59 protein-coding genes and 1 pseudogene are annotated in these 53,543 nt (G+C 71.9%); 35 read left to right on the top strand and 25 right to left on the bottom strand.

All coding sequences use genetic code 11. The features are described from left to right. Positions 1-193: 193 nt before the first annotated feature. Positions 194-589 carry a VOC family protein gene (locus ACFYP3_RS31050; RefSeq protein ID WP_388839745.1) on the bottom strand — a complete coding sequence of 132 codons (396 nt, stop codon included), beginning with the start codon at positions 587-589 and terminating at the stop codon, positions 194-196. A 66-nt stretch (positions 590-655) separates the two neighbouring features. Then, a pseudogene (locus tag ACFYP3_RS31045) lies at positions 656-1,537 on the bottom strand (neutral zinc metallopeptidase); the annotation flags it as partial. A gap of 289 nt (positions 1,538-1,826) precedes the next feature. On the opposite strand from ACFYP3_RS31045, the gene ACFYP3_RS31040 reads away from it, so the two are divergent. The 8 genes from ACFYP3_RS31040 (at position 1,827) to amaP (ending at position 7,298) form a co-directional block, all read left to right on the top strand. Continuing rightward, the gene (locus ACFYP3_RS31040; RefSeq protein ID WP_361757235.1) at positions 1,827-3,425 is read left to right on the top strand and encodes an ABC-F family ATP-binding cassette domain-containing protein; all 1,599 of its coding nucleotides are present in this window, start codon (positions 1,827-1,829) and stop codon (positions 3,423-3,425) included. A gap of 383 nt (positions 3,426-3,808) precedes the next feature. Next, a complete protein-coding gene (locus tag ACFYP3_RS31035; protein WP_030010789.1) occupies positions 3,809-4,030 on the top strand; it encodes a helix-turn-helix domain-containing protein in 222 nt (73 codons plus the stop codon). A gap of 157 nt (positions 4,031-4,187) precedes the next feature. Then, complete coding sequence (locus ACFYP3_RS31030; protein WP_388839741.1) at positions 4,188-4,967, top strand: enoyl-CoA hydratase/isomerase family protein; 780 nt, start codon at positions 4,188-4,190, stop codon at positions 4,965-4,967. Positions 4,968-5,127: 160 nt separating this feature from the next. Continuing rightward, positions 5,128-5,565: an Asp23/Gls24 family envelope stress response protein gene (locus tag ACFYP3_RS31025; RefSeq protein WP_388839739.1), complete on the top strand. Its 438-nt coding sequence runs from the start codon at positions 5,128-5,130 to the stop codon at positions 5,563-5,565. A 15-nt stretch (positions 5,566-5,580) separates the two neighbouring features. Further along, a complete protein-coding gene (locus ACFYP3_RS31020; RefSeq protein ID WP_388839736.1) occupies positions 5,581-5,766 on the top strand; it encodes a hypothetical protein in 186 nt (61 codons plus the stop codon). 7 nt (positions 5,767-5,773) lie between these two features. Next, positions 5,774-6,172, top strand: coding sequence for a hypothetical protein (locus ACFYP3_RS31015; protein WP_388839733.1), 399 nt, complete (start codon positions 5,774-5,776; stop codon positions 6,170-6,172). Beyond that, a complete protein-coding gene (locus ACFYP3_RS31010; RefSeq protein WP_388839730.1) occupies positions 6,073-6,735 on the top strand; it encodes a DUF6286 domain-containing protein in 663 nt (220 codons plus the stop codon). The genes ACFYP3_RS31015 and ACFYP3_RS31010 overlap by 100 nt, the downstream gene beginning before the upstream one ends. Positions 6,736-6,740: 5 nt before the next feature. Next, positions 6,741-7,298: an alkaline shock response membrane anchor protein AmaP gene (amaP, locus tag ACFYP3_RS31005; RefSeq protein WP_388839727.1), complete on the top strand. Its 558-nt coding sequence runs from the start codon at positions 6,741-6,743 to the stop codon at positions 7,296-7,298. Between the two features lie 199 nt (positions 7,299-7,497). On the opposite strand, the gene ACFYP3_RS31000 is transcribed toward amaP, so the two are convergent. From ACFYP3_RS31000 to ACFYP3_RS30980, 5 genes are all read right to left on the bottom strand, one after another. Next, entirely contained in the window at positions 7,498-8,253 is a 756-nt protein-coding gene (locus ACFYP3_RS31000) for an SDR family oxidoreductase (RefSeq protein ID WP_388839724.1), read from the bottom strand. 9 nt (positions 8,254-8,262) lie between these two features. Continuing rightward, positions 8,263-9,051 (bottom strand): SURF1 family protein, encoded by a 789-nt coding sequence (locus tag ACFYP3_RS30995; protein ID WP_388839721.1) that lies wholly within the window; start codon positions 9,049-9,051, stop codon positions 8,263-8,265. 91 nt (positions 9,052-9,142) lie between these two features. Beyond that, a complete protein-coding gene (locus ACFYP3_RS30990; RefSeq protein ID WP_388839718.1) occupies positions 9,143-9,376 on the bottom strand; it encodes a hypothetical protein in 234 nt (77 codons plus the stop codon). Positions 9,377-9,484: 108 nt separating this feature from the next. Then, positions 9,485-10,462 (bottom strand): DEDDh family exonuclease, encoded by a 978-nt coding sequence (locus tag ACFYP3_RS30985; protein ID WP_388839715.1) that lies wholly within the window; start codon positions 10,460-10,462, stop codon positions 9,485-9,487. A 76-nt stretch (positions 10,463-10,538) separates the two neighbouring features. Beyond that, positions 10,539-11,162: a TetR/AcrR family transcriptional regulator gene (locus ACFYP3_RS30980; RefSeq protein ID WP_388839712.1), complete on the bottom strand. Its 624-nt coding sequence runs from the start codon at positions 11,160-11,162 to the stop codon at positions 10,539-10,541. A 127-nt stretch (positions 11,163-11,289) separates the two neighbouring features. On the opposite strand from ACFYP3_RS30980, the gene ACFYP3_RS30975 reads away from it, so the two are divergent. From ACFYP3_RS30975 to ACFYP3_RS30960, 4 genes are read left to right on the top strand one after another with little or no spacing between them, the layout of a single operon-like run. Further along, positions 11,290-12,087: an acetoacetate decarboxylase family protein gene (locus ACFYP3_RS30975; protein WP_388839709.1), complete on the top strand. Its 798-nt coding sequence runs from the start codon at positions 11,290-11,292 to the stop codon at positions 12,085-12,087. Between the two features lies 1 nt (position 12,088). Continuing rightward, a complete protein-coding gene (locus tag ACFYP3_RS30970) occupies positions 12,089-12,973 on the top strand; it encodes an SDR family NAD(P)-dependent oxidoreductase (protein WP_388839706.1) in 885 nt (294 codons plus the stop codon). Between the two features lie 12 nt (positions 12,974-12,985). Then, entirely contained in the window at positions 12,986-14,287 is a 1,302-nt protein-coding gene (locus ACFYP3_RS30965; protein ID WP_388839703.1) for an amidohydrolase family protein, read from the top strand. Next, positions 14,287-15,513, top strand: coding sequence for an amidohydrolase family protein (locus tag ACFYP3_RS30960; RefSeq protein WP_388839701.1), 1,227 nt, complete (start codon positions 14,287-14,289; stop codon positions 15,511-15,513). Before ACFYP3_RS30965 ends, ACFYP3_RS30960 begins: the two co-directional genes overlap by 1 nt. Positions 15,514-15,535: 22 nt before the next feature. Here the strand turns inward: ACFYP3_RS30960 and ACFYP3_RS30955 are convergent, their stop codons facing one another. After that, complete coding sequence (locus ACFYP3_RS30955) at positions 15,536-15,739, bottom strand: hypothetical protein (RefSeq protein ID WP_388839698.1); 204 nt, start codon at positions 15,737-15,739, stop codon at positions 15,536-15,538. A gap of 115 nt (positions 15,740-15,854) precedes the next feature. On the opposite strand from ACFYP3_RS30955, the gene ACFYP3_RS30950 reads away from it, so the two are divergent. The 3 genes from ACFYP3_RS30950 to ACFYP3_RS30940 are packed head-to-tail and all read left to right on the top strand — an operon-like array spanning position 15,855 to position 18,629. After that, positions 15,855-16,844, top strand: coding sequence for a sterol desaturase family protein (locus ACFYP3_RS30950; protein ID WP_388839695.1), 990 nt, complete (start codon positions 15,855-15,857; stop codon positions 16,842-16,844). Continuing rightward, positions 16,841-17,530: a lysoplasmalogenase gene (locus tag ACFYP3_RS30945; RefSeq protein ID WP_388839692.1), complete on the top strand. Its 690-nt coding sequence runs from the start codon at positions 16,841-16,843 to the stop codon at positions 17,528-17,530. Before ACFYP3_RS30950 ends, ACFYP3_RS30945 begins: the two co-directional genes overlap by 4 nt. A 55-nt stretch (positions 17,531-17,585) precedes the next feature. Then, positions 17,586-18,629 carry a zinc-dependent alcohol dehydrogenase family protein gene (locus tag ACFYP3_RS30940; protein ID WP_388839689.1) on the top strand — a complete coding sequence of 348 codons (1,044 nt, stop codon included), beginning with the start codon at positions 17,586-17,588 and terminating at the stop codon, positions 18,627-18,629. Positions 18,630-18,707: 78 nt separating this feature from the next. Here ACFYP3_RS30940 and ACFYP3_RS30935 read toward each other — a convergent pair whose 3' ends face one another. Next, positions 18,708-20,252 carry a S8 family serine peptidase gene (locus ACFYP3_RS30935; protein ID WP_388839686.1) on the bottom strand — a complete coding sequence of 515 codons (1,545 nt, stop codon included), beginning with the start codon at positions 20,250-20,252 and terminating at the stop codon, positions 18,708-18,710. A gap of 257 nt (positions 20,253-20,509) precedes the next feature. Between ACFYP3_RS30935 and ACFYP3_RS30930 the strand changes: the two genes are divergently transcribed. The 3 genes from ACFYP3_RS30930 to moaA all read left to right on the top strand — a co-directional run bounded on the left by ACFYP3_RS30930 (position 20,510) and on the right by moaA (position 23,665). Beyond that, positions 20,510-20,875, top strand: coding sequence for a DUF485 domain-containing protein (locus ACFYP3_RS30930; RefSeq protein ID WP_388839683.1), 366 nt, complete (start codon positions 20,510-20,512; stop codon positions 20,873-20,875). After that, on the top strand, positions 20,872-22,497 hold the full coding sequence (locus ACFYP3_RS30925; protein WP_388839680.1) for a cation acetate symporter: 1,626 nt from the start codon (positions 20,872-20,874) through the stop codon (positions 22,495-22,497). The genes ACFYP3_RS30930 and ACFYP3_RS30925 overlap by 4 nt, the downstream gene beginning before the upstream one ends. A gap of 178 nt (positions 22,498-22,675) precedes the next feature. Further along, positions 22,676-23,665: a GTP 3',8-cyclase MoaA gene (gene moaA / locus ACFYP3_RS30920; protein WP_388839677.1), complete on the top strand. Its 990-nt coding sequence runs from the start codon at positions 22,676-22,678 to the stop codon at positions 23,663-23,665. Positions 23,666-23,707: 42 nt separating this feature from the next. On the opposite strand, the gene ACFYP3_RS30915 is transcribed toward moaA, so the two are convergent. Next, the gene (locus ACFYP3_RS30915; RefSeq protein ID WP_388839674.1) at positions 23,708-23,971 is read right to left on the bottom strand and encodes a hypothetical protein; all 264 of its coding nucleotides are present in this window, start codon (positions 23,969-23,971) and stop codon (positions 23,708-23,710) included. Between the two features lie 136 nt (positions 23,972-24,107). Then, on the bottom strand, positions 24,108-24,386 hold the full coding sequence (locus tag ACFYP3_RS30910) for a DUF3099 domain-containing protein (protein WP_388839751.1): 279 nt from the start codon (positions 24,384-24,386) through the stop codon (positions 24,108-24,110). Positions 24,387-24,629: 243 nt separating this feature from the next. Here ACFYP3_RS30910 and ACFYP3_RS30905 point away from each other — a divergent pair, with 243 nt between their 5' ends. Next, entirely contained in the window at positions 24,630-24,908 is a 279-nt protein-coding gene (locus ACFYP3_RS30905; protein WP_388839671.1) for a GlsB/YeaQ/YmgE family stress response membrane protein, read from the top strand. Positions 24,909-25,017: 109 nt separating this feature from the next. On the opposite strand, the gene tyrS is transcribed toward ACFYP3_RS30905, so the two are convergent. From tyrS to ACFYP3_RS30890, 3 genes are all read right to left on the bottom strand, one after another. Next, a complete protein-coding gene (gene tyrS, locus ACFYP3_RS30900) occupies positions 25,018-26,286 on the bottom strand; it encodes a tyrosine--tRNA ligase (RefSeq protein ID WP_388839668.1) in 1,269 nt (422 codons plus the stop codon). Positions 26,287-26,351: 65 nt separating this feature from the next. Beyond that, positions 26,352-27,755, bottom strand: coding sequence for a metallopeptidase TldD-related protein (locus tag ACFYP3_RS30895; RefSeq protein ID WP_388839666.1), 1,404 nt, complete (start codon positions 27,753-27,755; stop codon positions 26,352-26,354). Next, on the bottom strand, positions 27,752-29,314 hold the full coding sequence (locus ACFYP3_RS30890) for a TldD/PmbA family protein (protein ID WP_388839663.1): 1,563 nt from the start codon (positions 29,312-29,314) through the stop codon (positions 27,752-27,754). Before ACFYP3_RS30890 ends, ACFYP3_RS30895 begins: the two co-directional genes overlap by 4 nt. 145 nt (positions 29,315-29,459) lie before the next feature. On the opposite strand from ACFYP3_RS30890, the gene fabG reads away from it, so the two are divergent. From fabG to ACFYP3_RS30875, 3 genes are all read left to right on the top strand, one after another. Next, positions 29,460-30,179: a 3-oxoacyl-[acyl-carrier-protein] reductase gene (gene fabG, locus ACFYP3_RS30885; protein WP_030717003.1), complete on the top strand. Its 720-nt coding sequence runs from the start codon at positions 29,460-29,462 to the stop codon at positions 30,177-30,179. Positions 30,180-30,184: 5 nt separating this feature from the next. Next, positions 30,185-30,955, top strand: a complete 771-nt coding sequence (gene fabI, locus ACFYP3_RS30880) for an enoyl-ACP reductase FabI (protein ID WP_365474593.1) — start codon at positions 30,185-30,187, stop codon at positions 30,953-30,955. Between the two features lie 230 nt (positions 30,956-31,185). Next, positions 31,186-31,617, top strand: coding sequence for a hypothetical protein (locus tag ACFYP3_RS30875; protein ID WP_388839660.1), 432 nt, complete (start codon positions 31,186-31,188; stop codon positions 31,615-31,617). On the opposite strand, the gene ACFYP3_RS30870 is transcribed toward ACFYP3_RS30875, so the two are convergent. Then, positions 31,598-32,302, bottom strand: a complete 705-nt coding sequence (locus ACFYP3_RS30870) for a FadR/GntR family transcriptional regulator (protein ID WP_388839657.1) — start codon at positions 32,300-32,302, stop codon at positions 31,598-31,600. The genes ACFYP3_RS30875 and ACFYP3_RS30870 overlap by 20 nt on opposite strands. A 57-nt stretch (positions 32,303-32,359) precedes the next feature. Here ACFYP3_RS30870 and ACFYP3_RS30865 point away from each other — a divergent pair, with 57 nt between their 5' ends. From ACFYP3_RS30865 to ACFYP3_RS30850, 4 genes are all read left to right on the top strand, one after another. After that, positions 32,360-33,685 (top strand): CynX/NimT family MFS transporter, encoded by a 1,326-nt coding sequence (locus ACFYP3_RS30865; protein WP_388839654.1) that lies wholly within the window; start codon positions 32,360-32,362, stop codon positions 33,683-33,685. A gap of 5 nt (positions 33,686-33,690) precedes the next feature. Further along, on the top strand, positions 33,691-33,810 hold the full coding sequence (locus ACFYP3_RS30860; RefSeq protein WP_388839651.1) for an SGM_5486 family transporter-associated protein: 120 nt from the start codon (positions 33,691-33,693) through the stop codon (positions 33,808-33,810). Positions 33,811-33,968: 158 nt separating this feature from the next. Continuing rightward, on the top strand, positions 33,969-34,196 hold the full coding sequence (locus tag ACFYP3_RS30855; RefSeq protein ID WP_388839648.1) for a hypothetical protein: 228 nt from the start codon (positions 33,969-33,971) through the stop codon (positions 34,194-34,196). Positions 34,197-34,279: 83 nt separating this feature from the next. Beyond that, positions 34,280-34,801 (top strand): SixA phosphatase family protein, encoded by a 522-nt coding sequence (locus tag ACFYP3_RS30850; protein WP_388839645.1) that lies wholly within the window; start codon positions 34,280-34,282, stop codon positions 34,799-34,801. An 85-nt stretch (positions 34,802-34,886) separates the two neighbouring features. Here ACFYP3_RS30850 and serB read toward each other — a convergent pair whose 3' ends face one another. After that, entirely contained in the window at positions 34,887-36,086 is a 1,200-nt protein-coding gene (gene serB / locus ACFYP3_RS30845; protein WP_388839642.1) for a phosphoserine phosphatase SerB, read from the bottom strand. 206 nt (positions 36,087-36,292) lie between these two features. Further along, a complete protein-coding gene (locus tag ACFYP3_RS30840) occupies positions 36,293-37,822 on the bottom strand; it encodes a streptophobe family protein (protein ID WP_388839639.1) in 1,530 nt (509 codons plus the stop codon). 232 nt (positions 37,823-38,054) lie between these two features. Between ACFYP3_RS30840 and ACFYP3_RS30835 the strand changes: the two genes are divergently transcribed. Further along, positions 38,055-40,589 (top strand): FHA domain-containing protein, encoded by a 2,535-nt coding sequence (locus ACFYP3_RS30835; RefSeq protein ID WP_388839636.1) that lies wholly within the window; start codon positions 38,055-38,057, stop codon positions 40,587-40,589. A gap of 140 nt (positions 40,590-40,729) precedes the next feature. Here ACFYP3_RS30835 and ACFYP3_RS30830 read toward each other — a convergent pair whose 3' ends face one another. The 3 genes from ACFYP3_RS30830 to ACFYP3_RS30820 all read right to left on the bottom strand — a co-directional run bounded on the left by ACFYP3_RS30830 (position 40,730) and on the right by ACFYP3_RS30820 (position 43,596). Continuing rightward, the gene (locus ACFYP3_RS30830) at positions 40,730-41,422 is read right to left on the bottom strand and encodes a transglycosylase SLT domain-containing protein (RefSeq protein ID WP_388839633.1); all 693 of its coding nucleotides are present in this window, start codon (positions 41,420-41,422) and stop codon (positions 40,730-40,732) included. Between the two features lie 285 nt (positions 41,423-41,707). Next, positions 41,708-42,874: an S-adenosylmethionine:tRNA ribosyltransferase-isomerase gene (locus ACFYP3_RS30825; protein WP_388839630.1), complete on the bottom strand. Its 1,167-nt coding sequence runs from the start codon at positions 42,872-42,874 to the stop codon at positions 41,708-41,710. Further along, the gene (locus ACFYP3_RS30820) at positions 42,871-43,596 is read right to left on the bottom strand and encodes an SDR family NAD(P)-dependent oxidoreductase (RefSeq protein ID WP_388839627.1); all 726 of its coding nucleotides are present in this window, start codon (positions 43,594-43,596) and stop codon (positions 42,871-42,873) included. The genes ACFYP3_RS30825 and ACFYP3_RS30820 overlap by 4 nt, the downstream gene beginning before the upstream one ends. 198 nt (positions 43,597-43,794) lie before the next feature. Here ACFYP3_RS30820 and ACFYP3_RS30815 point away from each other — a divergent pair, with 198 nt between their 5' ends. The 3 genes from ACFYP3_RS30815 to ACFYP3_RS30805 all read left to right on the top strand — a co-directional run bounded on the left by ACFYP3_RS30815 (position 43,795) and on the right by ACFYP3_RS30805 (position 45,992). Continuing rightward, positions 43,795-44,943, top strand: coding sequence for a GAF domain-containing sensor histidine kinase (locus tag ACFYP3_RS30815; RefSeq protein WP_388839748.1), 1,149 nt, complete (start codon positions 43,795-43,797; stop codon positions 44,941-44,943). Next, positions 44,936-45,598, top strand: a complete 663-nt coding sequence (locus tag ACFYP3_RS30810; protein WP_388839624.1) for a response regulator — start codon at positions 44,936-44,938, stop codon at positions 45,596-45,598. The genes ACFYP3_RS30815 and ACFYP3_RS30810 overlap by 8 nt, the downstream gene beginning before the upstream one ends. A gap of 148 nt (positions 45,599-45,746) precedes the next feature. Continuing rightward, complete coding sequence (locus tag ACFYP3_RS30805) at positions 45,747-45,992, top strand: chaplin (protein ID WP_319732101.1); 246 nt, start codon at positions 45,747-45,749, stop codon at positions 45,990-45,992. Between the two features lie 193 nt (positions 45,993-46,185). Here ACFYP3_RS30805 and ACFYP3_RS30800 read toward each other — a convergent pair whose 3' ends face one another. After that, on the bottom strand, positions 46,186-46,959 hold the full coding sequence (locus tag ACFYP3_RS30800) for a hypothetical protein (RefSeq protein WP_388839622.1): 774 nt from the start codon (positions 46,957-46,959) through the stop codon (positions 46,186-46,188). Positions 46,960-47,092: 133 nt separating this feature from the next. Here ACFYP3_RS30800 and ACFYP3_RS30795 point away from each other — a divergent pair, with 133 nt between their 5' ends. The 4 genes from ACFYP3_RS30795 (at position 47,093) to ACFYP3_RS30780 (ending at position 50,306) form a co-directional block, all read left to right on the top strand. Continuing rightward, a complete protein-coding gene (locus tag ACFYP3_RS30795; RefSeq protein ID WP_388839618.1) occupies positions 47,093-47,896 on the top strand; it encodes an ABC transporter ATP-binding protein in 804 nt (267 codons plus the stop codon). 50 nt (positions 47,897-47,946) lie between these two features. Then, on the top strand, positions 47,947-48,375 hold the full coding sequence (locus ACFYP3_RS30790; RefSeq protein WP_388839615.1) for an NfeD family protein: 429 nt from the start codon (positions 47,947-47,949) through the stop codon (positions 48,373-48,375). A gap of 84 nt (positions 48,376-48,459) precedes the next feature. Beyond that, entirely contained in the window at positions 48,460-49,446 is a 987-nt protein-coding gene (locus tag ACFYP3_RS30785) for an SPFH domain-containing protein (protein WP_030386458.1), read from the top strand. A gap of 89 nt (positions 49,447-49,535) precedes the next feature. After that, the gene (locus tag ACFYP3_RS30780) at positions 49,536-50,306 is read left to right on the top strand and encodes a sulfite exporter TauE/SafE family protein (RefSeq protein WP_388839612.1); all 771 of its coding nucleotides are present in this window, start codon (positions 49,536-49,538) and stop codon (positions 50,304-50,306) included. Positions 50,307-50,365: 59 nt separating this feature from the next. Here the strand turns inward: ACFYP3_RS30780 and ACFYP3_RS30775 are convergent, their stop codons facing one another. The 3 genes from ACFYP3_RS30775 to ACFYP3_RS30765 all read right to left on the bottom strand — a co-directional run bounded on the left by ACFYP3_RS30775 (position 50,366) and on the right by ACFYP3_RS30765 (position 52,397). After that, positions 50,366-50,869: an HNH endonuclease gene (locus ACFYP3_RS30775; protein WP_351299384.1), complete on the bottom strand. Its 504-nt coding sequence runs from the start codon at positions 50,867-50,869 to the stop codon at positions 50,366-50,368. Between the two features lie 149 nt (positions 50,870-51,018). Beyond that, entirely contained in the window at positions 51,019-51,552 is a 534-nt protein-coding gene (locus ACFYP3_RS30770) for a YbhB/YbcL family Raf kinase inhibitor-like protein (protein ID WP_030717065.1), read from the bottom strand. A 62-nt stretch (positions 51,553-51,614) separates the two neighbouring features. Beyond that, complete coding sequence (locus tag ACFYP3_RS30765; protein ID WP_388839609.1) at positions 51,615-52,397, bottom strand: sporulation protein; 783 nt, start codon at positions 52,395-52,397, stop codon at positions 51,615-51,617. Between the two features lie 115 nt (positions 52,398-52,512). Between ACFYP3_RS30765 and ACFYP3_RS30760 the strand changes: the two genes are divergently transcribed. Then, entirely contained in the window at positions 52,513-53,154 is a 642-nt protein-coding gene (locus ACFYP3_RS30760) for a DNA-3-methyladenine glycosylase (protein WP_388839607.1), read from the top strand. A gap of 140 nt (positions 53,155-53,294) precedes the next feature. Here the strand turns inward: ACFYP3_RS30760 and ACFYP3_RS30755 are convergent. After that, on the bottom strand, positions 53,295-53,543 hold a 249-nt coding region (locus ACFYP3_RS30755; protein ID WP_388839605.1), incomplete at its 5' end, for a hypothetical protein.

Below are 53,543 nucleotides of genomic sequence, written 5' to 3'. Positions count from 1 at the left end.
GGCATCGGTGACCGACAACGGCGGAATCTTCGGGCCTGGACGACTCATGCCCGACTAACAGTGAATCTCTGACTCAGGTCACTAGGTCGTCTCTTCCGGATCCTGCCGGAGGAGCCGGATCCGGAAGGGGCGGCCCGGTCCTGTCCGGGCACGACGCCTCGGCGCCGTGCCCGGGACCGCCCCGCCGCGGGTCTCAGACCTGCGGCGCGTACGTGCCGAAGCTCCAGATGTTGCCCTCGCCGTCCCGGGCCGTGTAGTCGCGCGAGCCGTAGTCCTGGTCCTTGGGTTCCATCACGATCTCCACCCCGTGCTCGGCGGCCCGCCGGTGGTGGGCGTCCACGTCGTCGACCACGACATAGACCCCCGCGGGGCCGGCGCCGTCCATGGCCTTGTCGAAGCCCCCGCCGGTGCCCTTGCTGCCCAGCATCACCATGCCGTTGCCGTAGGCCAGCTCCGCGTGCACCACCGAGCCGTCCTCACCCTCGTACACCGCGACCTGGCTGAACCCGAAGGCCTCGGTCAGCAGCCGGATGGCCGCCTTCGCGTCGCGGTAGACCAGCGTGGGACAGATGGACGGAACGCCTGCCATGACGATCACTCCCTCTCGTGACGGTGACCCGCGTCACACCAGCATGGCAGGCGGCGCCGACCGTCAGCGGAAGGTGTTGCACTGGGCCATGTCGCCCGTGCGGTAGCCCTGGTAGAACCACTGCTGCCGCTGCTCGGCCGAGCCGTGCGTCCAGGACTCCGGGGTCACCCGGCCCTGGAACCTCTCCTGGATCCGGTCGTCGCCGACCGCGGCCGCCGCGTCCAGCCCGTCCCTGATGTCCTGGTCGGTCAGGTTCGTGATCAGCGGACGCCCCGTGGACTCGTCCGGGGTGCGCGTCGCGTTGTGCGCCCACACCCCCGCGTAGCAGTCGGCCTGCAGCTCGACCTTGACCGCGTTGCTGTTCGCGCCCTGCCGCCCGTCCTGGGAACGCTGGAGCGTGCCCCTCGGCTTCTTCAACGAGCTGCGGACGAAGTTCGGCGCGAGCGGCGGCCCCTTCGCGCAGGCCTACGTCGTCGCGCACGAGTACGGGCACCACATCCAGAACCTGTCCAGATAGACCTGCCGGTCGGGGCAGTAGAAGGGGCCCACCGCGGAGGTGGCCGCCCCGCACGCGGTGTTCACCCGACCGGTGAAGAACACCGTCGACGCCGGGCTGTACTGGCCGCCGCGCCGGGCGAACTCCTGCCTCCAGAAGTCCTGCGTGCTGTTGACCACCGCGACCAGCCGGCAGTCCTCCCGCGCGTTCGCGTCCCGCCCCGTCCTGCACTCCTGCTGCACCTCGTTAACGGAGGACGCGGCCGGCCCCGGCTCCTGGTCCCCGGAGGACAGTCCCAGCTCGTCCGGGCCCACGCCGAAGAGCAGTCCCAGGACGAGCGCGATGATGCCGACGAGTCCGCCGCCGATCGTGGCCCTCCCGCCGGGGACGCGGCTGCCGCGCACATCCTTGACCTCGGAGGTGTCCAGGTTGGCGTCGTCGTCGAACTGCATCCCCGCACCGTCCTCTCGTCGTGGGACCGGGTGGGCCGCGCGGCCGCCCCTGCGGTGAGTATGCCCATTTCCCCCCGGTACGCGCCCCCGGCACTCCCGGGACGCCTGGGCCGAACGGGGGACGCGGCGGAGCGGCTCCCGGCCGTCCGGCGGACCGCCCCGGGCCCGGAAACCAGTTGCACACCCCCGGTAGAATGTCTCCCATGGCAAATCTCCTCGCGGATTAGCGGCGTCGAAGCATCGCGTCCTGCCCCCCTTCCGCCGTCCCGACCCGCCCTGGAGTATTTCCGTGATCACCGCCACCGGCATCGAGCTGCGCGCCGGCGCCCGCATCCTCATCGAGTCCGCTTCCTTCCGCGTCGCCAAGGGCGACCGCATCGGCCTGGTCGGCCGCAACGGAGCGGGCAAGACCACCCTCACCAAGTGCCTCGCGGGCGAGGGACAGCCCGCCGCCGGTTCCATCGCCCGCTCGGGCGAGGTCGGCTACCTCCCGCAGGACCCGCGCACCGGCGACCTCGACGTGTTGGCCCGTGACCGGATCCTGTCCGCGCGCGGTCTCGACGTACTGATCAAGAAGATGCGCGCCAACGAGGAGCGCATCGCCACCGGCGCCGGCGCCACCCGCGAGAAGGCCCTCAAGCAGTACGAGCGCCAGGAGACGGAGTTCCTCACCAAGGGCGGGTACGCCGCCGAGTCCGAGGCCGCCACCATCTCCGCGGCGCTCAGCCTGCCCGACCGGGTGCTCGGCCAGCCGCTGCACACCCTCTCCGGTGGTCAGCGCCGCCGCGTCGAGCTCGCCCGGATCCTCTTCTCGGACGCCGACACCCTGCTCCTCGACGAGCCCACCAACCACCTCGACGCCGACTCCATCGTCTGGCTGCGGGACTACCTGAAGAACTACCGCGGCGGCTTCATCGTGATCTCCCACGATGTCGACCTGGTCGAGACCGTCGTCAACAAGGTCTTCTACCTGGACGCCAACCGCGCCCAGATCGACGTCTACAACATGGGCTGGAAGCTCTACCAGCAGCAGCGCGAGGCCGACGAGAAGCGCCGCAAGCGCGAGCGCCAGAACGCCGAGAAGAAGGCCGCGGCCCTGAACTCGCAGGCCGACAAGATGCGCGCCAAGGCCACCAAGACCGTCGCCGCGCAGAACATGGCCAAGCGTGCCGACCGGCTGCTCGCCGGCCTGGACGCCGTCCGCGTCTCCGACAAGGTCGCCAAGCTGCGCTTCCCGGACCCGGCGCCCTGCGGCAAGACCCCGCTGACCGCCGAGGGCCTCTCCAAGTCCTACGGCTCGCTGGAGATCTTCACCGACGTCGACCTGGCCATCGACAAGGGCTCCCGCGTCGTCATCCTCGGCCTCAACGGCGCCGGCAAGACCACCCTGCTGCGCCTGCTGTCGGGCACCGAGAAGCCCGACACCGGCACCGTCGTCCCCGGTCACGGCCTCAAGCTCGGCTACTACGCCCAGGAGCACGAGACCCTGGACCCGGAGCGGACGGTCCTGGAGAACATGCGCTCCTCCGCGCCCGACCTGGACCTGGTCGCCGTACGCAAGACGCTCGGCTCCTTCCTCTTCTCCGGGGACGACGTGGACAAGCCCGCCGGGGTGCTCTCCGGCGGCGAGAAGACCCGGCTGGCCCTGGCCACGCTGGTCGTCTCTTCTGCGAACGTGCTGCTGCTCGACGAGCCCACGAACAACCTCGACCCGGCCAGCCGCGAGGAGATCCTGGGCGCCCTGCGCACGTACAAGGGCGCGGTCATCCTCGTCACGCACGACGAGGGCGCCGTCGAGGCGCTGGAGCCGGAGCGGATCATCCTGCTCCCGGACGGCGTCGAGGACCTGTGGGGCCCGGACTACCGGGACCTGGTGGCGCTCGCCTGACCCGGAGGGGTCCCGTCCGATCACGGTCCGGGCCTGCGGTGACCCTGATCCAGTTCCTTATGGATCATTCGGCTCAGGGGTGATCCATCATCTGAGTGAGACGGTCTCGTACCGTTGCGCGTCGTTCGACGGCCCCGGCCGCACCCGTGAAGGTGCGCGACCGGGGCCGTTCGCTTTCCGCTGCCCCGCCTCTGACCTGGCGATTCCCGGCGCGGGCGGGGAAGTGTGACGGAAGTCATGCGGCGGAAGAGGAGATTCCGTTCTGCTCGCGTGTCCACGGCTTGAGAAATGCCGCCGTACCGACCTTGCTGAATGGGTGGCCAGGAAGCGTGGGAGGGGTGATCATGAGAAGTCCAGAGCGCACTTCCCATGAGGAGGCACGGGTGGCCGAGACTCTGAAGAAGGGCAGCCGGGTAACCGGCGCCGCGCGCGACAAGCTCGCGGCAGACCTGAAGAAGAAGTACGACTCCGGTGCGAGTATCCGGGCGCTGGCCGAAGAGACCGGCCGGTCCTACGGATTCGTCCACCGGATGCTCAGTGAGTCCGGGGTCTCGCTGCGTGGTCGCGGAGGCGCGACGCGCGGTAAGAAGGCGGCTACGGCCTGATCCCGGTCCCATCGGTTCCAACGCTCCAAGGCTTCACAAGCTCACACGTTCCGACGTTTCCTTCGGTGACCCCCGGTCGGCCCCGTGGTCGACTGGGTGGTTACTGTGCAGTCACTTAGGCCGGGCTTGCGGCCGACTGCACACCGGAGGCATACAGATGGCTCTGCTCGACAAGGACGGCGTACGACTCACCGTCGACGACACGGTCGCCACGGTGACACTGACCAATCCGGCCAAGCGAAATGCCCAATCCCCCGCGCTCTGGCGGGCTTTGGCCGAGGCCGGGAGGTCGTTGCCGGGCACCGTCCGGGTCGTCGTGCTGCGCGGTGAGGGCAAGTCCTTCTCCGCAGGGCTCGACCGGCAGGCGTTCACCCCCGAAGGCTTCGAGGGCGAGCCGTCCTTCCTCGATCTGGCACGTGGCTCGGACGAACTGCTCGATTCCACGATCGCCGAGTACCAGGAGGCGTTCACCTGGTGGAGGCGTAACGACATCATCTCCGTCGCCGCCGTGCAAGGGCACGCGATCGGCGCCGGCTTCCAGCTCGCGCTCGCGTGCGATCTGCGCGTGGTCGCGGACGACGTGCAGTTCGCCATGCGCGAGACCAGCCTGGGTCTGGTCCCCGACCTGGCCGGCACCCAGCCCCTGACCTCCCTGGTCGGCTACGCCCGCGCGCTGGAGATCTGCGCGACGGGCCGCTTCGTGCACGCCGAGGAAGCCGAGCGGGTCGGCCTCGCCAACCTGGTCGTCCCAGCCGACGAGCTCGACGCCGCCGTCCAGGACCTCACCACCGCCCTGCTGGCCCCGCCGCGGGACGCCGTGATCGAGACCAAGGCCCTCCTGCGCACCGCGCACTCCCGCCCGTACGACGACCAGCGCGCCGCCGAGCGGGCCGCCCAGGCCCGCCGTCTGCGCGACCTCGCGGGGCTGTCCGACTGACGTTCCCCGGGCTGCGCCCGCGCGTGCGGGCGCGGCCCCGGCACGGCCGGAGCCGGTGAACCGGATCCCGCCGAGCGGAGTAGTCCCGAGGCGCGAGCGCGGACACGCGCCTAACGTGGTGCGGAGTGAGTCCGATTCCGCACGCGTGAAAGGGCACGCCATGAGCGAATCCGCAGCAGGCCGGGGTGGCTCCCTCAAGGAACCCGGTGACCGGGGGCGCACCAGCATCTCCGACGGCGTGGTCGAGAAGATCGCCGGGCTGGCCGCCCGCGAGGTGGTCGGCGTCCACGCCATGGGCAGCGGCACCGCCCTCTCCCGTACCTTCGGCGCCGTCCGCGAGCGCGTGCCCGGCGGCCAGAAGGCCTCCGTCAGCCGCGGGGTCAAGGCGGAGGTCGGCGAGGTCCAGACCGCCCTCGACCTGGAGATCATCGTCGACTACGGCGTGTCGATCCGCGACGTCGCACGGGCGGTCCGTGAGAACGTCATCTCGGCGGTCGAGCGGATGACCGGCCTGGAAGTCGTCGAGGTCAACATCGCCGTCAGCGACGTCAAGCTTCCGGACGAGCCCGACGAAGAGCCGGAGACCCGTCTCCACTAGCCGAGAGGAGCCGTAATGAACATGGCGATCGCCGGCCTGTTCGCCGGAATGGCCCTGGCGTTCGCCGGGTATTTCGGTGGTTTCGGCGCCTTCCTCCTGGTGGCGGCCCTCGGCGCCCTCGGGTTCGTCCTCGGTCGCTTCGTCGACGGGGACATGGACGCCGGGGACCTGTTCCGCCGCCGCGACGACCGGCGCGGGTGAGGGGCCGATGAGCACCATCCAGCCCCGGGCCACTCCACCCCCGGCCACCCCGCCCCCGGCCACCCCGTCGCGGGTGCCCCCCGCAGACCGCGGATCCACCCTCATCGCCGACCGGGTCGTCGCCAAGATCGCGGCCCAGGCCGCCAGGGAGGCCCTGGCCGCCCCCTCGGGCGCGCCCCCGCACGCCACCGTCACCGTGCACCACGACATCGCACGGGTACGGGTGAGCCTGGAGCTCGACTACCCCTCCGACGTCGCCGCCCAGTGCGCCGCCGTACGCGCCCGGGTGGCCCGGCGCGTCGAGGAGTGCGCGCAGATGACCGTGCCCGAGGTGGACATCGAGGTCGAACACCTGCACTCCGCCCACACCCGGACCGCCGCAGGGCGGGACCGGCGGCTGCGGTGACGGCCCCCGGCCCCGGTCCCGGCCCCGGCCGGGCGCACCGGTTCCGCTCCGCGCGCCGGGTGCCCGCCGCGCTCACCGCCCTGGTCGTGCTGGGGGTGGCGGCCCTGTTCCTGTACGACCTGGCCGCCGTACGGTCGGGCCGGCCCGCCATGGGCTGGCGCGGCGACCTCGCCCACTGGCTGGAGACCGCGACCCCCGCCGACCTGTCGGTCCAGCTGACCGGCGGGGCCCTGGCCGTGGTCGGGGCGGTCCTCCTGCTGCTCGCGCTCACCCCCGGGCTGCGCCGGATCCTGACCATGCGGCCCCCCGGCCAGGGCCCGGCGGTACACGCCGGGCTCGGCCGCAAGGACGCCGCGCAGGTCCTGCGGGACCGGGCCATGGAGGTGCCCGGGGTGCGCTCGGTCCGGGTCAGGATGGGCCGCTCCCACGTGGGGGTGCGGGCCACCTCGCACTTCCGTGAACTGGACGACGTACGGGCCGACCTGGACGCCGTGCTCGCCGTCGGCATCGAGGAACTGGGCCTCGCGCACCCGCCGCGGGCGCGCGTACGGGTCAGGAGGTGAGCGGGATGCTCGGGGTGGTGAACCGGATCCTGCTGGCGGTGGCCGGAGTGGTCCTGCTGGCGGCCGGCGTCGTACTGCTGACGGCTCGGTGGCCGCTGCACGGGCGGCACGCACCGCTGCTGACGGCCGCGACGAGGCACCGGTACTGGTACGCCGACGGCTGGCAGTGGTGGGCGGTGCTCGCCGGGCTCGCGGTGGTCGTGCTGCTGGCCCTGTGGTGGCTGCTGTCCCAGCTGAGGCGCCCACGGCTGCCCGCGATGCTCGTGGACACCGGCGACGGGGCCTTCGCCCTGCTGCGCGGGCGGGCGCTGGAGGAGGCGGTGGCCGCGGAGGCCGGCGCGCTGGACGGGGTCGCCGGCTGCCGGGTCGTGCTGCGCGGGCGGCGCGACTCGCCCGCGCTGCGGGTCGCCCTCGAACTGGAACCCCACGCGGTGCCCGCCGACACGCTGGCCGCCGTCGCGGGCCCGGTCCTGACCCACGCCCGTACCTCGGCGGGCCTCGCCGAACTCCCGACGGAGGCCCGCCTCAAAGTGGCGTCACACCGGGCGCAGCGCGTCACCTAGGCCGTCTCTTTCGGATCTTGCCGGGGCCCGCGGCACCTGGCACCGCACCTGGCCGCGTTGTCGGAGCGCCCAAGTACGTCCAGTACACGGGCGCCCCTCCGCCTTGCCCTGCACGGCACCAGGCACCGCGGGCAAGGCCGACAAGATCCGAAAGAGACGACCTAGCGGCGGCCCACGGCGGCCGGCGCCCCACGGCGGGTCAGAAGCCGTGGCGGGAGCCGCCGTCGACCGGGAGCATGACGCCCGTCAGGTACGAGGCGGCCGGGGACAGCAGGAAGGCCGCCGTGCGGCCGAACTCCTCCGGGGCGCCGTAGCGCCGCAGCGGGATGCGGGACTCGTTCCCGGCGCGGGCCGCGTCGGCGTCGCCGCCGAGCGCGTCGAGCTCCCGCACGCGGTCGGTGTCGATGCGCGCCGGGAGCAGGCCGACCACCCGGATCCCGCGCGGGCCGAGCTCCACCGAGAGCGACTTCGCGAAGCCCGCCAGGCCCGGGCGCAGGCCGTTGGAGATGGTCAGCCCGGGGATCGGCTCGTGGACCGAGCCCGACAGGACGAAGCCGATGACCCCGCCCTCGCCCAGCTCGGCGGCGGCCGCCCGCGCGAGGCGGACCGCGCCCAGGAAGACCGACTCGAAGGCCGCCGACCACTGTTCGTCGGTGTTGTCGGCGGCGGAACCGGGAGCCGGGCCGCCGACGCTGATGAGGATGCCGTCGAAACGGCCGAAGCGCTCGCGCGCGGTGGCGACGAGCCGCCCGGCCACCGCCGGGTCGGAGTTGTCCGCCGCGACACCCACGGCGTTCGGGCCGAGCTCGGCGGCGGCGTCGGCCGCCCGCTTCGCGTCCCGGCCCGTCACGAGGGCCTTCGCGCCGTCGGCGGTCAGTTCCCGGGCGGAGGCGAAGCCGAGGCCGCGCGTGGCCCCGGTGACGATGTAGACACGGTCTTTCAGTCCAAGATCCATGCCGACACGCTACGCCGTCGCGGGCTCCTGTTCGACGGCTTCGCCCTTGGCCGCCGCCTCCTCGCGGTCGCGCTTCTCCCGCCGTACGAGGACCACCCAGCCCACCGGCACCGCGGCCGCGAACAGCCACCACTGGACGGCGTACGCCATGTGGGGGCCGATCGAGTCGTGGTCGGGATCGGCGATGGTCTCGGGGCCCGCCTCGGGGGACGGGCCGGTGAGCTCCAGGTACCCGCCGAGGACCGGCCGGCCCAGGTAATCCGCCTGCTGCGCGCTGTTGATCAGCATGACCTGGCGGTCCGGCAGGCCCTTGCGGTCCTTGATGCCGCTGCCGCCGCTCGTCTCGTCGGCCTTCAGCCGGCCGGTGACGGTGACCTCGCCCGCGGGGGCGGCCGGCACCGGCGGGTAGGCGCGCGGGTCGTCGCCGCCCGGCACCCAGCCCCGGTTGACCAGGACCACCCGGCCGTCGGTAAGGACCAGCGGGGTCAGGACGTGGAAGCCGACCTTGTCGTCGTTGTCGGTGCGCATCCGTACGACGACCTCGTGCGCGGAGTCGTACGTGCCGGTCGCGGTGACCGCACGCCAGAAGTCCGCGCGGGGGACCTTGTGGCCGGGGGAGGTGACCTCGGCCACGGGGACCGGCTCCGCCCGCAGGTTCGCCTCGATCAGCTGGTTCTGCGCGACCCGGTGTTCATGGCGGTGGTACTGCCAGAACCCCAGCTTGATCATCACGGGGATGAGGGCGAGGGTGATGAGGGTGAGGCACACCCACTGCCGGGTCAGCACAAAGCGGTACACGCCCACGACGGTACCCCCAGCGCGGAGGACCCCGGCGGCCGGGTGGCCGTCCGGGGTCACGGGGGTACGGGATCGGGGGAGGGCGGGGGAGTCAGACGCGGTCGACGATGCCCACCTTCCCCTCCTCGCGGGCGCAGTGCGCCCCGCAGAACCACTGCCCCGAGACCTCGACACCCTGCCCGATGATCGAGACCCGGCAGTGCTCACAGACGGGCGCCATGCGGTGGATGGCGCAGGAGAAGCAGTCGAAGACGTGCACGGCGCCCTGCGCGTGCACCTCGAAGGACATGCCGTAATCGTTTCCGCAGACCTCACAACGTGCCATGCGCCGAATGCTGCGCACGGCGGGGGAGCGGAACAAGATCCAGCGGGGTGAGTCGCCGCGCCTGCACCCGCCCGGCGCAACGGCACCTCCCCTCGCGGTGGCCCGGGCTCAGGACTCCGCCGGGGCCACGTCCCGCAGCAACTGGGTGAAGGCGGCCTCGTCGACGACCGGCGTGCCGAAGGACTTCGCCTTGACCGTCTTCGACGTCGCCGAGTCCGGGTCGTTCGTCACGAGGAGGCTGGTGAGCCGCGACACGCTCGTCGCGATGTGCAGACCCGCCTCGACGGCGCGGTCCTCCAGCAGCTCCCGCTCCACCGAGGTGTCACCGGAGAAGGCGATCCGCATGCCCTGCTTCAGCGGCTCGCCGTCCTCGTACCGCCCCGGATTCGGGTGCGGGCACGGCGGCCGCTTGCGCGAGGGCCGCCAGCCGCCGCCCCGGTACGAGGACTGGTACCCCACGCGCGGCGCGGCGGCCGAGTCCGACCACTCCGTCAGCGGCCGGCACTCCAGGAGGGGCAGCCGTACCCCGCCCTGCGCGGCCGCGTGCAGCGACGGGCGGAAGGCCTCCGCCAGCACCCGCGCGTCGTCGAGCGCGTGGTGGGCGCGCTGCTGGACCACGCCGAAGTGCGCGGCGAGCGACTCCAGCTTGTGGTTGGGCAGCGGGAGGTCCAGTTCCTTCGACAGGGCGATGGTGCACAGCCGCTGACGGACCGGCGCGGTCTCGGCGGCCCGTGCGTACTCCCGGGCGATCATCTGCCAGTCGAAGATGGCGTTGTGCGCGACCAGCACCCGGTCCGCGAGGCGGCCGGCGAACTCCTCGGCGATGTCCTTGAAGAGCGGGGCGCCGGCGAGCACCTCGCTCGTCAGCCCGTGGATCCACACCGGTCCCGGGTCCCGCTCCGGGTTGACCAGGGTGTACCAGTGGTCCTCGACATTGCCCTGCGCGTCGAGCCGGTAGACGGCGGCGGAGACTATCCGGTCGTCGCGGGCGAGCCCGGTCGTCTCCACGTCGACGACCGCGTACCCCTGTGGGTAGGCGGTCGGCCACGTCGTCTCTGCGGTCGTACGGTCGTCGAGCATGGTCACAGAGGATATCGGCCCCGACCGACAGCCGTTGCCGCGATGCCTCATCGGCCCGGCTCAGCGCCCCGTTCGCCGGCGCTCACGGGCCGGGCTCGAGCAGGGCCGTCGTCAAAGCGCGTACGGACAGCAGGAACAGGCGTTCCGGGTCGGCCGGGCGGGCCAGGGCGCGGGCGAGGGCCGGGTCGTGGGGGGCCGCGGCCGGGTCCCAGAGCTCGCTCTCGGCCGGGGACTGGGCGGGGGAGCGCTCGCGGTTGCGCTCGACGAGCAGGAAGCCGACGATCTGGAACTGGATCGCGCGCACCGCGTCGGCCGCGCGTGCGCCGCGCAGTCCCGCGGCGTGCACCTCGTGGACGAGCGCCTGCTGCGCGGGCAGGAACATCCGCTCGGTGAGGCCGCGCTCGTGGACCATCGCGATCAGGTGCGGGCGCCCGCGCAGTTCGCGGCGCAGGATCCGGGCCACCGACAGGATGCGGTCGGCGGGGGTGCGGCCGGCGGGCCTGATCGCACCCATCTCCTCCACGGTCCGCCGTACGAGGGCGTCGAGCAGCGATTCGCGGTTGCCGACGTGCCAGTAGATGGACGTCACCGCGGTGCCCAGTTCGGCGGCGAGCCCCCGCATGGTGAGGGCGGCCGGACCGTGCTGCCTGACCAGGGACGCGGCGGCGTCCAGCACCTCGTCGCGGGTCAGCGTTGATCTGGCCATGGTCTGGGGCCACCGATCTGTCGGAGTGTCAGTTCTGGTGCGTGCACGGGTCTTTACCCTTCATCGGCGGCGGTGTAACTGTGTTACAGAACCTGACTCCGCTCAATGACGAGGGATGGGGCGACACATGGCACGCGTACGGTACGGAGCGCGGACCGAGGCCGAGATCGCGGCGTCGCGCGAGAAGAGTTCCAAGCTCCCCGACATCTGGTCCACCGGCGTGGTGGGCGTCTGGGAGAGCGACCCCGACGTCGTGGCGGCGGTCCTCCCGCCGCCCCTCAAGCCGGCCGACCGGCCCCTCGTACGGGCCAGCATCAGCAAGGTCGACCTGCCCGGCTACCCGCTCGGCGCCGGCTCGGTGGCGGTCGCCGCCCAGCACGGCGGGGTCGAGGGCTGGTACCCGCTGGTCATGCCGATGACCCACGAGCGCGCCCTGATCGGCGGCCGCGAGGTCTTCGGCGAGCCGAAGAAGCTGGGCGAGGTCACCGTCGAACGCGACGGCCTCGTCGTCCGGGCCGCCCTCGCCCGGCACGGCATCGCCTTCGTCGAGGTCCGCGGGGCGGTGGACCGCGCGCTGCCGCTGCCCGAGCCCGCCGCCAAGACCGACTTCTACTTCAAGTTCCTTCCGGCGGTGGATGGTTCGGGGTTCGACGCCGATCCGGTGCTCGTCCACGTCACCCGCAACGAGAAGGTCCGCAAGCTGGAGCACATCACCGGGGACATCGTCCTGCGCGAGTCGATGTTCGACCCCGTCGCCGACCTCCCCGTCCGCCGGATCGTGGAGATCACCATCGGCGAGAAGACCACCGACCAGAAGGGCCGGGTCGTCGAACGGGTCAGCGCCCAGGCCCTGCTCCCGTACATCCACCAGCGCTACGACGACCCGATGCAGATCCTCGACGGCCCTCCGGAAGGAAGTGTCTGACATGCGGATCGAACCGGGACAGGTGGCCGTCGTCACCGGAGCCGCCAGTGGCATCGGCCTCGCGATGGCCCGTCGCTTCGCCGCCGAGGGGCTCAAGGTGGTCCTCGCCGACGTGGAGGAGGGCGCCCTGCGCAAGGCCGCCGACGAGCTCACCGCCGACGGGGCGCAGGTGCTCGCACGGCTCGTCGACGTCAGCGACCGCGACTCCGTGCTCGCGCTGGCCGACGCGACGTACGAGACCTTCGGCGCCGTGCACGTGCTGTGCAACAACGCCGGTGTCGGCTCCGGCGCCGAGGGCCGGATGTGGGAGCACGAGCCCAACGACTGGAAATGGGCCTTCTCCGTCAACGTGTGGGGCGTCTTCCACGGCATCCAGGCCTTCGTCCCCCGCATGATCGCGGGCGGCGCGCCCGGCCACGTCGTCAACACCTCCTCCGGCGACGGCGGCATCGCCCCCCTGCCCACCGCCTCCGTCTACGCCGTCACCAAGGCGGCCGTGGTCACCATGACCGAGTCGCTCTACGCCCACCTCAAGGCGGAGGGCGCCGCCGTCGGGGCCTCCGTCCTCTTCCCCGGACCGCACATGCTGCGCACCGGCCTGTGGGAGTCGCACCGCAACCGGCCCGAGCGGTACGCGAAGGAGCGGCCGCGCAAGTCCCCGTACCGCAGCCTCGACCAGTACGAGGCCGCGATGAGGAAGGCCGGCCACGAGGTGGAGTTCACCCCCGTCGAGGAGGTCGCCGAGCACGTCCTCGAGGGCCTGCGCGCCGACCGCTTCTGGATGCTCCCGGCCGGCGGGCACAGCGACCGCCAGATCCGGGCCCGGTCGCAGTCGATGCTCGACCGTGCCAACCCCGCCTACCTGGAAAGCTTCATCCTCGACTGAGGGGCGTTCGTCGTGAGTGACATCGTGAGTGACACACCCTGTGAAGACCCGTACCTGATCATCTCCTCCGACTGCCACGCGGGCCTGCCCACGGAGCAGTACCGGCCCTACCTCGACTCCCGCTTCCACTCCCGGTTCGACGAGTTCCTCGGCGAGCGCGACGCCCGCCGCGCGGAGGCCACCCGACTCGGCGTCCGCAACGAGGCCTTCGCCGAGAAGTGGTTCCGTGACCACGAGGAGGGCCTGCGGGGCGGCTGGGACACCGGGCAGCGGCTGAAGGAACTCGACGGCGACGGCGTGGCCGCCGAGGTCGTCTTCCCCGACGCGGACGCCGTCGACAGCCAGACCGCGGCCCCCTTCGGCGTGGGCCTCGGCCTCTCCGGCGACCAGGACCCCGAGCTGGGCATGGCGGGCGCGCAGGCCCACAACCGCTGGCTTGCGGAGTTCGTCTCGGAAAACCCCGAGCGGCACTGCGGGGTCGCCCTGCTCCCCATCACGGGCGAACCGTCGAAGGTCGTCGCCGAGATCCACCGGGCCAAGGAGTCCGGGCTGGGCGCGCTGATGATCCCGGCCATGTGGGTGGACAAGGCGCCCTACCACGACCGCCGCTACGACCCCGTATGGGCGGCGGCGGCCGAGACGCGGATGCCGATCGTCACCCACTCCGGGTCCTCGCCGCGCCACGAGTACGGCGACCACCTGGGGATCTTCGTCTCCGAGGTCACCTGGTGGCCGGCCCGCCCGCTGTGGTTCCTGCTCTGGTCGGGGGTCTTCGAGCGCCACCCGGGCCTCAGGTTCGGCGTGGCGGAATCCGGCTGCTGGTGGCTGCCGAACCAGCTGTGGTTCATGGACCGCCTCTACCTCGGCGCGCACGGCGGCAAGAAGCTCTCCCCGTTCGAGGAGCTGAAGCGGCCGCCGAGCGAGTACCTGGACCGCCAGGTGTTCGTCTGCGCGACCAACACCAAACGGCGCGAGCTGGCCCAGCGCTACGAGATCGGCGTGGACAACATCCTGTGGGGCTCGGACTTCCCGCACCCCGAGGGCACGTGGCCGGACACCCGGAACTGGCTGAAGAAGACCTTCCACGACATCCCGGTGGACGAGACCCGCCGGATGCTCGGCCTCGCCGCGGCCGAGGTCTTCGGCTTCGACACGGAGAAGCTCGCGCCCGTCGCCCGCCGGATCGGCCCCACCCCGGCCGAGCTGGGCCAGTCCCCGGACCAGGCGGCGGTGGCGGCCTCCTGGGCCCGCTCCCGCGAGACCGGCCGCCACTGGCTGACCGGCGGCGACTTCCCGGTCCTGGGGGTCTCGTGATGACGGACGGCCAGGACCGCTACACGGTCATCTCGGCGGACTGCCACGCGGGCGCCGACCTGCTGGACTACAAGCCGTACCTGGAGGAGCGGTACCACGACGACTTCGACGCCTGGGCCGCCGGCTACGTGAACCCGTACGAGGACCTCCTCGCGGACACGGCGGACCGCAACTGGAACTCCGCGCGGCGCCTCGCGGAACTGGAGGCGGACGGCATCGTCGCCGAGGTCGTCTTCCCCAACACCATCCCGCCGTTCTTCCCCAAGGCCTCGCTGATGGCGCAGCCGCCGACGGCCGCCGAGTACGAGATGCGCTGGGCCGGGCTCCAGGCGCACAACCGCTGGCTGGCGGACTTCTGCGCGGACGCGCCGGGCCGGCGCGCGGGCGTGGCGCAGATCCTCCTCAACGACGTGGACGCGGCGGTGAAGGAGATCCGCCGCACGAAGGAGGCGGGCCTCACGGGCGGCATCCTGCTGCCCGGCGTCCCGCCCGGCTCCCCGGTCCCGGAGCTGTACTCGGCCGCGTACGACCCCATCTGGGCGGTCTGCGACGAGCTGGACGTCCCGGTCAACCACCACGGCGGCTCGGCGTCCCCGCCGCTGGGCGACGAACCGGCCGCCCGCGCGGTCTTCATGGTGGAGACCACGTGGTTCTCGCACCGCGCCCTGTGGCACCTCGTCTTCGGCGGCGCCTTCCGCCGCCACCCGGGCCTCAAACTGGTCCTGACGGAGCAGGGGTCCGGCTGGATCCCGGGCGTGCTGGAGATGCTGGACTACTACCACGGCCGCCTGGTCGCGGCCTCGGCCACGGCGGAGGCCAAGTTCGGGGCGGGGCTCGCCGAGTCGATGGGCAGCGGGCCGAGCGAGGTCTGGCGGGAGAACTGCTTCGTGGGGGCCAGTTTCATGCGCCCCCACGAGGTCCCGCTCCGGGACCGGATCGGCCTCGACAAGATCATGTGGGGCAGCGACTACCCGCACGACGAGGGCACCACCCCCTTCTCCCGCGAAGGCCTCCGCATCGCCTACGCGGGCCTCCCGCGGGAGGAGGTCGCGGCGATGGCCGGCGGCAACGCGGCCCGCGTCTACGGCTTCGACCTCGCCCTGCTGGACGCGCTGGCGGCCAAGCACGGACCGACGGTCGCAGAGATCGCCGAACCGTTGACGGCCGTGCCCCCGCAGGCCACGAGCCCGGCCTTCGCCCGCGGCGGCTCGGTCCGCGTCTGGTGACCCCGGCTCCCGCCGTGGCGGCTCAGCTCATCCAGCGGAGCCGCCCCGGCGGGAACAGCTCGGCGCCGAGGACGCCCAGTTCCGCCGGGGGCCGGCGCCAGTGCGGGGCCGGCCGCGCCGGATCGGCCGCCAGGCCCGCACCCGGGGCGCGTGCGAGGAGGGACTTCACCAGCGTCCCCGCCGCCGTCCCCGCCACCCGTAAGAGAACCGTCTCGACGCCCGTCATACCCCGCCCTCCCCTTGGCCCGGACATCATCTCGCTAACCGCTGGTAACCCCGATGGATACCGATCGGTAACAACCCCTAGCGGCGCCCCCGAGAGCGCCTCTATGGTGCGGGACATGCCGAACCTGCCCGATGTCGTGCTGTGGTCCATACCTGCCTTCGTGCTGCTCACCGTCATCGAGGTGGTGAGTTACCGGCTCCATCCGGACGAGGACGCCGCCGGCTACGACACCAAGGACGCGGCCACGAGCATCACCATGGGGCTCGGCAGCATCGGGTTCGACCTGCTGTGGAAGATCCCGGTCGTCGCCGTCTTCACCGCGGTCTACGAACTCACCCCGCTGCGGGTGCCGTTCCTGTGGTGGACCGCCCTGCTGATGCTGCTCGCGCAGGACTTCCTCTACTACTGGCAGCACCGGCTCCACCACGTCATCCGGATCCTGTGGGCCTGCCACGTGGTGCACCACAGCAGCCGGCGGTTCAACCTCACCACCGCCCTGCGCCAGCCCTGGACCAGTGCCACCACCTGGTGGTTCTACCTCCCGATGGTGGCCCTCGGCGTGCACCCCGCGGCGATCCCCTTCTGCTACGGACTGAACCTCCTCTACCAGTTCTGGGTCCACACCGAGCGCATCGGCAAGCTGCCCCGCCCCTACGAGTACGTCTTCAACACCCCCTCCCACCACCGCGTCCACCACGCCTCACAGGGCGGCTACCTGGACCGCAACTTCGGCGGGATCCTGATCGTCTGGGACCGGATGTTCGGCTCCTGGGTGGGGGAGACGGAGCGGCCCGTCTACGGGCTCACCAAGAACATCGACACCCACAACCCGCTGCGCGTGGCCACCCACGAGTACGCGGCCATCGCACGGGACGTGCGCGCCGCCGCGAACTGGCGCGAGCGCGCCGGACGGGTCTTCGGCGGACCCGGCTGGCAGCCCGCCGCCCCCGCCCCGGCCCCCGCCGCTGCCGCCGCCCCGGCCCCCGCCGCTGCCGCGATTCCCGCCGCCGCCGTGGAAGCACCCGCAGCCCACGCCCCCGCCGCAGCGCCCGGCGGGGACGCCGCCGCCGACGCCCGGCCCCCCGTACGGGAGACCACCGCGTGAGCACCGCACCGTCCCCGGAGCGCCCGGCCCCCTCCTGGGCCGCCGGCCGCGTCCCGGCCGGCCGGGACCGCCTCGGCCGCCTCGCCCTCGCGGCCTTCGCCGCGGCCACCGCCGTCGACCTCGTCTCGCTGCTGGCCGACTGGCACCCCGGGCACCTCGTCGCCAAGCCCCTGCTGATGCCGCTGCTCGTCGCCCACGTGATCACCCGCGGCGCGCCCCGGCTGCTGGTCGCCGCCCTGCTGTTCGGCTGGGGCGGGGACCTGGCCCTGCTCTTCGACGCCGAGCCCGCCTTCCTCGTCGGCATGGGCTCCTTCGCCGTCGGGCACGTCTGCTACCTCGTCCTCTTCGGCAAGCGGCCCGCGAACGCCCTGCTCGGGGGCGCGTACGCACTCGCCCTCCTCGGGACCGTCGTCCTCCTCTGGCCCGACCTGCCGGCCGACCTGCGGATCCCGGTCGCCGGCTACAGCCTGCTGCTCACCGCGATGGCGTTCCGCTCCAGCGCCCTCGGCCCGCGGGCCGGCGTCGGCGGCGCGCTGTTCCTGCTCTCCGACACCCTCATCGCCTCCGGGGTCGCCGAATGGCCCCAGCTCCCCCGCCCGGACTTCTGGATCATGGCCACCTACGTGGCGGCCCAGTACCTCCTGGCCACCGGTTCGACAGCCACCCGGGAAGCAGGCGTACCGTAGGACGGTCCTCAGTCGTACAAGACTGAACAACCCCGAGCCGGAGGACTGCACCACCATGCGCGCCACCGTCATCCACGCCCCGCACGACATCCGTGTGGAGGAGGTGCCCGACGCTGCGATCCAGCGCCCCGAGGACGCCGTCGTCCGTGTCCTGCGCGCTTGCATCTGCGGCAGCGACCTGTGGGCCTACCGCGGCGAGGCCGCCCGTCAGCCCGGCCAGCGCATCGGCCACGAGTTCCTGGGCATCGTCGAGGAGACCGGCTCCGCCGTGTCCGACCTGCGCGCCGGCGACCTCGTCGTCGCGCCCTTCATGTGGTCCGACGGCACCTGCGAGTACTGCAAGGAGGGCCTGTTCACCTCCTGCGACCACGGCGGTTTCTGGGGCTCGGTCGGCCACGACGGCGGCCAGGGCGAGGCCGTCCGGGTGCCGCACGCCGACGGCACCCTGGTCAAGCTGCCCGCCGACGCCGTCTCCGACGACCACCTGCTGACCGGTCTGCTCGCGCTGTCCGACGTCATGGGCACCGGCCACCACGCGGCCCTCGGCGCGGGCGTGCGCCCGGGCTCCACGGTCGCCGTCGTCGGTGACGGCGCGGTCGGCCTGTGCGGCGTCCTCGCCGCCAAGCGCCTGGGCGCCGAGCGGATCATCGCACTGGGCCGCCACTCCGTCCGTACGGACATCGCCAAGCTCTTCGGGGCCACCGATGTCGTCGCCGAGCGCGGCGAGGCGGCCGAGGCGGCCGTGCGCGAGCTCCTCGGCGGCCGGGGCGCGCACGCCGTCATCGAGGCGGTCGGCACCGAGCAGTCCATGCGCACCGCCGTGAACATCACCCGCGACGGCGGGGCCATCGGCTACGTCGGCGTCCCGCACGGCAGCGGCACCGGTCTCGACCTCGGCGTGATGTTCGACCGCAACATCACCCTGCGCGGTGGCGTGGCCCCGGTCCGCGCCTACATCCCGGAGCTGCTGGAGGACGTGCTCAGCGGCGCGATCGACCCGGCGCCCGTCTTCGACCGGGCCGTGTCCCTGGACGAGGTCCCGGACGGCTACCGGGCGATGGACGACCGCAGCGCGCTCAAGGTCATGATCAAGCCCTGAGCGCTCGAACGGACGGGCCGGGCGGGGTGATCCCCGCCCGGCCCGTCCGTTTCCCGTTCTCCGCTCCTGCCGCGGGGGCTACTTCACGGCCTTGAGCGCGTCGACCACGCCGTATCCGTAGTAGCCCGTCTGGCCCCACTTGGACGTGCAGGTGGTGGCGTCGACCAGCGCGCCGGTGGCGTCGTAGATCTGGGTCGGGCAGGCCGCCTTGGTGGCCTGCGCCTTGAGCATGGCCTGCAGCTGGGAGGGCGTGGCCCCCGGGTGGGCGCTCTTGAGCAGCGCCGCGACGCCCGCGACGTGCGGGGCGGCCATCGAGGTGCCCTGCTTGTAGCCGTAGCCGCCGCCCGGGACGGTCGACAGCACGCGTCCGTTGGCGTCCGGGGTCGCCGGGACCTGCCACTTGTCGCCGCCGGGGGCGGCGACGTCCACGACCCCCAGGCCGAAGCTGGAGTAGTACGAGCGCAGTCCCTTGTCGCCGGTGGCCGAGACGGTGACCACGCCCGGCAGCTGCGTGGGCAGGTCCAGGCAGACCCTCGGGTCGATGGTCCGCGGCACCGGGGTGGTGTCGTTCGGGCTGGTCTCGTCGACGAGGGAGTCGGCCGCCAGGTCCTGGGCGGAGTTGCCGGCCGAGGCCACGTGGAGCGTGCCCTTGCGCTCGGCGTACCGGGTGGCCCGGCCGATGGCCTCCACCAGCGCCTTCTGGTCGTCGTCGGTCTTGCAGTTGAAGAGGTACGGGTCGACGTAGTAGCTGTTGTTGGTCACCTCGATCCCCTTCTCGGCGGCGAACATGAAGCCGCAGACGACCGCCTCGGTGTAGAAGAGGCTGGTCCCGGGCTCGCTCACCTTGATCGCGGCGATCTTCACGCCCGGTGCGACCCCGCTGATGCCGAGGCCGTTGCGGGCCGCGCCGATGGTGCCGGCCACGTGCGTGCCGTGGTCGCTGCCGTCGGGGTACGGACGCCAGGCGCCCTCGGTGGTGTCCGCCACGCCGCCGACGCAGTTGGCCGACTGGCCCTTGGAGAAGTTCGGGGCGAGATCGGGGTGGGTGTCGTCCACACCCGTGTCGATGATGCCCACGGTGACGTCCGGGCTGCCATCGTTGATCTTGTGAGCCTCGTCGGCCTTGATCGTCCGCAGGTCCCACTGGTTGGGCTCCAGCGGCTCCTGACCCTCCTGGGCGAGCGCCGCGGCCTTGGCGGCGTCCGCCGCGCTCAACTGCTGCGTCGCGCCTTCCTCGGTGGTCTGCACCGCCTGCATCGGGGCCGTCCGGGTGGCGCCGACCGACACGAACAGACCGCGCTGGGCGCGCAGCTGCCTGGCGAAGTCGGGGTTCTGGGAATGTGCGACGACGACCCCGATCTGCTCATAGGCCGTCACCACCGTTCCGCCGGCCCGCTCGACGGCCTTCTTCGCCGCCTTCACGGTGGCGTACGCGTTCAGGTTCGCCACGTACGACAGCTTGGGCCCGGAGGCGGAGGGCTTCGAGGCCGTCGCCGGGTCCGCCGTGCCGCCGAGCGGCGCGGCGGAGGCCGAGACCGAGGGCAGGAAGGCGAGCGAGGCGGTGAGCGCCAGGCCGACCGGCACGGCGAGGGCGCGCCGGCGGACGGATCCCAGATGAGCCATGGGTTCTCCAGATCATCTTTCGAAAAGCCGCCCGTACGCGGTCGCGTCGGACGGGTTCATGACAAGTGAACCTAGCGCTGTCGTTCGTCCCCACGCCATCAGTTCGAGAAATCAGATTCCGAAGAATCCATGGGTGTTGAACCGTCCCGACACGCCGTACGTGCCGTTGACAGGGGGGCTCAGCACCACCGGCCCCCCACACGGAGGTTGTTTTGTCCGTCGTCCCCACCGCACCCGCGTCACAAGGAGATCCCCCCGTGACCACCGAAGCAGCGCCGCCGCCGGGCAGCGCGGGAACGCCCCTGGCCGGCCCCACGGCCGAAGATTTCGCGAGCGTCCAGCAGAGCGCCGAGTTCGCCGAACTGCGGAGCTCCTACCGCTCCTTCGCCTTCCCGCTCACCGTGGCCTTCATCGCCTGGTACCTGCTCTACGTCCTGCTGTCCAACTACGCGGGCGGCTTCATGGGGACCAAGGTCTTCGGCAACATCAACATCGCCCTGGTGCTCGGTCTCGCCCAGTTCGCGACGACCTTCCTCATCGCCTGGCTGTACGCGCGGCACGCCGCCACCCGGCTCGACCCGAAGGCACAGGCCATCAAGGCGCGGATGGAGGGCGGGGAATGAGCGGCGCGCTCCACCTGACGACGGCCGCGGGCGCCTCCGAGCACCGCCCGCTGATCATCACCCTGTTCGGGCTGTTCGTCGTCGCCACCCTGATCATCACCGTCTGGGCCGGCCGCCAGACCAAGGACGCCGCCGACTTCTACGCGGGCGGGCGCCAGTTCACCGGCTTCCAGAACGGCCTCGCCATCTCCGGCGACTACATGTCCGCCGCGTCCTTCCTCGGCATCGCCGGAGCCATCGCCCTCTTCGGCTACGACGGCTTCCTCTACTCCATCGGCTTCCTCGTGGCCTGGCTGGTCGCCCTGCTGCTCGTCGCCGAGCCGCTGCGCAACTCCGGCCGCTACACGATGGGCGACGTGCTCGCCTACCGGATGCGCCAGCGGCCCGTCCGGACCGCCGCCGGCACCTCCACCATCGTGGTCTCGATCTTCTACCTGCTCGCCCAGATGGCCGGCGCCGGTGTGCTCGTCTCGCTGCTCCTGGGCATCACCAGCGACGGCGGCAAGGTCGCCATCGTCGCGCTGGTCGGCGTCCTGATGATCGTCTACGTGACCATCGGCGGCATGAAGGGCACCACCTGGGTCCAGATGGTCAAGGCCGTCCTGCTCATCGCGGGCACCCTCCTGATCACCTTCCTGGTGCTGGTGAAGTTCCACTTCAACATCTCCGACCTGCTGGGCAAGGCCGCGGAGAACAGCGGGCAGGGGGCGAAGTTCCTCGAACCCGGGATGAAGTACGGCAAGGACTCGACCTCGAAGCTGGACTTCATCTCGCTCGGCATCGCCCTCGTCCTGGGCACCGCCGGCCTGCCGCACATCCTGATCCGCTTCTACACGGTGCCCACCGCCAAGGCCGCGCGGAAGTCCGTGAACTGGGCCATCGGCATCATCGGCGCCTTCTACCTGATGACGATCGCCCTCGGGTTCGGCGCAGCCGCCCTGCTCGACCGGGCCGAGATCATCAAGTCCAACAAGGCGGGCAACACGGCGGCCCCGCTGCTCGCCCAGGCGGTCGGCGGAGGCCCGGACTCCACCGGCGGCGCCGTCCTCCTCGCCGTGATCTCCGCGGTCGCCTTCGCCACCATCCTCGCCGTGGTCGCGGGCCTCACCCTCGCCTCCTCCTCGTCCTTCGCGCACGACCTGTACGTGAACGTGATCCGCAAGGGCAAGGCCACCGAGAAGGAGGAGGTGCGCGCCGCCCGCTGGTCCACGGTCGTCATCGGCGCCGTCGCCATCGGCCTGGGGGCCCTGGCCCGCGACCTCAACGTCGCCGGGCTGGTCGCGCTCGCCTTCGCGGTCGCCGCCTCCGCCAACCTGCCGACGATCCTCTACAGCCTCTTCTGGAAGCGCTTCACCACCCAGGGCGCGCTCTGGTCCATCTACGGCGGGCTGGTCTCGGCGGTCGGCCTGGTGCTCTTCTCCCCGGTCGTCTCCGGAAAGCCCACCTCGATGTTCAAGGACGCGGACTTCTTCTGGTTCCCGCTGGAGAACCCGGGCATCATCTCGATCCCGCTGGGCTTCTTCCTGGGCTGGCTCGGAACCGTCCTCTCCAAGGAGAAGGCCGACCCCCAGAAGTTCGCCGAGCTGGAGGTGCGCTCCCTCACGGGAACAGGGGCGCACTGACATCATCCGAACACCCAGCGTGGCCGCGTCGTAGGTCCCTACGACGCGGCCACTTTACGTCTCGTTCATTTGGGCACCCCTTCGCGACACGGGCGTCGCGTAGGCTCGAAATAGAACGCGTGAAGTAGATCCAAATGTCGCGCGTACCTCTACATCCGGACAGGGGAGGGGGCCCACAGTGCTTCTCGACACCTACGGCCGCGTGGCCACTGACCTGCGCGTCTCACTCACCGACAGGTGCAACCTGCGCTGTACGTACTGCATGCCCGAAGAGGGGCTGCAATGGCTCGGGAAGTCCGATCTGCTCAGTGACGACGAGATCGTCCGGCTGATCCGCATCGCCGTCACGCAGCTCGGCATCACCGAGGTCCGCTTCACCGGCGGCGAGCCGCTGCTCCGGCCCGGCCTGGTCGGGATCGTCGAGCAGTGCGCGGCCCTGGAGCCCCGCCCGAAGATGTCGCTGACCACGAACGGCATCGGTCTCAAGCGCACCGCGCAGGCCCTCAAGGCGGCCGGCCTGGACCGGGTCAACGTCTCCCTGGACACCCTGCGCCCCGAGGTCTTCAAGACCCTCACGCGCCGCGACCGGCACAAGGACGTCATCGAGGGCATGGCCGCGGCCCGCGCGGCCGGCCTCACCCCCGTCAAGGTCAACGCCGTCCTCATGCCCGGGCTCAACGACGACGAGGCCCCCGACCTGCTGGCCTGGGCCGTGGAGAACGAGTACGAGCTCCGCTTCATCGAGCAGATGCCGCTCGACGCCCAGCACGGCTGGAAGCGCGACGGCATGATCACCGCCGGGGACATCCTGCAGTCGCTGCGCACCCGCTTCACGCTCACCGAGGAAGGCGCCGCCGAGCGCGGCTCCGCCCCGGCCGAGCGCTGGGTGGTCGACGGCGGCCCGGCCACCGTCGGCGTCATCGCCTCCGTCACCCGCCCGTTCTGCGGCGCCTGCGACCGTACCCGGCTCACGGCCGACGGCCAGGTCCGTACGTGCCTGTTCGCCACCGAGGAGTCGGACCTGCGCGCCGCCCTGCGCTCGGGCGCCCCCGACGAGGAGATCGCCCGGCTGTGGAAGGTGGCGATGTGGGGCAAGAAGGCCGGGTCCGGCCTGGACGACCCGTCGTTCCTGCAGCCCGACCGCCCGATGTCCGCGATCGGCGGCTGACCGGCCCCGGCCGTCGGGGCCGGGCTCGGCGACCGCCCGCGGTCAGCGCTGGCGCTCCGAGCCCTCCGGCTGCACCCACTCGTCGAGCTTCACGACGTCCTTGAGGAAACCGCGGACCCCCAGGAACTGCGAGAGGTGTTCGCGGTGCTCCTCGCACGCCAGCCAGGTCTTGCGCCGCTCCGGCGCGTGCAGCGTCGGGTTGTTCCACGCCAGGACCCAGACGGCCGCGTCGCGGCAGCCCTTGGCGGAGCAGGTGGGGGTTTCGTCGGGGCCGGAGGGGACACCGGAAGCGTCTGAGGAAGTCACGGCCCAACCCTAGAACGGAAAGGCGACGCCGAGCAGCCACGGGGGGAGCTGCCCGGCGTCGGTCCGTCGCTCCGACGGGGGATGCGGAGCGCGTGAGCAGTATGTCACGCAGGACCCGGTGCAGTGCACCGGAACTTCATGATTGATCTGAGCTTTTCTTGAGGTTTCCCGCCTCCAGCGCCGGCCGCACCGGAGCGGGGATGAAGTGGGAGGGCAGGGAGGGCGTCGACTCGCGCCCCGCGTTGGCGATGACCACGGCGATGTACGGCAGCAGGGCTCCCGCGATGAGCGTCACGACGGCCACCGGGCGCTGCACGTTCCACAACAGCACGGTCGCGATGACCGACAGCGTCCTGATGCCCATCGAGATCACGTACCGGCGCTGGCGGCCCCGCACGTCCTCGTCGAGACCCATCCGCGCACCGGTGATCCGGAACACCTCGGACCCGTTCCGCTTCTGCCGCTTCGTCCGTTCCACGCTCCACCGCCCGATCGCCTGCCGGGCGCACCCCGGCCCGGACACTCCCCACGGTACGCCGCCCCCGCACCCGCGAGGAGAGGGGGCACCCCCATTGGAGGGTGCCCGAAATGCGCGGTACGTCGGACGGGCCGAGACTGGGCCCACATGCGCACAAGGCGCGCCAGGAGGAGGCTCGACATGTCTTGGTTGTGGGCGATCATCGTCGGTTTCGTGCTGGGGCTGATAGCCCGGGCCATCCTGCCGGGCAAACAGCACCAGCCGATCTGGCTGACCACCCTGTTCGGCATCGTCGGCGCGGTCCTCGGCAACGCCGTGGCCACCTGGATCGGCGTCGGGGAGACCAAGGGCATCGACTGGACCCGGCACCTGCTGCAGCTCGCCGGCGCGGTCCTCGTGGTCGGACTGGGCGAGATGCTCTACGGAGCGGTCCGGGGCCGCAAGCGCCAGATGACCTGAGGCGCTCCGGATCACGACGGAGGGGCCGGCCGGACCGTACGTCCGAACCGGCCCCTCCGCCGTGTTCCGTACGCCGCCCGCGCGGCGTTCCGTATACCGTCCCGCGGCCTCAGGCCCCGGTGACCTCCACGGCCGCCAGGTTCTTCTTGCCCCGGCGCAGCACCAGCCAGCGCCCGTGCAGCAGGTCCTCCTTGGCGGGGACCGCGTCCTCGGCGGTGACCTTCGCGTTGTTCACGTAGGCCCCGCCCTCCTTCACGGTCCGGCGGGCGGCCGACTTGCTGGCCACCAGGCCGGTCTCCGCGAGCAGGTCCACGACCAGGCCCAGCTCCGGGACCCGGGCGTGCGGCAGCTCGGACAGGGCCGCGGCCAGCGTGGCCTCGTCCAGCTCCGCCAGCTCGCCCTGACCGAACAGCGCCTTCGACGCGGCGATCACGGCGGCGCACTGGTCGGCGCCGTGCACGAGCGTGGTCAGCTCCTCCGCCAGCGCCCGCTGCGCGGCACGCGCCTGCGGCCGCTCGGCGGTCTGGGCCTCCAGCGCCTCCAGCTCCTCGCGGGACTTGAAGGACAGGATCCGCATGTAGGTGGAGATGTCCCGGTCGTCTACGTTCAGCCAGAACTGGTAGAACGCGTACGGCGTGGTCATCTCCGGGTCGAGCCAGACGGCCCCGCTCTCGGACTTGCCGAACTTGGTGCCGTCCGCCTTGACCATCAGCGGGGTCGCCAGCGCGTGCACGACCGCTCCCGGCTCGACGCGGTGGATCAGGTCGAGTCCGGCCGTCAGGTTGCCCCACTGGTCGGAGCCGCCCTGCTGGAGCACGCAGCCGTAGCGCCGGTACAGCTCCAGGAAGTCCATGCCCTGGAGCAGCTGGTAGCTGAACTCGGTGTAGCTGATGCCCTGGTCGGAGTCGAGCCGCTTGGCGACCGAGTCCTTCGTCAGCATCTTGTTGACCCGGAAGTGCTTGCCGATGTCCCGCAGGAACTCGATGGCGGACATGCCCGCCGTCCAGTCCAGGTTGTTCACCATGAGCGCCGCGTTCTCGCCCTCGAAGGACAGGAACGGCTCGATCTGGGTGCGCAGCCGGGTCACCCAGTTCGCGATGGTCTCCGGGTCGTTCAGGGTCCGCTCGGCCGTCGGCCGCGGGTCGCCGATCTGCCCGGTGGCCCCGCCGACCAGCGCCAGCGGCCGGTTACCGGCCAGCTGGAGCCGGCGCACGGTGAGCACCTGCACCAGGTGCCCCACGTGCAGCGAGGCGGCCGTCGGGTCGAAGCCGCAATAGAACGTGACCGGACCGTCCGCGAAGGCCTTGCGCAGCGCTTCTTCATCAGTGGACTGGGCGAAGAGCCCACGCCACTTCAGTTCGTCGACGATGTCCGTCACGGTCTCTCGACTCCTTCGGATGATGGAAATTGCAACACTTCGTTGCAACGGTCAGTCTAGGCCGGTCAGACGCCCTTGCTGACCGAACTCATGTTGAAATCCGGGATGCGCAGCGCGGGCATCGCGGCCCGGGTGAACCAGTCGCTCCACTCGCGCGGCAGGGTCTTCTCGGTCCGTCCGGCCTCCGAGGCCCGCGACAGCAGGTCCACGGGGGACTCGTTGAACCGGAAGTTGTTGACCTCGCCGACGACCTGCCCGTTCTCCACCAGGTAGACGCCGTCCCGGGTCAGCCCCGTGAGCAGCAGCGTGGCCGGGTCCACCTCGCGGATGTACCAGAGGCAGGTCAGCAGCAGACCCCGCTCGGTGGCCGCCACCATCTCCTCCAGGGACTTCTCGCCGCCCCCGTCGAGGATCAGGTTCCCGAAGCCGGGCGCGAGCGGCATGCCGGTCAGCGCGGCGGTGTGCCGGGTCGTGGTCAGCCGGGCCAGCTCCCCGTCTCGGATCCACTCGGTCGGCGGGACCGGCAGGCCGTTGTCGAAGACCGAGGCCTCGTCGCCCGAGCTGTGCGCGATCACGAACGGCGCGGACTCCAGGCCCGGTGCGTTGGGGTCGCTGCGCAGCGTCAGGGGCAGCTCCGACAGCTTCTCGCCGAGCCGGGTGCCGTCGCCGGGCTTGGAGAAGACCGTACGTCCCTCCACCGCGTCCCGGGCCGCCGCCGACCACATCTGGTAGATCAGCAGGTCCGCCACGGCCGTCGGCGGCAGCAGGGTCTCGTACCGGCCGGCGGGCAGGTCGATCTTCCGCTCCGCCCAGCCCAGGCGTACGGCGAGCTCCGCGTCCAGCGCGGTCGGGTCCACGTCCTTGAAGTCCCGGGTGGAGCGGCCGGCCCAGGCCGAGCGCTGCCGGTCCGGCGACTTCGCGTTGAGCTCCAGCGTCCCGTTGGGCTGGTCGTGGCGCAGCCGCAGGCCGGTGGAGGTGCCGACGTACGTCGAGACCAGCTCGTGGTAGGCGAAGCCGTAGAGCTCCCGGCCGCCCGCCCGGGCCCGGGCGAAGGCCTCGCCGAGGGCCGGGGCGAAGTCCGCGAACACCGCCGAGGTGGTCTCGGCCGGGGCGTCGGTGAAGTCCGGCGAGGCCGGGGTCCCGGTGACCAGCGGCTGCGCGTCCTCCGCCGGGCCCGCCCCGCGCGCGGCCTCTTCGGCGGCCCGCACCAGCGGCTCCAGGTCGGCCGCGGTCACGGCGGAGCGCGAGACGACCCCCGAGGCCGTGCCCTCCTTGCCGTCGACCGTGGCGATGACCGTCAGGGTCCGGCCCCGGGTGACGCCGTTGGTGGTGAGCGCGTTGCCCGCCCAGCGCAGGTTGGCGCTGGACTCCTCGTCGGCGATGACGACACAGCCGTCGGCGGTGGACAGCTCCAGCGCCCGCTCGACGATCTCGTGGGGCTTGGTGCGTCCGTTCGAAAGCGTGCTCATCGGCCGGCCTCCTGCGTGGTGTTCAAGATGTTCACGTCGCGGAACAGCGCGGACGGGCAGCCGTGCGAGACCGCGGCGACCTGGCCGGGCTGGGCCTTGCCGCAGTTGAAGGCGCCGCCCAGGACGTAGGTCTGCGGGCCGCCGACCTTCTCCATCGAGCCCCAGAAGTCGGTCGTGGTGGCCTGGTACGCGACGTCGCGCAGCTGGCCCGCCAGCCGGCCGTTCTCGATCCGGAAGAACCGCTGCCCGGTGAACTGGAAGTTGTAGCGCTGCATGTCGATCGACCAGGAGCGGTCGCCGACCACGTAGATCCCGCGCTCCACCCCGCCGATCAGGTCCTCGGTGGAGAGCCCGCCCGGATCGGGCTGCAGCGAGACGTTCGCCATCCGCTGGACGGGCACGTGCGCGGGGGAGTCGGCGTAGGCGCAGCCGTTGGAGCGGCCGAGGCCGGTCAGCCTCGCGATCCGCCGGTCCAGCTGGTAGCCGACCAGGGTGCCGTCCTTGACCAGGTCCCAGGACTGCGCCTGGACGCCCTCGTCGTCGTACCCGATGGTCGCCAGACCGTGCTCCGCCGTGCGGTCACCGGTCACGTTCATGATCGAGGAGCCGTACGTCAGCTTGTTCAGCTGGTCGAAGGTGGCGAAGGAGGTCCCCGCGTACGCCGCCTCGTAGCCCAGCGCCCGGTCCAGCTCGGTGGCGTGGCCGATGGACTCGTGGATGGTGAGCCACAGGTTGGACGGGTCCACCACCAGGTCGTAGCGCCCGGCCTCGACGCTCGGCGCCCGCATCTTCTCGGCGAGCAGGCCGGGGATCTGCTCCAGCTCGGCGTTCCAGTCCCAGCCGGTGCCCGTCAGGTACTCCCAGCCGCGGCCGGCGGGCGGGGCGATGGTGCGCATCGAGTCGAACTCGCCGGTCGTGCCGTTCACGGCGACCGCCGTGAGCTGCGGGTGGATCCGCACCCGCTGCTGCGTGGTCGAGGTGCCCGCGGTGTCGGCGTAGAACTTGTTCTCGTGCACGGCGAGCAGCGAGGCGTCCACGTGCGCCACCCCGTCGGCGGCCAGCAGTCGCGCGCTCCAGTCGGCGAGCAGCGCCGCCTTCTCGGCGTCCGGCACCGCGAACGGGTCCACGTCGTAGGCGGAGATCCAGGTCCGGTCCGCGTGCACGGGCTCGTCGGCGAGCTCCACGCGCTCGTCCGAACCGGCGGCCTTGATCACCTGGGCGGACAGCTTCGCCATGGCCACGGCCTGCGAGGCCACCTTGGCGGCGGCGTCCATGGTCAGGTCCACGCCGGAGGCGAATCCCCAGCTGCCCCCGTGGACCACCCGGACCGCGAACCCGAGGTCGGTGGTGTCGGACCCGCCGGCGGGCTTGGCGTCGCGCAGGCGCCAGGAGGCGCTGCGGATCCGCTCCAGCCGGAAGTCGGCATGCTCGGCGCCCAGCGCGCGGGCCCGGGCGAGCGCCGCGTCGGCGAGCGCCCGCAAGGGAAGCGCGGTGAAGGCCGCGTCGATGGAATGGGGCACGGAAGTCCTCCCGGGGTCGGAGCCGGTCGCCCCGATCATGTCGCGATCGGGGCCTTCGTGCCTACATCTTTCTGTAGGGACTCGACAGAGCCCGCCGCGAGGCCCTGTGGGGGGTCGATTCTCCGTACGAGCGGTGCGACCTATAGGTTTTTGGTATTCAGACCGCTAGCGAAAGGGTGATCCGTTGAGCCGCTCGGTTCTCGTCACCGGAGGAAACCGGGGCATCGGCCTCGCCATCGCCCGAGCCTTCGCGGAGGCCGGCGACAAGGTCGCGATCACGTTCCGGTCGGGTGAGCCGCCGGAGGCGCTCACCTCGCTCGGTGTCCTGGCGGTGCGGTGCGACATCACCGACTCCGAGCAGGTGGAGCAGGCCTACAAGCAGATCGAGGACGCGCACGGCGCGGTCGAGGTGCTGGTGGCCAACGCCGGCATCACCAAGGACACGCTGCTGATGCGGATGTCCGAGGAGGACTTCGCGTCCGTCGTCGACACGAACCTCACCGGCACGTTCCGGGTGGTCAAGCGCGCGAACCGTGGCATGCTCCGTGCCAAGAAGGGCCGCGTCGTCCTGATCTCCTCGGTCGTCGGACTGCTCGGCTCGGCGGGACAGGCCAACTACGCCGCCTCGAAGGCCGCGCTGGTCGGCTTCGCCCGCTCGCTCGCCCGTGAGCTGGGTTCCCGCAACATCACCTTCAACGTCGTCGCCCCCGGTTTCGTGGACACCGACATGACGAAGGTGCTCACCGACGAGCAGCGCGCGGGCATCGTGGGCCAGGTGCCGCTCGGCCGTTACGCGCAGCCCGAGGAGATCGCGGCAGCCGTCCGCTTCCTGGCGTCCGACGACGCCGCGTACATCACCGGAGCCGTCATTCCCGTTGACGGCGGATTGGGCATGGGTCACTGATCACCATGAGTGGAATTCTCGACGGCAAGCGCATCCTCATCACGGGGGTGCTGATGGAGTCGTCCATCGCCTTCCACGCCGCCCGGCTGGCCCAGGAGCAGGGCGCCGAGGTCGTCCTCACCGCGTGGCCGCGCCCGAGCCTGACCGAGCGCATCGCCAAGAAGCTGCCCAAGCCGGTCAAGGTGATCGAGCTCGACGTCACCAACGAGGAGCACCTCGCCCGGCTCGAGGGCCTCGTCCGCGAGGAGCTCGGCGGCCTCGACGGTGTCCTGCACTCGATCGGCTTCGCGCCGCAGGACGCCCTCGGCGGCAACTTCCTGAACACGCCGTTCGAGTCGGTGGCCACGGCCATGCACGTCTCGGCGTTCTCGCTGAAGTCGCTGACGATGGCCTGCAAGCCGCTCTTCCCGGCGGAGGGTGCGGCCGTCGTCGGCCTCACCTTCGACGCGCAGTTCGCCTGGCCGCAGTACGACTGGATGGGACCGGCGAAGGCCGCCCTGGAGGCCACCAGCCGCTACCTCGCCCGTGACCTGGGCAAGGAGAACATCCGCTGCAACCTGGTCTCGGCCGGTCCCCTCGGCTCGATGGCCGCGAAGTCCATCCCGGGCTTCTCGGACCTCGCGGAGGTCTGGAACACCCGCTCCATGCTGGAGTGGGACATGAGCGACCCGGAGCCGACGGGCAAGGCCATCGTGGCCCTGCTGTCCGATTGGTTCCCGAAGACCACCGGCGAGATCGTCCACGTGGACGGCGGCCTGCACGCGATGGGTGCCTGACCTCCGGTCAGGGCTCCCGAGTCCGTACGGCGGCGGCCGCGCCTCCCTTCCGGGGAGGCGCGGCCGCCGCCGTTTCCGCGCCCTGCCGCCGCCGTTTCCCGTGCCACGCGGGCGCCGCTCGCTCGTATGTCCACCGGCCGACCGGATCTTCCCGAGTCGAAAACCGGGACAGATGCCTGCAAACTTGCCAGGCCGGGATCTTCCCGGCTCCTGCGGGGAGGAGGGTAGGAGTGCGAGCGAGGCCGAGCCGAACGGTATCGATGCTGGTCACCTCGGTGATCCTGACCGGACTCCTGGTCCCCGGAGCCGCCGCAGAGCCCATGGGAGACGAACCGGCGGCCGGCCCCGAAGCGGTGGCCCCCGCCGTCGTGGAGCTCGCCGAGATCCCCGCCGAACCCCCCGTCCAGCCCTCCCGCCCCGCCGCGCGGGAACTCTTCGGAGCCGACTGCGACACCACGATCGAGGGCTCGCAGGTGACGGCGAACTGCCACAACGCCTACCCGGGGACGGACCTGCTGCGGCTGCACGTCGAATGCGACCGCTGGTGGGACGTCGACGGGGACGGCGCCGCCGTCCCCGTCGGACCCGCCGGCCGGGTGGAGCTCACCGGGCGCTGCTGGAAGGAGGTCCGCTCGGCCTGGATCACCCACCAGCGGGCGTGAGCGGGTCCCCGTCCGCGTTCTTGCCGAGGCAGGCGAAGGGATAACCCGCGGCCTCCGAGGCCGCCGCGTCCCCGTCGCCCCGCCGGATCGCCTCGATCAGCCGGGCGTGATCCAGATGGGCCGACGCGTGCAGCTCGGTGCCCACGTCCGCCCGCAGCCAGTCGGCCACCAGGTAGCCGAGGTCCGCGTACAGCTCGATCAGCACGTCGTTGTGCGAGGCCGTCACCACCGCCATGTGCAGGCTCACGTCCGCGGCCACGAAGACCTCCGCGTCCCCGCCCGCCCAGGCCTCCTCGCGGCGCGCCAGCAGGGCGTCCAGCTGTACGAGGTCCCGCTCGGTGCGCCGCTCCGCCGCCAGTCGGGCCGCCGAGGACTCCAGCGTCGAACGCAGCTCGGCGATGTGCCGCGGCTCGGCGCCGGCGAACCGGCGGTGCATGACGCCCGCCAGCTCGCTGGTGGCGATCACGTACGTGCCCGAGCCCTGCCGGATGTCCAGGAGGCCGTTGTGCGCCAGCGCCCGCACGGCCTCGCGCACCGTGTTGCGCGCGACGCCGAGCAGCTCGACGAGCTCCGGCTCGGTCGGGATGCGGGCGCCGACCGGCCATTCGCCGGAGGTGATCTGGTTCCGCAGCTCGGTGATCACCTGATCGACGAGAACGGAGCGCCGGGGCGAGGTCAGCGGCATGGGTTCCTCTCAAGGGCGACTGGACAACCAATCATCCCATGATTCTATGATGGTGGGATGTCCGACGAAGAAATCCAGACCCTCGACCGGCCCACCGGGAGCCACCGGCCCGCGCGGCAGGCCGCGGCAGACCGCGCGGCGGCCGCCCCCACCCCGCCCGGGACCTCGCAGCCGACCTGGCTGGGGCCGGTGCTCATCGTCGGAATCGTGCTGGCCGCCCTCAACCTGCGGCCCGCCATCACCAGCCTCGGCGCCCTCTTCGAGGAGACCCGCACGGGCCTCGGCATGAGCGGCACCGTGGCCGGACTGATCACCTCCGTCCCCGCCCTGTGCTTCGCCGTCTTCGGCGTCACCGCGCCCCGGCTCTCCCGCCGCTTCGGCCCGGCCGCCGTCGTCTGCGCCGGCATGGCCGCCGTCGCCGCCGGCCTGCTGATCCGCCCCTTCACGAACGGGGCCGTGGGCTTCCTGGCCGCCAGCTCCCTGTCGCTGGCCGGCATAGCCCTCACCAACGTCCTGCTCCCGGTGATCGTCAAGCGCTACTTCCCGGACCGGGTCGGCACCATGACCGGCCTCTACTCCATGGCCCTGGCCGCGGGCACCTCGCTCGCCGCCGCCGCGACCGTCCCGCTGACCGCCGCCCTCGGCGGCAACTGGCGCACCGGCCTGCTCATGTGGGCCGCCCTCGCCGTCGTCGCCGTACTGCTGTGGCTGCCCCTCACCCGCGCCGCCCGCCGCGCCGACCGGGCCCAGGCCGCGGCCGACGCGGGCGGCGCCGTACGGGCCGACGCGGGCCCCAAGATCGTCCGCAGCCGCACCGCCTGGGCCCTCGCCTGCTACTTCGGCCTCCAGGCCACCGGCGCGTACGTCACCATGGGCTGGCTCCCGCAGATCTTCCGCGACGCCGGGGTCTCCGCCTCCACCGCCGGCGTGCTCCTCGCCGTCACCATGGTCATGGGCGTCCCCCTCGCCTTCGTCATCCCGGGCCTCGCCGGCCGGATGAAGAACCAGGGAGCCATCGCCGCCGTCCTCGGCGTCTTCGGCCTCACCGGCTACCTCGGGCTCTACCTCGCCCCCGCCGCCGGAGCCTGGGCCTGGGCGCTCCTGCTCGGCATCTCCAACTGCGCCTTCCCCCTCGTCATCACCCTCATCGGGCTGCGCGCCAAGTCCCCGGCCGGCGTGGTCAAGCTCTCCGCCTTCGCCCAGAGCACCGGCTACCTCATCTCCATCCCCGGCCCGCTCCTCATCGGCGCCCTCTACCAGCACAGCGGCGGCTGGGACCTGCCGCTCGCCCTGATGGCGGGCCTGCTCGTCCCGCAGATCGCGCTCGGCGTCCTGGCGGGCAGGGACCGCACGATCGAGGACGAATGCGGCGTGCGAGACTGACCGACATGTCGCCCGTACTCGAACCCAACCCGCAGGACGGCCGCAAGAAGCTCGGCCTCGTCCTCGGCGCCTTCCTCGCCATCACCGTGATCATCTCCGTGATCGCGACCCTCGCGTCCCCCTGACGACGACCGCCCCGCCGCGGGGGTGGGGACAACCCCACCACCCCTAGGGGGTCAGGCTCAGGGTGAAGTGGGGTGTGCCCCGGATGGGAACGGCCGCAGCGGATCCATAGATTCGTGAGCAGCGAGCCAGTCCCGTCCGCACACCCACGGAGGCGGCCATGTCGGCCCCCACGCACCCCCGGTCCCTCCCGTCCGCCGCCGCCCCCCGGGCCCGCGCCACCGCCGGCGCCGGCACCCGGCTGCACTGGTGGGCGCTGGCGCTGCCCGCCCTCGCCTTCGGCCTCCTGCTGATGCTCCTCGCCGGCTCCGGCGAGGCCCACGCGGCCGGCGGCGAGGGCTCCTCCCTGGTCCAGGTCGCCGAGCAGCTCCTGCGCGCCGTGGGCTGACCTCCCGAGCGCCCCACCCCCGGTGGGGTGAGCCCCCCCAACACCCTGCGCCCCGTGGTCCGTTTCATGCGAAGCTGGGAGTCATGAGCGCCGACACACCCCGCAGGATCGCCCTCCTCCGGCACGCCAAGGCCGACTGGCCCGAGGTGCCCGACCACGACCGCCCCCTGGCGGAACGAGGCCGCAAGGACGCGCCGGCCGTCGGTCTGAAGCTCGCCGAGACCGGCATCGTCTTCGACCTGGCCCTCTGCTCCACCGCGGCCCGCACCAGAGAGACCTGGAAGCTCGCCGTCCAGGAGATGCCGCACCGGCCGAAGACCCACTACGAGGAGAGGCTGTACGACGCCTCCCTGGGCGAGCTCATCGCCCTGGTGAACGAGACCTCCGACGAGGTCTCCGACCTCCTCCTCATCGGCCACAACCCCGGCATGCACGCCCTCGCCGACGCCCTCTCGGGGCGGGCGGAGGGAGACACCCTCGCGCGGATGACCCGTACGGGATTCCCGACCGCGGCCCTCGCCGTCGTCTCCTTCACCGGATCGTGGAAGTCCGTAGAGCACGGGGTGGGCACCCTGCTCGACTACTGGACCCCCAAGGGACACTGACCGGCCCGGCCGTCTCCGCGCGAACGGGCCCCGGCAGCCGCACCGGCCGCCGGGGCCCGTTCGCGTCCCGTACGCGTCCCGCCGCTCAGGCCAGGTCGGCGGCCTCGATCTCCTCGCGGGTGATCCCGAGCAGGTACAGCACCGCGTCCAGGAAGGGCACGTTCACCGCCGTGTGCGCGGCCTCGCGGACCACCGGCTTGGCGTTGAAGGCCACACCCAGCCCGGCCGCGTTCAGCATGTCCAGGTCGTTGGCCCCGTCACCGATCGCCACCGTCTGGGACAGCGGTACGTCGGCCTCCGCGGCGAAGCGGCGCAGCAGCCGGGCCTTGCCCGCCCGGTCCACGATCTCGCCGGTGACCTTGCCCGTCAGCTTCCCGTCGACGATCTCCAGCGTGTTGGCGGAGGCGAAGTCCAGCCCCAGCCGCTCCCGCAGGTCGTCCGTGACCTGCGTGAACCCGCCGGAGACCACCCCCACCTGGTAGCCGAGCCGCTTGAGCGTACGGATCAGGGTCCGCGCGCCCGGCGTCAGCTGCACCTCGGCGCGGACCTTGTCCACGACCGAGGCGTCCAGACCCGCCAGCAGCGCCACCCGGGCGTGCAGCGACTGCTCGAAGTCCAGCTCGCCGCGCATGGCCCGCTCGGTGACCGCGGCGACCTCGGCCTCGCACCCGGCGTGCGCGGCGAACAGCTCGATGACCTCGTCCTGGATCAGGGTCGAGTCCACGTCCATGACGACGAGGCGCTGCGCCCGGCGGTGCAGCCCGGCCGAGACCACGGCCACGTCCACGCCGATGTGCGCGGACGCGGTGGCCAGGGCGGTCCGCAGCGGCTCGGTCTCGACGCCCGAGACGGCGAACTCCACCGCCGTCACCGGGTACTTGGCGAGACGGAAGATACGGTCGATGTTGCCGCCGGTCTCGGTGATCCGGGCGGCGATGGCGGCCGTGGACTCGGCGGTGAGCGGGTGCCCGAGCACGGTGACGTGGGAGCGGCCGCTGCCGCGCGGCCGGTTGTCACCGGTACCGGAGAGGATCTCGGCCTGCATCTTGAGGGACTCGGCCCAGCTGTGGACGGTGGCCCGCAGGTCGCCTTCGGCGCCGCCGGCGGGCTTGGTGACGAGGGCGCACAGGACGATGCGGCCACGGGTGACGACCTGCTCGATGTCGACGACATCGACGGAGTAGGCGGCGAGGGTGTCGAACAGCCCGGCGGTGATCCCGGGACGGTCCTTGCCGAAGATCTTGACGAGGAGGGTGGGGACGTCGGAGGTCTGCGATGCGCTCATGGTGCCCTCACCGTATCTTCCCCACCCCCCGCCCAGGACCCCCGTCCCACGTCTTGAACGATCGCGCCGGACTCCGGTCCTCAAACGCCGGCGGGGCTGGAAAACCAGCCCCGCCGGCGTTTGAGGCGCGGGGTCCGGGGCGGAGCCCCGGGGAACGGTGGAAGGGCGGGTAGGGGACGGCTCCGCGCAGCGGCCCTGCTCGAACCTCACCGCGGCGGCGCCGGAGGCTTCGGCGGGGGCGGCGCTCCCGGCGGGGGAGGCGGGGTGAAGGGCTCCCGCCGCGGCGGCTTCGGCGGCCTGGGCGACCACGGCGGGACCCCGGTCACCGTCACGTCCCACGAGCCGTCCGCCTCCCCGCCCACCCCGGGCCGCACGCCACGCACGGGCCCGCCGAACAGCACCGCCCCGGGATACGCGGCCGTCGGCGCCTCGGGGTCGGGCCACCCCCGGACCGGCCCCGGAGCGGGCGCGCCCCGCCGAGGGGCCAGCAGCGCGCCCACCGCCCCCGCCACCGCCCCCCACACCGCACCCAGCAGGAGAGCGAGCGGCACGGACCCCCGCAGCTCCACCCCCGCATCCACCGCGTCCACCCCCACCACCGCCAACGAGGCGTCCGCGGAGAGCCCCGTCAGCCACACCAGCCCCACCAGAGCCACCGCCGTCACCGCCGACATCCGCACCGCACACCCGAGCACCCTGCGCCCGCGCCCGGCCCCGCGCCCGGGAGTCCGTACGGCCGCCAGCACGCCCGCGCAGAGCAGCAGCAGCCCCGCCCCCGCGACCAGCAGCCAGACCCGCCCGTCGTACTCCGCGAGGCGCGCCACCGTCACCGGCTCCCGCCCGGAGACCGCCAGCAGATCGTCCAGCGGATCGGGCAGCAGCCGCGCCGCCTCCCCCTCGGCCCGGCCGCGCACCGGAACGAACAGCCCCAGCAGCACCCCCAGCCAGCTCCCGTTCGGCGCCCCGAGCAGCGCGGCCCCCACCACCCGCCCCGGACGGGCGTCGCCCATCGCCGCCCACACCGCCGCGGCCAGCCCGGCCGCCACCGCGACCAGCAGCACGTGCAGCACCGCCGAGGCGGCCGGGCGGATCCGGGCGAGCGCGGCCGGCCCGCGCCACGAGACCAGCAGGGCCACCGCCAGTACGGCGAGCGCCCAGGCGCCCGCGCCCAGCAGCGTCGGCCCCGTCTCCACGGAGAAGCCGACCCGGGTCCGTGTCTCGATCAGGTCCCCGACGCGGTCCGGGAGCAGCCCGCCGATGTCCCCGATCCCCGGGATCTCCAGCGTGGCCGGGGCCCTCGGCAGCTCCGTCCCGTCGAGGGTGACCACGTCGTGCCCGATCCACGCCAGCCCGCCCGCCGTCGCGACGAACAGCGCCGTCGGCACGAGGACCCGGGCGGCCGTCTCGACGGGCCCGGCCCCGGCCCGGAGCGAGCGCGCGAACAGCCGGCCCAGGACCAGGGCTCCGGTCAGGGCCACCCCCAACGGCATGACGTCCAGGGAGGTTTCGGCACCCGTCCCGACGACCCCGAAGGCCGACACGTCACCCGAGGGGGTCACGGTGCCGCCGACCGCGAGGACCACCACGGCGGCCGTCATCGCCCCGAGGGACCCGCCCGCGGCGTCGGCGCCCAGCAGGCGCAGACCCAGCGCCGCCACCCCCGCCATCACGATCAGGGACCAGCCCACGGCGGCGACCGCGGACACGAGCACGTCTCCCCAACGAATGCGGCGCATGCGGTGAACCCCCGATGCCTACCGAGCGGTACGCGAGGGGACCCCCGGGCGAGAAGTCCCGTATCTCACTCTCCGGGCGACTTTCGACCCCGTCAACGGGCAGTCGTAGACGCCCCGGCAAGGCCCGGATTCCACATACGGCTGCGGGCCTGAAATAGTTCCCCCGGATGTTCGCCATCCCTAGACTCCCTGACGTCATGGGGGATTCTCGGGGGACTTAAGTGGGGCTGGAGTGCCGGAACTCGTACTGGAATTGAATGGAAGGACCTGGACGCTCGATCCGTCCAGGTCGTACTCGCTGGGGCGCGACCCCCAGGGAGACGTGGTGATCGACGACGCGCGGGTGTCGTGGCGGCATGCCACCATCACCTGGAACGGCCAGAGTTGGGGGATCGAGGACCACGGCAGCACCAACGGCACCTACGTGCACGGGGCGCGGGTCCAGCAGACCCAGCTCGTCCCCGGCACGCCGGTCCACCTCGGCAACGCGACCGACGGCCCGCGGCTGAACCTGACCGCCGCCGCCGCGCCGCAGCCGGCCGTGGCCCAGCAGGCGCCGGCGCAGCAGGCCCAGGCGTACGCCCAGCCGCAGGCCCCGGCGTACCAGGCGCCGCAGCAGCAGCCCCAGCAGCAGGCCTGGGAACAGCAGCAGCAGGCGCAGTACCAACAGCAGCCGCAGGCACACCTCCCGCACCAGCAGGGCGGCGCCGCCGCGCCCCGCCCGGCGCAGGGCGGGGCACCGGCCTACGGCGACCGCAGTCCGACGACGTTCCACCAGCTCTCGCTGGGCCACGTCATGCGGATCGGCCGTGCGCTGGAGAACGAGCTGGTGGTCTCCGACCTCCAGGTCTCGCGCAACCACGCCGAGTTCCGCGCGATGCCCGGCGGCCGGTTCGAGATCCACGACCTCGGCAGCCACAACGGCACCTACGTCAACGGCCAGCCGCTGCCGAAGTCCGGGACCGCGCTGCTCGGGCCGAACGACATCGTCGGCGTCGGCCACTCGACGTTCCGGATCGTCGGCGACCGCCTCGAGGAGTTCGTCGACACCGGCGACGTCTCCTTCTCGGCCCGCCACCTCACGGTCACCGTCGACGGCGGCAAGCAGATCCTCAAGGACGTCACCTTCGGGGTCCCGGAGAAGTCGCTGATCGGCGTCATCGGACCCTCGGGCTCCGGCAAGTCCACCCTGCTCAAGGCGCTGACCGGGTACCGGCCCGCCGACCAGGGCGACGTGCTCTACGACAACCGCAACCTGTACAAGCAGTTCGCGGAGCTCCGCCAGCGCATCGGCCTGGTCCCGCAGGACGACATCCTGCACAAGGAGCTGAAGGTCAGCACCGCGCTCAAGTACGCGGCCAAGCTCCGCTTCCCCGGCGACACCGCCGAGTCCGAGCGGGCCGCCCGCATCGACGAGGTGCTGCGCGAGCTCAAGCTCGACATCCACAAGGACAAGAAGATCACCGCGCTCTCCGGCGGTCAGCGCAAGCGCGTGTCCGTGGCCCTGGAGCTGCTCACCAAGCCCTCGCTGATCTTCCTGGACGAGCCGACCTCCGGCCTCGACCCGGGCATGGACCGCGACGTCATGCAGCTGCTGCGCGGCCTCGCCGACGACGGCCGCACGGTCCTCGTCGTCACGCACTCGGTCGCCGAGCTGGCCATCTGCGACAAGCTGCTGGTCATGGCCCCCGGTGGTTCGGTCGCGTACTTCGGTCCGCCGGACGAGGCGCTGAACTTCTTCGGCTACACCACGTGGGCGGACGTCTTCTCGGCCTTCGAGAACTACCGCGACTACGACTGGGCCGGCCGCTGGAAGGGCTCGCAGCACTACCAGCTGTACGCCGCCGACATCGACGCGGTCGCCCCGCAGTCCGTCGCGATGCCCTCGCCGCAGCAGATGATGCCGCCCAAGCCGCAGGGCTGGGGCTCGCAGCTGTGGACGCTGATCCGCCGCTACGTCTCGGTGATCGCCTCCGACAAGGGCTTCATCGGCCTGATGCTGATCCTGCCCGCCGTCCTCGGCGTGGTCTCCACGGTCATCCCGGCGACCTTCGGCCTCGCCCCGCCGACGCCGCCGTCCCAGTTCAACGGCGACGCCGGCACGATCATGCTGATCCTCGCGGTCGGCATGTGCTTCTCGGGCGCGGCCAACTCGGTCCGAGAGCTGATCAAGGAACGCGTCATCTACGAGCGTGAGCGCGCGACGGGCCTGTCCCGGTCGGCGTACCTCATGTCGAAGGTGATCGTCCTCGGCGTCATCACGGCCATCCAGGGCGTGATCATCTGCGGGATCGGCTTCTTCCCGCGCGACCTGCCCACCGAGGGCCTCCTGATGCCGCCGGCCGTCGAGCTGTGCCTGTCGGTCATCGCGCTCGGCTTCACCTCGATGATGTTCGGCCTCGTGATCTCCTCGCTGGTGAAGACCGCCGAGAAGACCATGCCGCTGCTGGTCATGTTCGCGATCGTCCAGGTCGTCTTCACCGGCATCCTCTTCCAGGTCTACGACTCCCCGGGCCTGGAACAGTTCGCCTGGCTGATGCCGTCCCGCTGGGCCGTCGCCGCCGCGGGCACCACGCTGAACCTCGGCAAGCTCATGCCGCCGTGGGACCGCGACAACCCGACCAACACCGACCCGCTCTGGGACGCCACGGTCGGCCAGTGGAGCCTGAACATCACCGTTCTGCTGCTCCTCGGCATCGCCTGCGGCTTCCTGGTGCAGCGCCTGCTGCGCCGCCACGAGCCCGAGGTCATGCGCGCGGGCAAGTAGCCCGCGGCAGGACCCGCACTCGGGACCTCACGCAGGAAACGCACGGAACGCGCGGAACGCACGAAACGCCTCAGGGCGGCACCCGGAAGTCCGGGCGCCGCCCTGAGGCGCGTGGGGGAGGCTGCGGTTCCGCCAGTGGCCTAGTAGGCGCTGTTGACGTTGTCCATCGAGCCGTAGCGGTCGGCCGCGTAGTTGCAGGCGGCGACGATGTTGGCGACCGGGTCGTACTGGTCGAACTTGGTGCCCTTGACGTGGTACGCCTTGAAGGTCGGGTAGATGACCTGGAGCAGACCCTTGCTGGGGATGCCGTTCTGGGCGTTGATGTCCCAGTTGTTGATCGCCATCGGGTTGCCGCTGGACTCGCGCATGATGTTCTTGTGGATTCCGGCGTAGGTGCCCGGAATGCCCTCCTTCTTCATGATGAAGAGGGCTTCCTTGATCCAGCCGTCCAGGTTGTTCGCGAAGACCGGGGTGCGGGCGGCGGACCGGCTGGCGGCAGCCTTGTCCTCGCGGGCCTTCTTCGCGGCGGCCTCGGCCTTGGCCTTGGCGTCGGCGTCGGCCTTGGCCTTCGCCTTGGCGGCGGCGGCCTTCGCGTTGGCGTCGGCGATGACCTGCTGTGCGGAGAGGTGGCCGTGCATCGTCTTCGTCTGCGTCCCGTTCACGGCCTGGGCCCAGGCGACGGGAGCGGCGGAGACCACCGTCTCGGTCTCGGCGGCGTCGGCCGGGACCAGGGAGAAGGCGAGCGCAGCGGCGCTGAACGTGGCGACGCCGGCAATGGACAGCTTGTGTGCCTTCGTCAGACGACTGTGACCGGGAGTGCGGGAAGCAGACATGGCGGGGGCAACCTCTTCGAATCGCGGGAGCCGCAGGAAAGCGCCACGCGGATCCGGGATCCGCTGCGGCGCTGTGCGACGAGGGCAATTCTTAGCGGTGGCAAAAACCTGTGGCAAAGGTGTGACGTACGATCCTGCTTAGTGGATCAGGGGCGGGCGCCGAGGCCGTAATTCCGGCCCCGACGCTACGCCCGCCCGCCCTGACAGGACCTTTACCCGTCCACTAGGCAGCTTCGTAAGTGATGTGCGTCCTATGCGCGGGCTCACATCGGGCGGATAACGGTCTCACCGTGCGTTGCTGAAGCAATTCAATCCGTCACGGTTCTCATCCTTGAGTAGCAGATGGACGTCCCCGAACTCATGCCACAGGCAGAGCCGGGCCACCGCCTCGGCATACCCGAGCCGTACGGCGGCCCGCCCCGCGACCGCCTCCAGCATCAGGAGGTGGGACGCCTCCGGCTCGTGCAGCCCGGTCAGCAGCCCGTCCACCACCCGCACCCCCCGCTCCGGCGTCACCACCAGATCGGTCCACCCGCGGGCCGGGCGCACCACCCCGCGGTCGTCCGCGGCCGACTCCAGGGCCCGCACCGCGGTGGTCCCCACCGCGATCACCCGCCCCCCGCCGGCCCGCGCGGCGTTCACCAGCCACGCCGTGGTCGCCGGCACCTCGTACCGCTCCGGGTACGGCGGCTCGTGCGCCTCCTGCGAAGCCACCCCCGTGTGCAGGGTCAACGGCGCGAACTGCACGCCCCGGCTCACCAGCCGCGCCACCAGGTCCGCGGTGAAGGGCCGCGCCGCACTCGGCATCTCCGCGGAGCCCGAGCCGTCGGCCGCCGGCACCGCGAACACCGTCTGGTAGGCGGACAGCGGCTGGTCCCGCTCCGTGTAGGCGTAGCGGATCGGCCGCCCGTACGCCCGCAACAGCGCCGGTACGTCCGCCCCCCGCCCGGCCGCCGCGCCGCGCCCGGCCGCCGCTCCCCGCCCCGCCGGCCCGGGCCGCGCCCACCACAGCCGGTCCGCCCCCGCCGCGAGCGGCTCCTCCAGTACGAGCACCAGCCCGCCCGGCAGCTCCACCTCGGCCCCCGCGGGGCCGCCGGCGCGCGGGCGGGTCGTCCCCCCGCCCGCCGGGCCGCGCAGTTCCACCGCCCAGCGGCCGTCGTCGCCCCGGGTCGAGAAGTGCACGACCACGTCCTCGTCGCCGAGCCGGGCGTCCACGGCGGCCGCCAGCGTCGTCGACGTGTTCACCACGAGCACGTCGCCGGCCCGCAGCAGATCCGGCAGCTCCCGGAAGGCGCGCAACGACACCTCTTCCCCGCCCCCGGACACCAGCAGCCGCACCGCGTCCCGCCCGAGCCCCGGCCCCCGCTGCTCGGCCGGGACCCGGGCCGACAGCTCCGGCGGAATGTCCGGTATATACAGTCCCTTCCCCGGGGGAGTCGCACGCCCCCTCACCGCACGCCCCCCGCACCCTCGGACGCCCCGCCCGCCGCCAGGCGCTCCGCCGTGTACCGCCCGCTCGGCAGCGCCTGCGCCACCAGCCGCAGCAGCACCGGCGCCACCTCCTCCGGCGTCGGCAGCCCCGCCGGGTCCTCCCCGGGCTCGGCCGCCGCCATCATCCGCGTCCGCATCGAGCCCGGGTCCGCCCACCACACCCGCAGCCCCGGCTCCTCCACGGCCAGCACGCCCGACAGCAGGTCCCCCGCCGCCTTGGTCGCCCCGTACGCCCCCCACGTCGCGTACGCCACCACCGCCGCGTCCGAGCTGATGTTCAGCACCGCCCCGGCCGCCGCGGCCCGCAGCAGCGGCAGCCCCTCCTGGACCAGCCCCAACGCCCCCACCACATTGACCTCGAAGGCCTCGCGCAGCCCGTCCAGCGGGTGGACCGCCAGCGGCACCAGCGGTTCCGCCCCCAGCACCCCCGCGTTGTTCACCAGCAGGTCCAGCCCGCCCAGCTCCCGCGCCGCCGCCACCAGCGCCGCCCGGTGCGCCCGCGAGGACACATCCCCGGCCACCGGCACGACCCGCACCCCCGAGGCACGCGCCCGCGCCGCACCGTCCTCCAGCGCCGCCGCCCCCCGCGCACTCAGCACCAGGTCCCAGCCCCGCGCCGCCAGCTCCAGGGCCAGCGCCCGGCCCAGTCCCCTGGACGCCCCCGTCACGATCGCCACCGACATGACAGCTCCCTCGCCCTCGTGTGCCGATCGGCGTTCCGATCAGCGGATGCCCCCAACCTAGGAAGGGCCCGACCGGCGCCGCGTCGGCCGCGGGCCCCACCCGTACAGGTCCCTTGGACCTACGTCCACCGGGGGATGCCCCGGACCGATCCCGCAGGTCAGGCCCGCGGGTACGGTGAGGCCATGACCGCAAGCCCGCTGCCCGGCGGACCCCGCAGCGGCGGCCTGGCCGCCGTGAGCACCGCGTTGCTCGCGATGAGCCGCCGCCTGGAGGTCCGCGACGTCCTGCGCACGATCGTGGTCTCGGCCCGCGAGCTCCTGGACGCCGAGTACGCGGCCCTGGGCGTCCCGGACGACCACGGCGGCTTCGCCCAGTTCGTCGTGGACGGCATCACCGCGGAGCAGTGGCGCCGCATCGGGCCGCTGCCCCGCCAGCACGGCATCCTCGCCGCGATGCTCCACGAGGACGACCCCCAGCGGCTGGCCGACGTACGCAAGGACCCGCGCTTCGAGGGCTGGCCCGCCGCCCACCCCGACATGTCCGACTTCCTCGGCATGCCCGTCCGGGACGGCGAGGAGACCCTCGCGGCGATCTTCCTCGCGAACAAGCGGAGCGTCCCGGGGGGCCCGCGCGGCTTCACCGACGAGGACCAGGAGCTCCTCTCGCTCCTCGCCCAGCACGCGGCCATCGCCCTCACCAACGCCCGCCTGTACGAGCGCAGCCGCGAGCTCACCATCGCCGAGGAACGCTCCCGGCTCGCCCACGAGCTGCACGACGCCGTCAGCCAGAAGCTCTTCTCGCTCCGCCTCACCGCCCAGGCCGCCGCCGCCCTCGTCGACCGCGACCCGGCCCGCGCCAAGGACGAGCTCCAGCAGGTGGCCGCCCTCGCCGCGGAGGCCGCCGACGAACTGCGGGCCGCCGTGACCGAGCTCCGGCCCGCCGCACTGGACGAGGACGGACTGGTCGCCACCCTGCGCACGCACGTCCACGTACTCGACCGCGCCCACACCGCGCACGTCACCTTCACGTGTGACGGCGTACGGGCCCTGCCCGCGACCCAGGAGGAAGCGGTCCTGCGCGTCGCCCAGGAGGCCCTCCACAACGCCCTGCGCCACTCGGGCGCCGACCGCGTCGAGGTGGCCCTCACCCGGACGCCCGCCGGCGGCGCGGTCCTCAAGGTCGTCGACTCCGGCAAGGGCTTCGACCCCCGGTTCGTCCGCCGGGCGGGCCGCCACCTGGGCCTGGTCTCCATGCGGGACCGCGCGGACGGCGTCGGCGGCCGGCTCACCGTGCGCTCGGAGTCCGGGCAGGGCACGACGATCGAGATGGAGGTACCCGGTGGCTGAGAACCCCGGCCGCGGCGGCGGCCGCGTTCGCGTACTGCTGGTCGACGACCACCAGGTGGTCCGCCGCGGCCTGCGCACCTTCCTGGAGGTCCAGGAGGACATCGAGGTGGTCGGCGAGGCCTCCGACGGCGAGGAGGGCATCGCCCGCGCCGAGGAGCTGCGGCCCGACGTGATCCTCATGGACGTCAAGATGCCGGGCACCGACGGGATCGAGGCGCTGCGCAGGCTGCGCGAGCTGGCCAACCCGGCGCGGGTGCTGATCGTCACCAGCTTCACGGAGCAGCGGACCGTGGTGCCCGCGCTGCGGGCCGGCGCCGCGGGATATGTCTACAAGGACATCGACCCGGACGCCCTGGCCGGAGCCATCCGCTCCGTCCACGCGGGCCACGTGCTGCTCCAGCCGGAGGTGGCGGTGGCCCTGCTCTCCCAGGACGACCAGGGCCCGTCGGCGGGCCGGCCCGGCTCACTGACCGACCGCGAGCGCGAGGTGCTCGGCCTGATCGCGGACGGCCGCTCCAACCGGGAGATCGCCCGGGCGCTGGTGCTGTCGGAGAAGACGGTCAAGACCCACGTCTCGAACATCCTGATGAAGTTGGACCTTTCCGATCGGACTCAGGCCGCATTGTGGGCGGTCAGGCACGGACTCGCCGAATAAGCGACGAAAATCGGACCGTCTCGTTCCGGACTGAGATTCATACGGTCGGGTGTATGTCGCCCACATGGCGTATCCCACCGGCGGCGCGCCCGTTCTCCATGACGTGCCGCGGCGGCTGGTCGCGGCAGACGTACTGGAGGACGAGAACGTGAAGAACTTCAAGAAGGCCGCAGCCGTCACCATGATCGCGGGCGGCCTCGTGGCCGCCGGCGCCGGTGTCTCCTCGGCGCACGGCGGTGCGTCGGCGGAGGGCGAGGCCCTGAACTCGCCCGGTGTGGCCTCCGGGAACCTGCTCCAGGTCCCGGTCCACGTCCCCGTGAACGTGGTCGGCAACACGGTCAACGTGATCGGCCTGCTCAACGGCGCCTTCGGCAACACCGGAGTCAACGCCTGACGCGCCCCTCGCGCACCGCGGCCCCGCTTCCCCCCTCTCCCCGGGAAGCGGGGCCGCGGCACGCAGCGCCCCCGCCGCACCGGCGCAGCGCCCCCGCCGCACCGGCGCAGCGCCCCCGCCGCACCGGCGCAGCGCCCCCGCCGCACCGGCGCAGCGCCCCCGCCGCACCGGCGCCGCGCGGTCACCGCACCGGCTAGCGCTCCTCCACGGCCGCGTTGTACGCCGCCACGAGCGCCCGCCGAGCCACCCGCTCCACGGGCCGCAAGGCCTCGGCCCGCGCCGCCATCTCCGAGGCGGCCACCGCACCCCCGTGCCCGTTCTCGTACGCCAGCGACACCATCAGGTCCACCCGCTGCGCCAGCGCCAGCACCCGCACCGCCCGCGCCGGATACCCGGGCGCCAGCGCGTCCCGCCCCGCCTCCGCCCGCGCCCGGTACGCCGACAGCGCCGCCTCCGCCACCGGCCCCGACCCGGCCACGTCCAGCCGGGTCAGCACCACCGTCGCCTCGCGCAGCGCCTCCGCCAGCTCCCGCTCCGCCTCGCCCAGCGACGGCACGTCCGCCGGCGGCGCCTCCCGTACCGGCAGGCAGTGCCAGGTCACCGACACGTGCACGTCACCCTCGGGCCCCACCTCGGCGACCTCCGGTACGAGCCCCAGCGCGGCCCCCGCACACACCACGGCCTCCTCGGCCTCCAGCGCCCGCGCGTTGAACTCCGGCGGCCCGCTCAGCCCCAGCGGATGCCCCGGCGCCGGCAGCGCCACCCGCAGCCCCGTCACCCCCAGCGCCCGCAGCCGGCCGAGCGCCAGCGTGAGCCCCACGGGGCCCGCCTCACCCGGCAGCCCTTCCACCCGGTGCACGGCGTCCTCGCCCACGATCGACGACACGGCCTCGTCGGGCGAGACCAGACCGGCCAGCAGCGCGTTCCCCCAGGCGGCCAGCCGCCCTGAACGTGGTTCGAAAAGCATCCCCCCACTTTACGGATCGGACCCGGCACCGGGCCCCGGCCCCGGACCCCTCTCCGAGTGGCGTAGGTTTTCCCCTGGGGCTGCGTCTACCGGCGCACAGAGAACCGTGACTGCAAGGGGTGACAACACGCTCATGAGCGATGTTCTGGAGCTGGTGGACGTATCCGTGGTCCGCGAGGGCCGGGCTCTGGTGGACCAGGTCTCCTGGTCGGTGAAGGAGGGGGAACGCTGGGTGATCCTCGGCCCCAACGGCGCCGGCAAGACCACTCTGCTGAACCTCGCCTCCAGCTACCTCTTCCCCACCAAGGGAACCGCCACCATCCTCGGCGGCACCCTCGGCAAGCCCGGCACCGACGTGTTCGAGCTGCGCCCCCGCATCGGCGTCGCCGGCATCGCGATGGCCGACAAGCTGCCCAAGCGGCAGACCGTCCTGGAGACCGTCCTCACCGCCGCCTACGGCATGACGGCGACCTGGCAGGAGGAGTACGAGGAGATCGACGAGCAGCGCGCCCGCGCCTTCCTCGACCGCCTCGGCATGACCGAGTACCTCGACCGGAAGTTCGGCACCCTCTCCGAGGGCGAGCGCAAGCGCACGCTGATCGCCCGCGCCCTGATGACCGACCCCGAGCTGCTGCTCCTCGACGAGCCCGCCGCCGGACTGGACCTCGGTGGCCGCGAGGACCTCGTACGCCGCCTCGGCCGGCTCGCCCGCGACCCGCTCGCCCCCTCCATGGTCATGGTCACGCACCACGTCGAGGAGATCGCCCCCGGCTTCACCCACGTCCTGATGATCCGTCAGGGCAAGGTCGTCACCGCGGGCCCGATCGACCTCGAACTGACGTCCCGCAACCTCTCCCGCTGCTTCGGCCTCCCCCTGGTCGTCGAGCGCAACGGGAACGACCGCTGGACCGCCCAGGGCCTTCCCCTCGGCCGGTAACGGCCCCCGCACCCTGTCCGGACCGCGCCCCCCGGACCTACCATGACCATGTGGACATCGACGCATGGGTGTGGTGGCTCATCGGCGCGGTCGGACTGGGCATCCCCCTGGTCCTGACGGCGATGCCGGAGTTCGGCATGTTCGCCGTCGGCGCCGTGGCGGCCGCCGTCACGGCGGCCCTCGGCGGGGGAGTGGTGGTGCAGGTCCTGGTCTTCGTGATCGTGTCGGTCGCGCTCATCGCCGTCGTACGGCCCATCGCGAACCGGCACCGCGACCAGCGCCCCCAACACCGAAGCGGCATCGACGCGTTGAGGGGCAGATCCGCCGTCGTCCTCGAACGGGTCGACGGCAGCGGAGGGCGCATCAAGCTCGCCGGCGAGATCTGGTCGGCGCGCACGCTCGACACGGACACCAGTTTCGAACCGGGCCAGTCCGTGGACGTCGTGGAGATCGACGGGGCGACCGCCGTCGTGATGTGACAAGCAGCCTGCTCGCAGCCCGCGGGTCTGCGAGACTCCGCTCAACGGGGCAGCACAGACAGCCGGAAGGGCACGGGGAACCGCATGCAACCGATCATCATCGTCCTGATCATTCTGGTGGTTCTGGTCTTCATCGCACTGGTCAAGACGATCCAGGTGATCCCGCAGGCCAGCGCCGCCATCGTCGAGCGGTTCGGCCGCTACACCCGCACGCTCAACGCGGGCCTCAACATCGTCGTCCCGTTCATCGACTCGATCCGCAACCGGATCGACCTCCGCGAACAGGTCGTCCCCTTCCCGCCGCAGCCGGTCATCACCCAGGACAACCTGGTCGTCAACATCGACACCGTCATCTACTACCAGGTGACCGACGCGCGGGCCGCGACGTACGAGGTGGCCAGCTACATCCAGGCCATCGAGCAGCTCACCGTCACCACGCTGCGCAACATCATCGGCGGCATGGACCTGGAGCGGACCCTCACCTCCCGCGAGGAGATCAACGCGGCCCTGCGCGGCGTCCTCGACGAGGCCACCGGCAAGTGGGGCATCCGCGTCAACCGCGTCGAGCTCAAGGCCATCGAGCCGCCGACCTCCATCCAGGACTCGATGGAGAAGCAGATGCGCGCCGACCGCGACAAGCGCGCCGCGATCCTCCAGGCCGAGGGTGTCCGGCAGTCCGAGATCCTGCGCGCCGAGGGTGAGAAGCAGTCCTCCATCCTCCGCGCCGAGGGTGACGCCAAGGCCGCCGCGCTGCGCGCCGAGGGCGAGGCCCAGGCCATCCGCACGGTGTTCGAGTCCATCCACGCCGGCGACGCCGACCAGAAGCTCCTCGCCTACCAGTACCTCCAGATGCTCCCGAAGATCGCCGAAGGCGATGCCAACAAGCTCTGGATCGTGCCGAGCGAGATCGGCGATGCCCTCAAGGGCCTCTCCGGCGCCATGGGCAACTTCGGCCCCATGGGTGGCGGTTCCGGCTTCAACCCGGGGAACACCGGCAAGGACGGCGGCGGCATCCCGGCCGCACGGGACAAGGACGGCGCGGACCGCCGCGAACAGCCCCCGATCGACTGACCCGCCACCCCTTCCTGCATGATCAGTGAGGCCCCTCGACCTTCATGGCGGGGAGGCGACTCACTCATGCAAAGGGGATGGCACCGTCCATGTCCGTCTGGGAATCACTCGCGGTCCTCGCCGCCGGCATCGGCGCGGGCACGATCAACACCATCGTCGGCTCCGGCACCCTGATCACCTTCCCGGTGCTGCTCGCCACCGGCCTGCCGCCGGTCACCGCCAACGTGTCCAACACCCTGGGCCTGGTGCCCGGCTCGATCAGCGGGGCCATCGGCTACCGCAAGGAACTCCGGGGCCAGCGCGCCCGCATCGTGCGGCTCGGCGCCGTGTCCCTCGTCGGCGGCCTCGCTGGCGCGGTGCTGCTCCTCACCCTGCCGTCGGACTCCTTCGACACGATCGTGCCCGTCCTGATCGGACTCGCCCTCGTGCTCGTCGTCCTCCAGCCCCGGCTCGCCGCCGCCCTGCGCCGGCGTCAGGAAGCAGCCGGAGGAGACACGGGCCACCCCGACGGCGGCCCGGTCCTGCTCGGCGGCATGCTGCTCTCCAGCGCGTACGGAGGCTACTTCGGAGCCGCCCAGGGCGTGCTCTACCTCGGCCTGATGGGCCTGCTGCTCCGCGACGACCTGCAACGGATCAACGCCGTCAAGAACGTCCTCGCCGCCCTCGTGAACGGCGTCGCCGCCGTCGTCTTCCTCTTCGTCGCCGAGTTCGACTGGACGGCCGTCCTCCTCATCGCCCTCGGCTCCACGATCGGCGGCCAGATCGGCGCCAAGGTCGGCCGCAAGCTCTCGCCGACCGTCCTGCGCGCGGTCATCGTGACGGTCGGCATCATCGCCATCGTCCAGCTGCTTCTCCGCTGAGCGACGTAGGAAAGCTACGTCGCCCAGCGCGCGCGACTATCGGGCGAGCGGGTATCCGACTAGGCGGTGCGCTCCAGCCACTCCGGCAGCGCCTCCCGCGCGCCCACCCCCAGGGCCAGCAGCATCGCGTCCGCCGGAGACGGCACGAAGGGCTTGCGGAGGAGCGGCATCCCCGCCTCCTCCGGAGTCCGGGCGGCCTTGCGGTGGTTGTCCTCGGCGCAGGACGCCACCGTGTTCAGCCAGGTGTCCCCACCGCCCTGGGCCCGCGGCAGCACGTGGTCCACGGTCGTCGCGCGCTTCCCGCAGTACGCGCAACGGTGCTGGTCCCGGACCAGCACCCCCCTCCGCGACCAGGGAGCATGTCTTCGGAAGGGCACCCGCACGTACCGGCAGAGCCTGATCACCCGGGGCATCGGAAGGTCCATGGTGGCGGCGCGCACGCGCAGTTCGGGATGTGACTGCTCGACGACGGCCTTGTCCTGCAGTACCAGGACGACAGCCCGGTTCAAGGTCACCGTCGACAGCGGCTCGAAGCTCGCATTCAGCACCAGCGTGTCCCGCATCTCGCCCACCTCCCGTGTGCAGGCCCGCGACCACACCGGCGGCTGGGCCCGCAACCACTCTGGCCGCGCGCGCCACGCGGGACAACGCAATAAAAATGCCCGGTCCTGGCCTTCTTTAGACCAGGACCGGGCAAACGCTCGGAGAACGATCAGCGGGCGGGCGACTCGTACTCACCGATCAGCTGGGCCCGCCCGAGGGCGTGGAACCGGAGATGGAAACCGACGCTCGCCGGGGACGAGTCCTCGTCCGTACCGAGCTGCTCCCGGTCCACCGCGTACACGGTGAACACGTAGCGGTGCCGCTCCCCGCGCGGCGGAGCCGCCCCGCCGAAGTCCCGCGTGCCGTAGTCGTTCCGCGCGTGCACGGCCCCTTCCGGCAGCCCGGGGAAGTCCCCGCTGCCCGCCCCGGCCGGCAGCTCCGTCACCGACACCGGCAGGTCGAAGAGCACCCAGTGCCAGAACCCGCTGCCCGTGGGCGCGTCCGGGTCGAAGCAGGTCACGGCGAAGCTCTTGGTCCCCTCGGGGAAGCCCTCCCACCGCAGCTGCGGCGAGATGTTCTTGCCCGTGAGGACCTGGGCCGCGTGCAGATCGGCTCCGTCGGTGACGTCCTCACTGGTCACCGTGAAGGACGGCACCTCGGGGTGGAAGTCGTGCGGAAGGGGCGCCCTGCTCTGGTCTGACACTGCTGAACCTCCGGGAGGGGGAGACATCGGATCCGCGTCCGCGCACGGACGCGGTTCCGAGCCTAGAACCAGTTGCGCTGCGAACCGACGCCGGCGATCCACTGGTTCAGGTAAGCCGCCCAGTCGGTGTCCTGGTACGAGTGCAGACCCACCTGGAAGCAGCGGTACGTGTCGCTGCCCTCGCTGAACAGACCCGGCTTCTTGTCCATCTCCAGGACGACGTCCATCTCCCGGCCGTCCGAGACGAAGGTCAGCTCGACCTGGTTCAGCCCGCGGTACTGCGACGGCGGCAGGAACTCGATCTCCTGGTAGAAGGGCAGCGTCTGCCGCGTCCCGCGGATGTGCCCGCGCTCCATGTCCGCGCTGCGGAACGAGAAGCCCAGCTGACGGAAGGCGTCGAGGATCGCCTGCTGCGCCGGCACCGGGTGCACGTTGATCGGGTCGAGGTCACCCGCGTCGACCGCGCGCGCGATCTCCAGCTCGGTGCTCACCCCGATGTTCATCCCGTGGAGGTGCTGACCCCCGAAGTGGGTGATCGGCGTCTCCCAGGGGATCTCCAGACCGAACGGCACCACGTGCAGCGCTCCGGCCTCCACCTTGAAGGCGCCGCCGAGCCGCTGCTTCGTGAAGACCACGTCCTGCTTGTACTCCTGGTCACCACCCTCGACCTCGACCCGCGCCTGCAGCCCGACGGACAGCCCCTCGATCTGCTGCTCCACGGATCCACCCTGGATCCGGACCTCGCCCTGGACGATGCCGCCCGGCACGACGTTCGGCTCGGTGATGATCGTGTCCACCGAGGCACCACCGGCACCCAGGCTCGCGAACAGCTTCCTGAACCCCATGCTCTAACTCCCTGATACGGATCTAAGGACTGGCGACTACGCCGCGCCTACCCCTTACCAACGCGGAACCTTAGGCCCCGGTTGCAGGAGTGCGCGTTCCACTACGCTCGACTGGATGAGCGCGCGCCCCGACCGTACGCCCCTGCCCCGGTCCTTCTTCGACCGGCCGGTCCTCACCGTGGCCCCGGACCTCCTCGGCCGCACCCTGGTGCGCCGTACCCCGGACGGCCCCATCGAACTGCGCATCACGGAGGTGGAGGCGTACGAGGGTGAGTCCGACCCCGGCTCCCACGCCTACCGCGGCCGCACCGCCCGCAACGCGTCGATGTTCGGCCCGCCCGGACACGCGTACGTCTACTTCATCTACGGCATGTGGTTCAGCCTCAACCTGGTGTGCGGCCCCCCGGACCACGCGAGCGGGGTCCTGATCCGCGCCGGGGAGATCACGACGGGAGCCGACCTCGCCGCCAAACGTCGACTTTCAGCCAGAAACCCGAGGGAACTGGCCAAAGGACCGGCCCGTCTGGCCACCGCGCTGGCGGTGGACCGTTCCCTCGACGGCACCGACCTGTGCGCCGGCCCCGATTCCCCCTTGTCCCTCCTCGCAGGCACTCCCACCTCGCCCGACCTGGTGAGCAGCGGCCCGCGCACGGGAGTCGGCGGAGCCGGCGCCGCTCATCCGTACCGGTTCTGGATCACCCACGACCCGACGGTGAGCCCGTACCGAGCCCACGCGCCGCGCCGCCGTTCAACTTGACTCCCCCCTGGCGGACGCCTAACGTAGCCCGAGCCGCTTGAACGGGGCACTGCCATCAGCAGACCCTGGAGCGGCCAACCCATCACCTACGACTTACCCCTGGCGGGGTCCTGTTCGGCATGCCCGAATTCCTTCGCCGGTCACTCGATTATGAATGGCAAGGGATAAGCGCTAATGTGGTGGAGCGCCGAAAGGCAAAGACCCCCAACGGTCACCGAATTCAAATCCAAGCCGACTGCGACTTTCGAGAAGCAGGGCGCGGAAATGATCTGGTAGAGTTGGAAACGCAAGAACACAGAACGAAAGCCCGGAGGAAAGCCCGAGAGGGTGAGTACGAAGGAAGCGTCCGTTCCTTGAGAACTCAACAGCGTGCCAAAAATCAACGCCAG

Source organism: Streptomyces sp. NPDC005533 (assembly GCF_042871845.1).
In the GTDB taxonomy this organism is placed as follows: domain Bacteria; phylum Actinomycetota; class Actinomycetes; order Streptomycetales; family Streptomycetaceae; genus Streptomyces.
Note: the sequence above shows the minus strand (reverse complement) of the source record. Positions and strands in the feature narration are given on the sequence as shown.

Bases quoted from the DNA above. Each gene is read 5' to 3' on its own strand.
- fabI (WP_365474593.1), top strand. From the start codon at position 30,185: ATGAGTGGAATTCTCGACGGCAAGCGCATCCTCATCACGGGGGTGCTG.
- ACFYP3_RS30830 (WP_388839633.1), bottom strand. From the start codon at position 41,422: ATGTCTGCTTCCCGCACTCCCGGTCACAGTCGTCTGACGAAGGCACAC.
- ACFYP3_RS30925 (WP_388839680.1), top strand. From the start codon at position 20,872: ATGAGCGGCGCGCTCCACCTGACGACGGCCGCGGGCGCCTCCGAGCAC.
- ACFYP3_RS30780 (WP_388839612.1), top strand. From the start codon at position 49,536: ATGTCCGTCTGGGAATCACTCGCGGTCCTCGCCGCCGGCATCGGCGCG.
- ACFYP3_RS30850 (WP_388839645.1), top strand. From the start codon at position 34,280: ATGAGCGCCGACACACCCCGCAGGATCGCCCTCCTCCGGCACGCCAAG.
- ACFYP3_RS31025 (WP_388839739.1), top strand. From the start codon at position 5,128: ATGAGCGAATCCGCAGCAGGCCGGGGTGGCTCCCTCAAGGAACCCGGT.
- ACFYP3_RS30860 (WP_388839651.1), top strand. From the start codon at position 33,691: ATGTCGCCCGTACTCGAACCCAACCCGCAGGACGGCCGCAAGAAGCTC.
- ACFYP3_RS30940 (WP_388839689.1), top strand. From the start codon at position 17,586: ATGCGCGCCACCGTCATCCACGCCCCGCACGACATCCGTGTGGAGGAG.
- ACFYP3_RS30870 (WP_388839657.1), bottom strand. From the start codon at position 32,302: ATGCCGCTGACCTCGCCCCGGCGCTCCGTTCTCGTCGATCAGGTGATC.
- ACFYP3_RS30975 (WP_388839709.1), top strand. From the start codon at position 11,290: ATGGCACGCGTACGGTACGGAGCGCGGACCGAGGCCGAGATCGCGGCG.
- amaP (WP_388839727.1), top strand. From the start codon at position 6,741: ATGCTCGGGGTGGTGAACCGGATCCTGCTGGCGGTGGCCGGAGTGGTC.
- ACFYP3_RS30950 (WP_388839695.1), top strand. From the start codon at position 15,855: ATGCCGAACCTGCCCGATGTCGTGCTGTGGTCCATACCTGCCTTCGTG.
- ACFYP3_RS30785 (WP_030386458.1), top strand. From the start codon at position 48,460: ATGCAACCGATCATCATCGTCCTGATCATTCTGGTGGTTCTGGTCTTC.
- ACFYP3_RS30960 (WP_388839701.1), top strand. From the start codon at position 14,287: ATGACGGACGGCCAGGACCGCTACACGGTCATCTCGGCGGACTGCCAC.
- serB (WP_388839642.1), bottom strand. From the start codon at position 36,086: ATGAGCGCATCGCAGACCTCCGACGTCCCCACCCTCCTCGTCAAGATC.
- ACFYP3_RS30795 (WP_388839618.1), top strand. From the start codon at position 47,093: ATGAGCGATGTTCTGGAGCTGGTGGACGTATCCGTGGTCCGCGAGGGC.
- ACFYP3_RS30855 (WP_388839648.1), top strand. From the start codon at position 33,969: ATGTCGGCCCCCACGCACCCCCGGTCCCTCCCGTCCGCCGCCGCCCCC.
- ACFYP3_RS31000 (WP_388839724.1), bottom strand. From the start codon at position 8,253: ATGGATCTTGGACTGAAAGACCGTGTCTACATCGTCACCGGGGCCACG.
- ACFYP3_RS30865 (WP_388839654.1), top strand. From the start codon at position 32,360: ATGTCCGACGAAGAAATCCAGACCCTCGACCGGCCCACCGGGAGCCAC.
- ACFYP3_RS31050 (WP_388839745.1), bottom strand. From the start codon at position 589: ATGGCAGGCGTTCCGTCCATCTGTCCCACGCTGGTCTACCGCGACGCG.
- ACFYP3_RS31015 (WP_388839733.1), top strand. From the start codon at position 5,774: ATGAGCACCATCCAGCCCCGGGCCACTCCACCCCCGGCCACCCCGCCC.
- ACFYP3_RS30935 (WP_388839686.1), bottom strand. From the start codon at position 20,252: ATGGCTCATCTGGGATCCGTCCGCCGGCGCGCCCTCGCCGTGCCGGTC.
- ACFYP3_RS30970 (WP_388839706.1), top strand. From the start codon at position 12,089: ATGCGGATCGAACCGGGACAGGTGGCCGTCGTCACCGGAGCCGCCAGT.
- ACFYP3_RS30800 (WP_388839622.1), bottom strand. From the start codon at position 46,959: ATGCTTTTCGAACCACGTTCAGGGCGGCTGGCCGCCTGGGGGAACGCG.
- ACFYP3_RS30905 (WP_388839671.1), top strand. From the start codon at position 24,630: ATGTCTTGGTTGTGGGCGATCATCGTCGGTTTCGTGCTGGGGCTGATA.
- ACFYP3_RS30895 (WP_388839666.1), bottom strand. From the start codon at position 27,755: ATGAGCACGCTTTCGAACGGACGCACCAAGCCCCACGAGATCGTCGAG.
- ACFYP3_RS30760 (WP_388839607.1), top strand. From the start codon at position 52,513: ATGAGCGCGCGCCCCGACCGTACGCCCCTGCCCCGGTCCTTCTTCGAC.
- ACFYP3_RS30840 (WP_388839639.1), bottom strand. From the start codon at position 37,822: ATGCGCCGCATTCGTTGGGGAGACGTGCTCGTGTCCGCGGTCGCCGCC.
- ACFYP3_RS31030 (WP_388839741.1), top strand. From the start codon at position 4,188: ATGGCTCTGCTCGACAAGGACGGCGTACGACTCACCGTCGACGACACG.
- ACFYP3_RS30775 (WP_351299384.1), bottom strand. From the start codon at position 50,869: ATGCGGGACACGCTGGTGCTGAATGCGAGCTTCGAGCCGCTGTCGACG.
- ACFYP3_RS30890 (WP_388839663.1), bottom strand. From the start codon at position 29,314: ATGATCGGGGCGACCGGCTCCGACCCCGGGAGGACTTCCGTGCCCCAT.
- ACFYP3_RS30820 (WP_388839627.1), bottom strand. From the start codon at position 43,596: ATGTCGGTGGCGATCGTGACGGGGGCGTCCAGGGGACTGGGCCGGGCG.
- ACFYP3_RS30980 (WP_388839712.1), bottom strand. From the start codon at position 11,162: ATGGCCAGATCAACGCTGACCCGCGACGAGGTGCTGGACGCCGCCGCG.
- ACFYP3_RS31020 (WP_388839736.1), top strand. From the start codon at position 5,581: ATGAACATGGCGATCGCCGGCCTGTTCGCCGGAATGGCCCTGGCGTTC.
- ACFYP3_RS30765 (WP_388839609.1), bottom strand. From the start codon at position 52,397: ATGGGGTTCAGGAAGCTGTTCGCGAGCCTGGGTGCCGGTGGTGCCTCG.
- ACFYP3_RS30955 (WP_388839698.1), bottom strand. From the start codon at position 15,739: ATGACGGGCGTCGAGACGGTTCTCTTACGGGTGGCGGGGACGGCGGCG.
- ACFYP3_RS30990 (WP_388839718.1), bottom strand. From the start codon at position 9,376: ATGGCACGTTGTGAGGTCTGCGGAAACGATTACGGCATGTCCTTCGAG.
- ACFYP3_RS30910 (WP_388839751.1), bottom strand. From the start codon at position 24,386: ATGGGTCTCGACGAGGACGTGCGGGGCCGCCAGCGCCGGTACGTGATC.